Source organism: Sphingobium sp. (genome assembly GCA_023266575.1).
Taxonomy (GTDB): domain Bacteria; phylum Pseudomonadota; class Alphaproteobacteria; order Sphingomonadales; family Sphingomonadaceae; genus Sphingobium.
The window spans coordinates 54283-109544 of the sequence record JAHFPV010000013.1; the positions used below are offsets into that span (position 1 = coordinate 54283).

Below are 55262 nucleotides of genomic sequence, written 5' to 3' on the forward strand. Positions count from 1 at the left end.
AGCACCCGTCATTCCTGCGCAGGCGGGAACCCATGTCTCGTTACGCGGCTGGATTGGCGGCGGCACGTTGGGTCCCCGCTTTCGCGGGGATGACGGGTAATGTGGTTACGCCGTGACGCGTTGTTCGGCCAGTGCCGGATAGTTGGTATAGCCATCCTCGCCCGGACCATACCAGGTCTCCATACCCTTGATCGGGTTCAAAGGCGCATCGCTGCCCAGCCGTTCCACCAGGTCGGGATTGGCGATGAAGGGGCGGCCAAAGCTGATCGCGTCGGCAAGGCCGCTGTCCAGGTCTGCCTGCGCCCGTTGCTTGTCATAATCGCTGTTCAGGATCAGCGGCCCCTTGAAATGCTGGCGGATCAGCGGCGACTGGCGCGGCACCTCGGTCGCGCCGAACGTGCCGTCCGGTCCCGGCTCACGCAGTTCGAGCGAGGCGATGCCGATCGCGTTCAGTACTTCCGCCGCATGGGCGAACAGCGGCCCAGGATTGCTGTCATTCACGCCCTGCGCATCGCCATTGGGCGACAGGCGCACCGACACCTTGTCCGCGCCGATCGCATCGGCCACCGCCTGCGTGACTTCGGCCAACAACCGCACACGGTTTTCGATGCTGCCGCCATATTGGTCGGTGCGAAAATTGGCGTTGTCGCGCAGGAACTGGTCGATGAGATAGCCATTTGCGGCGTGGATCTGCACCCCGTCAAACCCGGCGCGGATCGCATTGTGCGCGGCGGTGACATAAGTGTCGATCAGGCCGGGAATCTCTTCTGTCGCCAACGGCCGGGCGGTCTCGAACGGCGCTTTGCCTTCATAGGTATGGGCGTCACCCGCCGTTGCGGTCGCGCTGGATGACACCGGCTGCTCGCCGGTCACGCTCGAATGGACCTGCCGCCCCATATGCCAGAGCTGGACGATGATCCGCCCGCCCGCCTCATGCACGGCTTGCGTCACTGGCTGCCAGGCGACGACCTGTTCGTCCGACCAGATGCCCGGCGCATAGGGCCAGCCCAGCCCCTGGCGCGAAATGCCGGTCGCTTCGGTGATGATCAGGCCCGCGCCGGCGCGCTGGCGGTAATAGTCGACCATGATCGGCGTCGGCACATGGTCACGAGTCGCACGGCCACGGGTCAGCGGCGCCATGATGGCGCGGTTGGGAGCGGTGATGGCGCCGATCTGGACAGGCTTGAACAGGCTAGACATGAAATCTCCCTTTATCAAAGTTGCAAATTGCAACGGGACTTGATGCTGAAAGCCAGCTAGGGAGCCGCCATGGCCAGTTCAACCCCTACCATGCGCGCGGATATTCCCAAATTCGCATTTCCTGCCCTGATATTGGCAAATCTCATCCTGCCGCTCGGCCCGGTCTTGGTACGGCTGGCCGATGTCGGGCCGGTGGCGGCGGCTTTCTGGCGGCTGACGCTGGCCCTGCCTTTCCTCATCCTGCTGGCGCTGCCGGGGCTGCGCCGCACCGCGCCGACGATCCGCGAATGGGGCGCGCTGGTCTGGTCCGGGTTGTTCTTCGCCGCCGATCTGGCCGCCTGGCATATCGGCATCCTCTACACCAAAGTCACCAACGCCACCATATTCGGCAATATGAGCGGGCTGATGCTGCCGATCTGGGGGCTGGTCATACTGCGCCAGCGGCCAAAGCGGATGCAGGCAATCGCGCTCACTCTGGCGGCAGCAGGCGCAGCGGTGATGATGGGGGGCAGCTATGAACTCTCGCCCCGCTACCTCCATGGCGACCTGCTCTGCCTGCTCGCAGGCGCGCTCTATACCGGCTATCTGCTGATCGTGCAGGGGGTGCGCGGGCGGCTGGACAGCTGGTCGGTGCTGGCGATCTCCAGCGTGGCTAGCGCGCCGCCGCTCTTGCTGTGCGCGCTGTGGCTGGGGGAGCGGATCATGCCCGGTGACTGGACCCCGCTGGTGGTGCTTGCGCTGACCAGCCAGCTGATCGGGCAGGGGCTGCTCACCTATGCGATCGGCTGGTTCACCCCGCTGGTGCTGGGCCTCAGCCTGCTGTTGCAACCCGCCGTCTCCGCCGTGCTGGGCTGGATGCTGTTTGGCGAATGGCTGAGCGTCACCGATATGATTGGGACGATGGCGGTTGCCATTGCGCTGGTGCTTGTGCGGCTGCCCTCGCGTGCCTAGATTGGGCTTATGAGCGACATTGCCGACATGACCCTTGATGAAATCCGCGCCCTGCTGGCGCCTGTGATGGCGCGCCATGCTGCCTTTGATGGCTGGCGCAAGGAAGCCGTCGCGATGGCGGCGGCGGAAAAGGGCGTCGATCCAGATATTGCCGCGCTCGCCTTTGCCGATGGGCCGGTCGACATGATCGACGCCTGGTTCGCCAGCATCGATACGCGGATGCTGGATGCGCTACCGCCCGAAACGCTCGACGCGCTGTCGATCCGGCGCAGGATCATCGCGCTGGTGGAGGCGCGGCTCAACCTGCTAGCGCCCGACCGCGAAGCGCTGCGCCGCGCCATCGCCATCCTTGCCATGCCGACCAATGCAGCGCGCGCGACCCGGCTGGGCTGGCGCGCGGCCGACGTCATGTGGCGCGCGGCGGGCGACAATGCCACCGACCTTGCCCATTATACCAAGCGGATGACGCTGGCCGGGGTCTATGCCGCCACGCTGCTGGTGTTCGTCGATGACGAGAGCGACGGCCATGCCGACAGCCGCGCCTTCCTCGCTCGGCGGATCGAGGGCGTCATGCGCTTCGAAAAGTTCAAGGCACAGGTCAAGGGTGTGGGCGGCGGCGAGCGGCTCAGCCTCGCGCGTTTCATCGGGCGGCTGCGCTACCCGGCGATATGATCTGCCGCGCCGGACGCCATTTCCTTCTGGTCTTTCCTAATCGGTATTGATAGTCACTTGCAGCAATTGCCCTGTGAGTATCCATTCCCGTGCGCCTGACCGAACTGCCCCTGCGCCAGCCTGCCTTTGTTGACCTGATCGACTGGTCCGTCCTGTCCCCGTCGGAAGGCCAGCGGCTGCGCGAATTTGGCCTGTGCGAAGGGGCGAGTGTCGAGGCGCTGCACCATGGCGGCCTGTGGGGCAAGGGACCGATCGCCTGCAAGGTGGGCCGCATGACCATCGCCATGCGCCGCAACCACGCCGCCGCCGTGACCGTCCGTACCGGACCGGACGCCGCGCCATGAGCGTGCTGCCGCTTGTCGCGCTGGTCGGCAATCCCAATGCTGGCAAGAGCGCGCTGTTCAACGCGCTGACCGGTGCGCGGCAGAAGCTGGGCAATTATCCCGGCGTCACGGTGGAGCGCAAGGCGGGACGGCTGGCGCTGGCCGATGGTCGGCCGGTCGAACTGGTCGATCTGCCCGGCACCTACAGCCTCAACGCCGCCAGCCCCGATGAACAGGTGACGCGCGACGTCGTGATGGGAAGGCAGGCGGGCGAAAGGCGGCCCGATGCGCTGGTGATCGTGGTCGATGCGTCCAATCTCGACAATCATCTGCGATTCGCGCTGGAACTGATCGCGCTGGGCCTGCCGACGATCGTGGCGCTCAACATGGTGGACCTTGCCACCCGCGACGGGCTGGAACTGGACGCCGCCGTGCTGGCGCGCGAACTGGGCGTGCCGGTGATCGCGACCGTGGCGGTGCGCAAGCGCGGGCTTGACCATCTGCGCGAAGAATTGGGCGGCCTGCTGGACAGCGCCGCGCCTGAAGCCAAAACCCTGCCGCCGGAACGCGATTTTGATGCGGTGCGCGGCGAAGCCCGCCGCATCGCCCGCGCCGCCGTCGTGCGCGAAACCCCTTCGCGCCGCCTGACTGCCGCCGTCGATCGGGTGGCGTTGCATCCCGTGTTCGGGCTGCTGCTGCTGCTTGGCTTGCTGTTCGTCATGTTTCAGGCGGTCTATGCCTGGTCCGAAGCGCCGATCGCCATGATCGAGGGGCTGGCCGAAGCCGCCGCTACCGCCGCGCGCGACGCACTGCCCGACGGGATGCTGCGATCCTTCCTGGTCGATGGCGTCATCAATGGGGTGGGGTCGGTGGTGGTGTTCCTGCCTCAGATTCTCATCCTCTTCTTCTTCATCCTGATGCTGGAGGCGACCGGCTATATGGTCCGCGCCGCCTTCCTGATGGATGGGATCATGGCGAAGGTCGGCCTGTCCGGCCGTGCCTTCATTCCTTTGCTCTCCTCCTTCGCCTGCGCGATTCCGGGCATCATGGCGACGCGCACGATCGCGGACCCCAAGGACCGGTTGACGACGATCCTGATTGCGCCGCTGATGACCTGTTCGGCGCGGCTGCCGGTCTATGCCGTCATCATTGGCGCCTTCATCCCCGCGCGCGACGTGCTGCCGGGTGTCGGCCTGCAGGGTTTCGTCCTCTTCTGCCTCTACGTTGCGGGTATCATCGGCGCGATGCTGGTGGCTTTGATCCTGCGCATGACCGTGACCAAGGGTGCCAGCGGCGGTTTCCTGATGGAAATGCCCAAATATCAGTGGCCCCGGCCGCAGGATATATTGCTCGGCCTGTGGCAGCGCGCGGTCATTTTCCTCAAGCGCGCCGGCACCATCATCTTCACCTCCACCGTGATCCTGTGGGTGCTGCTTTCCTATCCCAAGCCACCGGAAGGCAGCGCCGTCAGCCAGGTCGATTATTCGATCGCGGGGCGGATAGCAGGCGGCCTCAACGTCATATTGGAGCCGATCGGCTTCAACCGCGACATCTCGCTGGCGCTGATCCCGGCGATGGCGGCGCGCGAAGTCGCCGTCTCGGCGCTCGCCACCGTCTATTCGATCGACGCGGGCGATGACGAGGCGCTGCTGGAACGCAGCCTTGGCGACCGGCTGAAAGACCAGTGGCCACTACCCACCGCGCTGGCGTTTCTGGCATGGTTCATCTTCGCGCCCCAGTGCATCTCGACTATCGCGGTCACCCGGCGCGAAACCAATGGCTGGAAATGGCCGATGTTCATGCTCGGCTATCTGTTCGTGCTGGCTTATGTCGCGGCGGGCCTGACCTTCTGGACCGCGACGGCATTGGGCCTCAGCTGAATTTGCGCCGGATCAAGGCGGGCGCTGCCATGACGGACTAAGCCGACCGGATAGTCCTTCCTTGGAAACCGGATATGGCCACAGCGCCCTTTCTCATTGCGATCTGGGCCTTATTGCTGACGCCCGGCCCGACCAATACGCTGATGGCGCTGGCAGGGGCGCAAGGCGGGTGGCGGTCCACACTGCGGCTGGTCCCGGCGGAACTGGCGGCCTATCTGCTGATCGTGCTGCCGGCCGCGTTGATCGGTGCCGATGCTATGGCCCAGTGGCCCGACCTGGCGCGCGTCCTGAAACTCGGCGCGGCCTTGTGGATATTCTATCTTGCCATCATCCTGTGGCGGGTGCCGTCCGGCCATGTCGCGGCGCAGCCGGTCGGCATCGCTCGATTGTTCATCACGACCCTGCTCAATCCCAAGGGGCTTGTGGTCGGGCTGGTCCTGTTGCCATCGCCGCATGATCCGCTGTTCGGCCCGCATCTGCTGCTGTTCGGCGCTTCGGTGATCCTGGCCGCCAGCGTGTGGGCAGGGTTGGGCGCGCAGGCGGGGCAGGGCGAAAGTGGCGGTGATGCACGCTGGCTGCGCCGTATCGCCGGGTCATGGCTGGCGCTGCTGTCGGGTGGTCTGGTGCTGGGAGCCATGACGCATTAAGCCGTCCCCCATGTCGCCGCTGGATTTGCCGCCGCGCGTCGCTATAAAGGCCCGCTAATCTCTCGGAGGAATCATGGCAGGCTCGGTCAACAAGGTCATTCTGGTCGGCAATCTGGGCGCCGATCCGGAGGTCAAGAGCTTCCAGAACGGCGGCAAAATCTGCAATTTGCGCATCGCCACGTCCGAAAGCTGGAAGGATCGCAATACGGGCGAGAAGAAGGAGCGCACCGAATGGCACACGGTTGTCATCGGCGGCGAAGGGCTGGTCGGCGTCGCCGAGCGGTTCCTGCGCAAAGGCTCCAAAATCTATATTGAGGGTCAGTTGCGCACCCGCAAATGGCAGGACCAGAGCGGCAATGACCGCTATTCGACGGAAGTCATGGTGCAGGGTCCAGGCGCGGTCCTGACCATGCTGGACGGTGCGCCCGGTGGCGGCGGTCAGGGCGGCGGCGGTGGACGCTCGCAGCAGGGCGTCAGCGACTGGGGCGCATCGTCGGGCGGCTATGATGATTTTGGCGGCGGCAATAGCGGCGGCGGCTTTGGCGGCGGGCGTTCTTCGGGCGGCGGCGCATCGAGCGGGGGCCGCGGCAGCGCAGGCAGCCCCAATTTCGACAATGATCTGGACGATGAAGTACCGTTCTGATCGGCACGATGCGTTTTACAAAAAGGGGCGGTGGAAACCGCCCCTTTTTTATTAGCCGCGTGCCAGTTCTTCGGCCGCGAAGGCGCGAATATGGTCGCGCAGATCATCCCGCTCCAGCGCCAGCGCCAGATTGGCCTCGATATAGCCGGCCTTTGACCCGCAATCGAAGCGGCGGCCGTCGAAGGTCACGCCGTGGAACGGCTGCTTGCCGATCAGTGCTGCCATCGCGTCGGTCAGCTGGATTTCGCCGCCCGCGCCTTTTTCCTGCGTTTCCAATATCTTCATGACATCGGGTTGCAGGATATAGCGGCCCGGCAGGATCAGGTTGGACGGTGCGGTCCCGGCGGCGGGTTTTTCGACCAGCCCCTTCACCTCCGTCAGCACGCCATCGCGGACGCCCGGATCGATCACGCCATAGCTGGGCGTCTGTTCCATCGGGATTTCCAGCGCGCAGACCAGATTGCCGCCGACCTTGTCATAAGCGTCGACCATCTGCTTCATGCAGCCATTGCCCGGCACGCCCTTCATGAACTCGTCGGGCAGCAGGATCGCGAACGGCTCATCGCCGATAATGTCGCGCGCGCACCAGATGGCGTGGCCCAGACCCAGTGATTCCTGCTGGCGCAGGAACACCGCATTGCCCGGTGCCAGTCGCGTCCCTTCCAGTGCGGACAGATCTTTGCCGCGTTCGCGCTGCAACGTCTCGCACTCGAAGGCGATATCGAAATAATCCTCGATCGCGCCCTTGCCGCGCCCGGTGACGAAGATCATCTGCTCGATGCCCGCCTCGCGCGCTTCGTCGACCGCATATTGGATCAGCGGACGATCGACCACCGGCAGCAATTCCTTGGGAACTGATTTGGTCGCGGGCAAAAAGCGCGTGCCCAGCCCAGCGACAGGAAAAACGGCTTTGCGAATCGGCTTATTCAAGATGGACTCCCCTTAATCCCGGCCCCCACGGCCATATATGATTTGCCGCACATGCGAAAAAGGTCAAGCGCGCAGCCGGAATTTGCTGTGTGCGCTGCACCCTATACTGCAAGCAAGCGGTTCGCGACCGTTTCCAGATCGCCTATTTCCTGATCAAGTTGCTCGAATGTGACAAATTGATGGATATTGCGTTGATCACGACAAATAAATCCGCCCGGCTGGGGCTGATGAAAGCCCTGGATGATCAGCGCTCGAAAGCGGTCGATCCGCTGGATGTCGCGCTCGATCGCCGCGATTTCGGTCAGCGCGCTGGCATTGCGCCGGTCGCGCATCGCCACCATCGTGCGCAATTCGGTCATCAGCTTGGCCATGGACGGGCGGGTGCGCGCGCCGACGGTGCGAATATCGCCCATCTTCTCGCGCATCAGGCCGATCTTGGTTTCCAGACTCTGTTCCAGCATCGTCCAGGCGCACACCAGCCGCCCGACCGCGCACAGCAACGCCGCATCTTCCGGCGCATAATCCGACACCGTCTTTCCATTCATATCCGCAACCAGATGTACGCCCACGCCCCATTCTCCTTATTGCCCCCTGTCCTGCGCAGGCGGGAACGGATAGGCCAGAGGGACAGGCACCATCGCTCGCGGCGGTGGCACGGCACATCGGAAATTGTGCAATATAGGCGGCGAGCCGAAAGCGCTATGGCTTAGAAATCAATCGCTAAGCCCTTGCGCTCCCAATCGCCGTAGCGGATCGGGCTTAACTCTTCTTGGGGCTGCGGCAGGCTGTCGATCGGGTCCGGTTGCGGCACAGGCGGGCTTTTGGAGAGATGGGTGGGCGGCTGCACATGCGCGGGGCGCTTGCCATTATAATGTCCCATATAGCCGCCTTTCGATAGCGGAGCGCCGCAGCGACGCGCCTTGTCCTCAAGCCGCCATTTGGGCGGCGACAGGCTCAAGCGCAAGGGTATGAAGGGGAGGCACGCTTTCTTATCCCTGCAAAATGGCCTAGGCGCGGGCGCATGGCTCAATCTCCCCGCCCCGCTGACGTCCCCGGCCTGCCTGCGCGTCGTTCCGCCCTCAAATTGCTCGACGCCGTGCTGCGGCGCGGCGACCCGCTCGAAATCGCGCTGCATGGGGCCTGCCAGGGGCTGGCCGACCGGGCCGACCGGGCGCTGGTCCATGCCATCGCCGCCGAAGTGTTGCGCCATCTGCCCGATCTCGACGCGCTGATCGACGGCGCGACCCGCTTGCCCCTGCCTGACGATGCCAAGGCGCGCATGGTGCTGCGCATTGCGCTGGTGCAGGTGCTGGTGCTGGGCACCGCGCCCCATGCCGCGATCGCCACTGCATTGCCGCTGGTCGATGGCGGGCCGCGCAAGCTGGTCCATGGCGTGTTCGGCACGGTGACTCGCAGCGCGCCGGTGCTGCCCGTGCCGCCGACCCTGCCCGCCGCCGTCGCCGAACGCTGGACCGCGCAATGGGGCGCAGAGATGGTGGATGCCGCCGCGCGCGCCTATGCCATCCGCCCGCCCGTGGACATCAGCCTGGGCGATCCCGCCGCCACCGCCGACTGGGCGACGCAACTGGGCGGCGTCAGCCTGGCTCCCGGCCATGTCCGCCTGCCCGACGGGGCCAATATTCCCGATCTGCCCGGCTTTGCCGATGGCGCGTGGTGGGTGCAGGATGTCGCCGCTTCCTGCCCGGCGCGCTTGCTCGGCGCTGGGGAAGGCCGCCATGTGCTGGACCTGTGCGCCGCGCCTGGTGGCAAGACGATGCAACTGGCGGCGGCCGGATGGCGCGTCACTGCGATCGATTCTTCGAAAAAGCGACTGGAGCGTCTGACCGAAAATCTCGCCCGCACCGGCCTGCCCGCCGACGTGGTGCAGGCCGATCTGCGCCAATGGCAGCCGGACGAACCGGTCGATGCCATCCTGCTCGATGCGCCCTGCACCGCGACCGGTATCTATCGCCGTCATCCCGACGTGCTGCACCGCATCGGCCCGCGCCAGGTTGCCGAGCTGGCGGAATTGCAGGGCGAATTGCTCGCTCGTGCCGCCGACTGGCTGAAACCGGGCGGCGTGCTGCTCTACGCCACCTGCTCGCTGGAACAGGCCGAGGGCGAGGAGCAGATCGCCCGTTTCCTTAGCCAGCGCCCGGACTTCGCGCTTGTCCCGGCACAAGCCGATGAATTGCCCGACGGCATGGCCCCCACGCCGCAGGGCTGGCTGCGCACGCTGCCTGACACATTGGCGGATCAGGGCGGCGCGGACGGATTTTTTATCGCGCGTCTTGCCAAGGCGGACAACTAAGCCTTAACCATGAAGCACTTAGGATGACCATTCCTCGTCTGGAAGGTGCGCCGTGCGTCCGATCGAACCTTTGCCCCTGCACCATAGCTGGCCGCTCTACGACCTGCGCGAACATCTCGCCCCGGTGATGCTGGACCCGTCGCTGGCGCGCAACGATGCGGCGCTGGCGGAGCGTGGGCTGGGCCTGTGGCATTGCGACCTGACCGATGACAGCCTGACCTGGACTGCGGGCGTCTATGATATTTTCGGGCTGGAGCGGCATATATCGGTGCCGCGCGCTTTGTCCGTGTCGCTCTATGCCCCGGACTCGCGTGAAGCCATGCAGCGGCTGCGCACCTATGCCATCCGCCACAAGCGCGGCTTCACCCTGGACGTCGATATTCATCAGGCAGACGGCATGGGCCAGTGCGCCATGCGGCTGATCGCCGCGCCGGTACTGAACGATGCGCAAGAGGTGATCGGCCTGCACGGCGTCAAGCAGATGCTGCCGGACGGCGCGGCTCCTTCCAAACGGCTCGATCCAACGATTTTCGTTATGTTATAGCGACATGGGTGCGCTCTACGCGCCACCCCCAAATCACCCGTTGCCCTTGGACCGAGGCATAGCTAAGGCGAACGGTTAATGACACCCTCGATCCTCATCTCGCCCTCCATCCTCTCCGCCGACTTCGCCCGCCTGGGTGAGGAGGTGCGCGCCATTGACGAAGCGGGCTGCGACTGGATCCATATTGACGTGATGGATGGCCATTTCGTGCCGAACATCACCATCGGCCCGGCGGTGGTCAAGGCATTGCGCCCGCACACGAAAAAGACGTTCGACGTCCATCTGATGATCTCGCCGGTCGACCAATATCTCGACGCCTTTGCGCAGGCGGGCGCGGATATCTTGACCGTCCATCCCGAAGCGGGGCCGCATATCCACCGCTCGATCCAATATATCAAGTCGCTGGGCGTGCAGGCGGGCGTGGTGCTGAACCCCGGCACCCCGGCCAAGATGCTCGACTATCTGATTGACGATGTCGACCTGATCCTGGTCATGAGCGTCAACCCCGGTTTTGGCGGGCAGAGCTTCATCGAGAACCAGCTGCGCAAGATCGAAGCGATCCGCAAAATGATCGACAAGAGCGGGCGGGACATCCGCTTGCAGGTCGATGGCGGCATTGATTTCACCACCGCGCCCAAGGCGATTGCCGCCGGGGCCGACGTGCTGGTCGCAGGCACCGCCACCTTCCGTGGTGGACCATCGGCCTATGCCGACAATATCCGGAAGCTGCGGGGCGGGTGAACGAGGTCCGGCGCATGTCCGCCCGCAAGACGCCCGAACCCGCCGCTCCAGAAAGCAGCGACGACGGTATCGAACAGGGCAAGCGTCTCATCCGCGTCGCGGATGACAAGGGGCTGTCGCTGGCGCAGAAAATCGCCAATCATTTCTATCTGCTCAGCTGGAAAACGCCGATCCACGGTCGCAAGCTGCGCGGCAAATATCCGCTCAAGCTGCTGGCCGTCCCCGATGACGAATTGGCCGGCGACACGCGGGCGGGGCAGGCGATCCGCGCCGGCTATTTCCTGTTTCGCGGCAAGAAGCAGATTATCGACACGCTCGATTTCACTCGGTTGGACCTCGATCCCGCCTTTGCCGACTATCTGCACAGCTTCCGCTGGCTGCGCGATCTGGCGAGTGCCGCCAGCCGCGAACAGGCCGCGCCGATCGCCGAAAATGTCATGCGCAAATGGCTTGTCGCTCATGCCGAAACGCCCAGCGAACCAGCTTGGCGTGCCGACAATGCGGGCTGGCGGCTGTTCCTCTGGACTGCCCATGCCCCGCTGATCCTCTCGTCGAGCGACCTGGTCTATCGCTCGCTGGTCCTCAACTGCATCGCCCGCACCGCGCGGCATCTCGATCGCATCGCTGACAAGGCAGCGATGGGCCTGCCGCGCATCGTCGGCTGGAGCGCGATCGTCGCGGCCTCCATGCTGATGCCCGGCGGTGCAGCGCGCAAATTGTTCGGCGAAGCGGGTTTGAAGCGCGCGATCGACAGCGGCTTCTACCCCGATGGTGGCATCGTCTCCCGATCCCCGCTGGCGCAGGTGGAGGCGGTGATGGCGCTGTCCATGCTGCGCGCCGTCTATGATGTGCGGCGCGAAACCGCGCCTGCTTTCCTCAATGACGGGCTGACCCGGATCGTCCCGGCGCTGCTGGGCCTGACCCATGGCGATGGTGGGCTGGGCAATTGGCAGGGTGCAGGCGCGATCGACCCCCTGATCGTCAACGCGATAGTCGCCGCCAGCCGGGTGCGCGCCCGGCCGCTGCGGCAGGCGCGCGACTGGGGCTATCAGCGGATCGCGGCAGGCACGACCGTGGTGCAGATCGACGCCGCGCCGCCACCGGTCGCCCGCCTCGCCGACGCAGGCTGCGCCTCGACCGGCGCGATCGAGATTAGCGACGGGGCGCATCGCCTGATCGTCAATTGCGGCGGCGCTGGGCTGGAGGGGGCGTGGATACCGCGCGATCTGGCGCAGGGGCTGCGCACCACTGCCGCGCACAGCACGCTGGTGCTGGACGATTGCAACAGCACCGCGCTGATGCCCGACGGTACGCTGGGGCGCGGCGTTACCGAAGTGGAGCTGAACCGGCAGGAACTGGACAATGGCAGTCGGGTGGACCTGTCCCATGACGGCTATGTCCGCCGCATAGGCTATGTCCACCGCCGCCTGCTGCTGGTCAGCGGCGATGGCAAGGAAATTCGCGGCGAGGATATGCTGACCCCCGCGCAGCGCCGCCGCAAGCCCGCCAAACTCCCGGTCGTGCTGCGCTTCCACCTCGCGCCCGGCGTCGAACCGACGCTCACCGCCGACAATCAGGGCGCGCTGCTGCGCATCGACATGGGCGCGCTCTGGCAATTCCGCACCGGCACTGGCGTGCTGAGCGTCGAGGACAGCCTCTGGGTCGACGGCGACGGCAGGCCGCATCCGACCAAGCAGTTGGTCGTAACCGGCGAAGCGCTGCCCGGCGGATCGAGCATAGGATGGCTATTCAAGCGAGTGGGGTGATGCTGCGGCCTTAATCAGCTTTCGCAGCCATCACCTTCCAGGGCTGTATTTTTCCGCCGTCAGCCCTTAAGGGACCGGCGCAAAGTCGTCCTGCAACCAGAAAGCCTCTTTCATGACCGATTATCCCATCAAGCGCGCTTTATTGTCCGTGTCGGACAAGGCTGGCCTTATCGAACTGGGGCAGGCGCTGGGGAAGCATGGGGTGGAGCTGGTGTCGACCGGCGGCACGGCCAAGGCGCTGCGCGATGCGGGTCTGACTGTCATGGATATTTCCGATCTGACCGGCTTCCCCGAAATGATGGATGGCCGGGTCAAGACGCTGCATCCCAAGGTGCATGGCGGGCTGCTGGCCGTGCGGAACAACCCTGAGCACGTCGCGTCGATGGACGAGCATCAGATCGGCGCGATCGACCTGGTGGTGGTCAATCTCTACCCCTTTGCCGCGACCGTCGCCAAGGGCGCCGAGCGCGAGGAGATTATCGAGAATATCGACATTGGCGGCCCGTCTATGGTGCGCTCTGCGGCCAAGAATCATGAGAGCGTGGCGATCGTTACCGATCCGGCCGACTATGCCCGGCTGATCGCGGAAATGGACGAGAAGGGCGGGGCGACCAGCTACGACTTCCGCCGGATGCTGGCGGCCAAGGCTTATGCCGCGACTGCTGCCTATGATTCGATGATCGCCAGCTGGTTCGCGTTCGCCGATCAGGGCGTGATGTTCCCCGAAACGCTGGCCGTCGCCAGCACGCTGTCGACCACGCTGCGCTACGGCGAAAACCCGCACCAGTCCGCCGCCCTCTATCTGCCGACCGGCCCGTCCGCCAACGGCATTGCGCAGGCCAGGCAGATCCAGGGCAAGGAGCTGTCTTACAATAATTATAACGATGCCGATGCCGCGCTCGAACTGGTCAGCGAGTTTCGCGACGGCCCGCCCACCGTCGTCATCGTCAAGCACGCAAACCCGTGCGGCGTGGCGACCGGCGCGACCCTGATCGAGGCCTATGAAGCCGCGCTTGCCTGCGACAGCGTGTCGGCCTTTGGCGGCATCATCGCCGTCAACCGCCCGCTCGACGGCCCGACTGCCGAAGCGATCAGTGGCATCTTCACCGAAGTCGTCGCCGCACCCGACGCCGATGATGCGGCGCGCGCGATCTTTGCCAAGAAGAAGAATCTCCGCCTGCTGCTGACCGGCGACCTGCCCGATCCCGCGCGCCCCGGCCTCCAGCTCAAGACGATCGCGGGCGGTGTGCTGGTGCAGAGCCGCGACAATGGCCAGATCAGCCGCGACGCGCTCAAAGTCGTGACCAAAAGGGCGCCGACGAGCCAAGAACTGGCCGACTGCCTCTTCGCCTGGACCGTCGCCAAGCATGTGAAGTCCAACGCCATCGTCTATGCCAAAGGTGGCAGCACCGCGGGCGTGGGCGCGGGCCAGATGAACCGCCTCGAATCCGCGCGCATTGCGGCATGGAAGGCAAAGGATGCCGCCGAAAAGGCTGGCTGGAGCGAACCCCGCACCATCGGCTCAGCCGTCGCCTCCGATGCCTTCTTCCCCTTCGCGGACGGCCTGCTGGCAGCGGTCGAAGCAGGGGCCACCGCCGTCATTCAGCCAGGCGGTTCGATCCGCGACGACGAAGTCATTGCCGCCGCCGACGAAGCGGGCCTCGCCATGGTGTTCACCGGGATGCGCCACTTCCGGCATTAATCCTCCGCGGGTGCGAAGCAAAAGCCTTCGCACCCGCAAAATAACGGTTTTCTGCCACTTTTTATCAACTGGCCTCTTTTCAACAACGGCCTGTGCGCTTATTTAGAGCGCGACCCTACTTCCACGTCAGACGTGGGGCGGACAATCAGAAAAACATGTTCGACAGGAGAAACAGGATGACTGCAAAGACGCTGGTGGCGCTGGCCGCCACGATGGCGCTAGCGCTGCCCGGTGTGGCAAGTGCGGGCAATGACAATATGGACGTGATCGTTGATGGCCGTTCGGGTACGGAAACCCGTTCGATCGCCGTATCGGTCGCTGACCTCAACCTGGCCAGCACTGCCGGTCTGCGTCGCGCAGACTATCGCGTCGTTCGCGCCGCCAAGCAGGTCTGCGGTTTCGTCAACGGTTCGATCATCCCGGTGAGCGACGATTATCGCAATTGCTTTGGTGAGGCGCTCAACGGCGCGCGCACCGACCTCAACGCCATGGCACAGCGCCAGGGTTAAGCGTCTGCCCGGTTCCCCTCACGAAGGGGACTGCAGGGGGCCGTTCCGCGCTGCGGGACGGCCCTTTGTCATGCGGCTCGTTTCGCGTGCGATCCTTACCGCGCGTTAACCAGTCCTTAGAATATTTCCTTCACTCCCATGGCGACGAAAGACCATCCGGGGGAATTGCCTGTCATGCCGCGTATCGATCAAAGCGTGGACGTCGCCATCATCGGCGCAGGCCCGGCGGGCCTGACCGCAGCCTATCTGCTGACCAAGCAGGGCTACAGCGTCACGGTGATCGAAAAAGACCCGGTCTATGTCGGCGGCATCAGCCGGACGGTCGAACTGGACGGCTTCCGTTTCGACATTGGCGGACATCGCTTCTTTTCCAAATCGCAGCAGGTCGTGGACCTGTGGAATGAAATCCTGCCCGATGACTTCATCCAGCGTCCCCGGATGAGCCGCATCTATTATGAGGGCAAATTCTACAGCTATCCGCTCCGCGCGTTCGAGGCGCTGTGGAATCTGGGCATCTGGCGCTCGACGCTCTGCATGGCCAGCTTTGCCAAGGCGAAGTTGCTGCCCAACCGCAACGTCCGCTCCTTTCAGGACTGGACCGTTAATGCGTTCGGTCACAAGCTTTTCTCTATCTTCTTCAAAACCTATACCGAGAAGGTGTGGGGGATGCCGTGCGATGAAATGTCGGCGGACTGGGCGGCGCAGCGGATTAAGGGCCTTTCGCTCTGGGGCGCGGTCACCGACGGGCTGAAACGCTCGCTCGGCCTAAACAAGAAGCCCAATGACGGCATGGCGACCAAGACGCTGCTGGAAACCTTCCGCTATCCCCGGCTTGGCCCCGGCATGATGTGGGAGAAGGCGCGCGACCATGTGGTCGATGGCGGCAATCAGGTGCTGATGGCGCACAGCTTCAAGCGGCTGGAGCACGATCAGGGGACTGATCGCTGGCGGCTGGTGGCGCAGGGGCCGGAGGGTGAGGTCATCATCAACGCCGCTCATGTCATTTCCTCCGCGCCCATGCGCGAACTGGCGGGCCGCATCCATCCGCTGCCCGCGACGCTGCCGGAAGCCATGGACCTTAAATATCGCGACTTCCTGACCGTCGCGCTGATGGTGAAGGGGGAGGATATTTTCCCCGACAACTGGATCTATATCCACGACAGCAAGGTGCAGGTCGGCCGCATCCAGAATTTCCGCAGCTGGTCGCCCGAAATGGTCCCGGACCCGACGCTTGCCTGTGTAGGCCTGGAATATTTCTGCTTCGAAGGCGATGGCCTGTGGGCCTCGTCCGACGCTGATCTGATCGCGCTGGCGACGAAGGAAATGGCGTTGCTGGGCCTTTGCAACCCCGATGATGTCGTGGGGGGCGCGGTGGTGCGGCAGGAAAAGGCTTATCCGGTCTATGACGACGCCTATGCCGCCAATGTGCTGGCGATGCGCACCGAACTGGAGGCCCGCTATCCCACGCTGCACATGGTCGGGCGCAACGGGATGCACCGCTATAATAATCAGGATCATGCGATGATGACGGCGATGTTGACCGTCCGCAACATCGTCGCGGGCGCGCGCGTCCATGACGTCTGGTCGGTCAATGAAGATGCCGAATATCATGAGGCTGGCGAAGAGGGCCAAATTGATGGGGCGGATGCGGACGCGCAGGCGGCCCTCGCCAGCACCCGCGCTGTGCCGTCGCGCCTGAAGGCTGCCTGAGCCGGTGCGCGTGCTGATGGCGCTGGTCGCGCGGCTGATGTTCGCCCGCTATCTGCTGGCCAGCATCTGCGCGCTGTCGAGCGACATGGCGCTGTTCCTGATGCTCGACCATTTTGGTGCGGTCCCGATGCTGGCGGCGTTCGGCGGCTATGCCATCGGCTTGGCTGTCCACTGGACGATCAGTATCCGCTTCGTATTCGATACCGGCACCGGCCCGACCCATGCGCAGCGCGCCGGCTTCGTGGCCAGCGCCCTGCTGGGCATGGGCATTACCCTTGCCATGGTCGGCGGGCTGAGCCTGACCGGCGTTGCGCCGACGATCGCCAAATTGCTGTCCGTCCCGGTCAGCTTCCTCACCGTCTATGCGATCCGCAAATATGGCGTCTTTGCCCGCGTCTGATGACAAGCGGGTGGCGCTGCTGGCGCTGCTTGGCTGGCTGCTGTGCAGCGTGGCGATGCTGTGGCTGTTCCATGGTGATTTCGCCACGCTCGGCTTTCGCGATCCCGACGACGCGATGCGGCTGGCGCAGATACGCGACTGGATCGGCGGACAGGCTTTTTGGGACGTCAGCCAGTATAGGGTGAACCCGCCCATCGGCGGCCCGATGCACTGGTCGCGGATCGTCGACATGCCCATCGCAGCGCTGATCCTGCTGCTGCGCCCGTTGCTGGGTATGGCGACGGCGGAGCTGGTCGCTTGCGCCATTGTGCCGCTGCTGCTGCTGGGTGGGCTGACTACGGCCTTGTTCATCGCGGCGAAACGGATTGCCGGGGCGGGGATTGCGCTGCTCGCTGTCGCATTGCTGCTGACCGCACCGTCGATCCTGGTCCAGTTCACGCCGTTGCGGATCGATCATCATGGTTGGCAGATCATGGCGGCGGCTCTGGCGCTGTGCGGCGCGATGGACCTCCGCCCGGCGCGCGGCGGCATCGTTGTGGGGCTGGCGCTGGCACTCTGGCTCCAGATTTCGAGCGAAGGCTTGCCCTATGCCGCGCTGTTTGCCGCAGTCTTTGCCCTGCGCCACTGGATCGACCGGGCAGAAACGCCGCGCTATGTCGGTTTCACTGTCGCCATTGGCGGTGCCGCGCTGATACCGCTGATGCTGCTGCGTGGTCCCTCTGCGGTTTTGGCGCGCCACTGCGATGCGCTCTCCTTCGTTTATGTCTGGCCCCTGGTAGCGCTGGCCGTTGCAACGCTTGTGTCTGCGCGCCTGATCGGCCCGTACACCCCGTTGCGCCGCTTCCTTGTCGCCGCAATCGGCGGCGGTGCGGCGCTGGCGACCTTCGCGCTGACTGGCGGGCCTTGCCTGTCGGGCGATCCCTTCGCGGCGCTGGGACCGCTGGCCTCCAAGCTCTGGTATTTGCAGGTCATGGAAGGGCGACCGATCTGGGAACAGAGCCGGTCGATGGTGGGCGTCATCCTGCTTCCCTCGCTATTCGGCCTGATTGCTACGCTATTGGCGGCGCGCAGTGCCAGCGACCCGACGCGGATGCGCTGGCTGACGCTGGCGTTGCTGCTGACAGGCGCGATGCTGGTTGCGATCATGGTGATGCGCGCCGTATCGGTGGCGCATCTGCTGGCGCTGCCGGGCACCGCCTGGCTGCTGATCAGGCTTTTTCGCCGGGTGCAGGCGTCGGCCAGCGCCATCGTGCGGATATTGGGATCGGTCGCGCTGGTGCTGCTGACTCCGGCCGGGCTATGCGCGCTGTGGGTCGCGATCGCCGCCAAGCCGGAACCCGCGAAGAAAGCCAGCGCCAACTGCCGCGCGGCAAGCGTGCTGGCACCGCTGCGCACCCTGCCGACTGCGACCCTGTTCGCGCCGATTGATCTTGGCCCCGACATTCTCGTCCAGACCCGCCACAGCGTTATCGGCACCGCCCATCATCGCAATGCGGCCGGGATTACCGCGGTGATTGAGGGCTTTGTCGATGCGCCGGATAAGGCCCGCACTGTCATCGGCGCAACTAGCGCGCGTTATGTCGTGACCTGTGACGGTCTCAACGAATATCGCCTCTATGGACAAGCGAACCGTAAGGGTCTGGCCGCCCAACTGGCGCACGGCGCGACGCCCGACTGGCTGGAACAGCTGCCGACCAAAGGCCCGCTGAAAATCTACCGGGTCAGGTCGCCACGAAGCTGAGTGCCACACCGTTCATGCAATAGCGCAACCCGGTGGGCTTTGGTCCATCGTCGAACACATGCCCCAGATGCCCGCCGCAGCGCGCGCAATGGACTTCGGTGCGCGGATAGCCCAGGTCGAAGTCGCGGCTGGTGCCGACCGCCTTTGGCAGCGGCGCGTAGAAGCTTGGCCAGCCGGTGCCGCTGTCAAATTTGGTTTTGGAACTGAACAGCTTTTGCCCGCATCCGGCGCAGGCGAAAATCCCAGCCCGATGCTCCTTGTTGAGTGGACTGGTGAAGGGATGCTCGGTCGCCTGCTTGCGCAGCACATTATAGGCAAGCGGGGAGAGGCGCTTGCGCCACTCCGCATCGCTCAGCGTAAAGGGATAGGCGGCCTCTGCCCGATCAAGGCCCAGCCGCCACCAGCCCAGCGCCACCGCGCCGGTCGTCACGCCACTCAGGAAAAGTCGCCGGTTCATGACATCCTTGAACACCCTTCAGCCTGTCGTGTTCCTGAACAGATTTTTCCACCAGCGCCCGCCCGACTGCATGACATGGCGGCGGAACAGTAGCACCCCGACTCGGATGATCAGCGCCACGAACGCTGCCTGCCACAGCAGCGCGAGCAGATGGGGCCACAGCGCATCATCCTGCGCTGCGCGCGCGATCATGGCGAAGGGCGAACTGAAGGGGAATATCGTTGCGGCCACCTCTGCAGGCGATCCCATATGGTCGACGGCGTAGCTGGCAAAGAAGAAGATCAGCATCTGCCCCATGGTCACCGGCATGTTCAGCGTCTGCACCTCCCGCACCGTCGCCGCCTGCGCGCCGATCCCCAGGAACAGCGATCCCAGCAGCGTATAGGCCATGGCGAAATACAGCACGGCGAGGATCAGGAAGATCGGCCAGCCCACCGCTGGCGCAGGCAGGCCCGAAGCGGACCCATGGAGCGCCAGGAAGATCGCAAAGGCCGTTCCGCCCCAAAAGGCGATGCCGACAAAGCTCATCGCCAGCATCGCCATCAGTTTCCCTAGGAAAATCGCGTCGATCGGCACGGCGGCAGCCAATATCTCAATGATCTTGTTGGTCTTTTCCTCGACCAGATTGGAAAGGATCATGCCCGCTAGCAGGATCGTCAGGAAGAACATGACGACCTGCGCCACCCGCCCGATCAGCAGCCGCGCCTGCGCCTGTGCGCCAAGGCTGGTGGCGACCTCCTGCCGCTCCACCTGTACCAGCCGGAGCGTATGTTCGGCCTGCGCCGCGCTGGCGATCAGGCTGAGGTCACCCTGCATCTTGTCGAGATCGTCGGGCTTGCCGGTCAATATCGGGTGCGCCACCGAGCCCGAAAGGATCGCCACCACCGCCGAATCGGATCGCGCCAGCTGCTCGCGCGGGGCAGGGGTCAGCGGCACGCGCCGCAACCGGACCAGCGCCTGATCCCCCATCCGTTCGGTCAGACGCTGGTGCGCCCGTTCCAGCCGCGCGGCTTCGCTCGCGGGCATCGCGATGCCGACCATCGGTCGCAGGTCGGTGCTGGAGATTTTCTCGCCCAGGCCGCCAAAGGCCATGCCGATCAGGATCGGCAGCAATGGCCCCAGCAGAAACAGGATGAAGGTGCGCGACAGCACCACCGCGGTAAAATCCCGCCGGGCGATGACCAGAGCGGCGCGTATCATCTCTCTCATGCGTCCTGCTCCCGCGCCAGCGCCTCTTCCATCTGGCGCGCGGTTGCTTCGCCGGCGATGGCAACGAAGGCGTCATGCAAACCGGGCCGTTCGATCGACAGGCTCTCAATTCCCGCCTGCCCGTCCAGCAATGCGTGCAGCAGCGGCTCGATCCCGTCGTCGGGCAGGGCGAAATGCCATGCGCCATCCTCCACCACCGTATCGCCGGGCAAAGCGCGCCGCCACGCCCCGTCGCTCGCCTTGGTACGCAGCCGCACCTGCGGGCGCAGCCGGTCGCGCGCGTCGGCCACCGTCCCCTCGAATCGTATGCGCCCGCCCGCAACGATGGCGATCCGCTCGCACAGGCGTTCGGCATGGGCGATGACATGGGTGGAAAAGAGGATGGTGACGCCCCGTCGCGCCTGTTCACGGATCAGCGCCTCCAGCTTCTCCTGATTGATCGCGTCCAGCCCGGAAAAGGGCTCGTCCAGCACGATCAGCCGGGGTTCGTGGATGATCGTCCCGAATAGTTGCACTGTCTGGGCCATGCCCTTGGACAGCTGGCGGATCGGCTTGTCGATCGCGCCGCCCATGCCATGCCCCTCCAGCATCGCTCGCGCCCGTTCGCGTCCCTGCTTCAACGGCAGGCCGCGCAGCGCGCCCATGAAGGCAATCGCCTCAAAGGCTTTCATCGACGGATACAGCCCGCGCTCCTCCGGCAGATAGCCCACTTGTCGCGCCATCCGAAGCGGAGCGGCGTCGCCAAGCAGGGACCGTGTCCCTTCGTCAGGGTCGATGATGCCCAGCAGGGTGCGGAGCAGCGTCGTCTTGCCCGCGCCATTAGGCCCCAGCACGCCATAGATCGACCCGGCAGGCACGGCGATGTCGACGCCGTCGACCGCGCGGAAGCTGCCGAATGTCTTGACAAGGCCATGGCCTTCGAGCGCATAGCGGAGGGGCGGGGCCGGAGTGTCGCCGTTCATCCGCTCCTGATAGTGTCCCCCCATGCCAACGCAAATGGAAAGCTTGGAAACCCGCCTGAAGGTACAGGCCGCGTCGCTGGGCTTCGCCGCATGCGCCATCGCGCCCGCCGACGTGGCCCCCCAGGCCGCGCAGCGGCTGAGCGAATGGATCGACGCCGGGTATCATGGCGACATGCTGTGGATGGCTGAACGCGCGGGACAACGCGGATCGCCGCGCGGCCTGTGGCCCGACGTGCGCAGCGTGGTGATGTTGGGGATGAGCTATGCGCCGGCGCGCGATCCGCTGGCGCTGGCCGATGTCGGCGACCGGGCGCGCATCTCGGTCTATGCGCAGGGCAGGGACTATCATGATGTCGTCAAAAAGGGGTTGAAGGCGCTGGCCCGCTGGCTGGTGGAGCAGCAGCCCGGCGCGCTCAAAGTGTTTGTCGATACCGCCCCGGTCATGGAAAAGCCGCTGGCACAGGGGGCTGGGCTGGGCTGGCAGGGCAAGCATAGCAATCTGGTCAGCCGCCAGCATGGCAGCTGGCTGTTCCTGGGCGCGATCTACACCGAAATCGCGCTGCAACCCGACCCGCCGGAGATCGACCATTGCGGCAGTTGCACCGCCTGCCAGACCGCCTGCCCGACTGATGCCTTCCCGTCGCCCTATGTCGTGGACGCACGGCGCTGCATTTCCTATCTGACCATCGAACATAAAGGGCGGATCCCGCACGAATTGCGGGAGGGCATCGGCAATCGCATCTATGGCTGCGACGATTGTCTGGCGGTCTGCCCCTGGAATAAATTTGCGGACGCGGCCGCGGCCAACAAGGCGTTCATAGGCCGCGCCGAACTTGCCGCCCCCGCCATCGCCGACCTGCTGGCGCTGGACGACGCCGCGTTTCGCGAAATCTTCTCCGGCTCCCCCATCAAACGCATCGGCCGCAACCGCATGGTGCGGAATGCGGCCATTGCAGCGGGGAATAGCGGCGATGCGCGATTGCTAGGCCGCTTGCAGACGCTGATGGGCGATGATGATCCAGTGGTGGCCGAAGCGGCGGCATGGGCGATTGGGCGGCTGTAGGTTTGAGCGGAAGTCGCGACATCGGCCTTCGTTCTTTTCGTCATTGGTCGATCTGATGAAGGTGCCGGAAAAGAGATGAGAGGAATGAGTGATGCCGCAGCATTGGATTCAGACGGATGAGGTGGAGGATGTAGCAGGATCTATCCGCCACATTATACGTGTCTCTCAATTTTTGGGCCAGGATCCCCAGACATGGAAGTGGGTTGCGGTGGCCTTGCATTCAGCGTTGCAGGGCGCGTGCATATGCCATCTCACCACGACAGCGGTGCCGTTGGGAGCAGTCACCCCGCAGAACGCCGAGAAGTCGCTTGCCTATTTTGAGGATTCGCGCAGCAATCCAAACGCGAAACGGCCTAGAACCCATTTAATGGGGCTTCCGGACTTACTCAAAGCGGTGCGGAAGCCTTGTTCGGCAGGGGATCGCAGCAACTCTGTCGGCATCGCGATCAGTGACTGCGAGTTTAATTCGTTGCGTCGCTTTCACGAGAATATTCGGAACCAGTTTGTGCATTTCGAGCCAATGGGCTGGTCGATCGACGTATCCGGAATTCCTGCGATCGCGAGGCTGGTTGCACGCATCATCGGGGAGATGCTGCACATTGGCTATGCTTTCCGTCACCAGGAAGATGTGCGGCGTGCAGAAATGCAACAAAGCCTTCAGGCTTTGGTCCTAATCGAATGGCCCATTTAGCCGCCGGTCACCACCGTTTCACCGATGCGACTTCAATGGCAGGCTTGTCTGCCGACTATCCTCCAAGTCCATCCTATTCCCTTTCAAAATAAATTCGCCTCTGGTCTATCCGTGTAGATTGGCCCGCACATCCTTTGCTCCGCGCACTCTGTTAAGCTTCGCCAAACCGTCGCGGCCTGTTGTGCCCACTACTTCGCCCGCAGCGCGGTCGCGCAGGCCGCCGGATCGACGTCGCTGCCGACGGGCGAGCGGGCATCCACATGGGTCACCACCGGTTCCTTGCCGCGTGCCGGGGCGTAGAGATAGGTGTCGAGGACGCAGCGGCCATTGGCAAATTGCAGCTTGCGCGCCGTCGTCTCGCGAATGTCGAGCCGGGGCGTGCCGAACATCTGGGTCAGCGCGCGCGCGTCCGCGCCCATCAGCGGGCCGGGCTTGCCGAAGGCGCTGGCCGGGGGACCGGCGGGCGGCGGCGCGATCCCGGTTTGCGGCACCACGCCGCCCGCACCACAGGCGGCAAGCGGCAGCGCCAGCAGCGCGATCAGGGCAAGGCGAGGGGCGTTCATACAGGTTTCCTTCTGACGCCGTGCAGCATGTGGACCGCCATAGCCGCGCTCCAGATCGGCGCAAGCAGGTTGACCAGCGGGATGAGGAACAGAAGCGCCGAAGCGAGACCCAGAAGCCACCGGCTGCCACGCGGGATTGGCGGATGGCCCGGATGGCGCGGCTCGACCATGTCGGCCAGATCGCGGCCCAGCAGATAGGCGTTGAGCGCCAGGAATAGCCCGATCGTCCCCACGCCTGTCACCAGCAGCGCGATGTAGGCGGGCAGCGCCAGCAGGTTCCAGCCGATCGTCCGCGCAACCGACGCCAGCGCATAACGGATGCTGCGCGCCAGCCCGACCGGGCGTGCGTCCGCCGCGGCGTCCGGGTAGCGATCTGCTTCTACCGCTGCGATAATATCGTCGGCGAACAGGCCCATCATCGCCATCGCGGTTGCGCGGAACAGCAGCCAGCCTGCCGCGATAACGATCAGCGCAGTCGCCGCCGCTTCCGCCATGCCGCCACCGCCCCAGCCATAATGCAGCCGCAGCGCATGGACCCCCGCCCACAGGCCGACCGCCAAAAGGGCAAAGACCAAAAGTGTCAGCAGCAATGTCTTGACCAGCAACCGCCGGGCGGCGGCGTGGAAGATCAGCGGGAAGGCGCGCAGCGCGGCGGTCAGGACCATCGGGCCACTATCCGGCCTGCCGCGACGCCCGTCAATCGCGCGCTGTTGCATGGGCGCACGCACGCCGATAGAGACGGCAGCCTGACATTCCCCGCACCATAAGGATTTTGCGTGACCGCTTCCGCTCCAGTTTCGGCCCCGACGCTTGACGTCGTCGCCATCGGCAACGCCATTGTCGATGTCCTCGCGCGCAGCGATGACGCTTTCCTCGCCGAACATGCGCTGACCAAGGGCGGGATGCAGCTGATCGACGCCGAAATGGCCGAAACCCTCTATGCCGACATGCCCCAGGCCAAGGAAATCAGCGGCGGGTCGGCCGCCAACACGCTGGCGGGCCTCGCTGCGCTGGGCAAGACATGCGGCTTTATCGGCCAGGTGAATGACGATCAGTTGGGCGCAGTGTTCAGCCATGACGTGCGCGCGATCGGCATCCGTTTCGACACGCCCGCCATGACCGGCGATGTGCCGACCGCCCGCTGCCTGATCCTCGTCACGCCAGATGCGCAGCGGACGATGAACACATTTCTGGGTGCCTCGCAATTTCTGCCGGAGGCTGCGCTGGACCTGGATATGATCCGCTCGGCCGGCATCCTCTATCTCGAAGGCTATTTGTGGGACCCGGAGCAGCCACGCGCGGCCATGCGGGCGGCGATTGACGCGGCGCGGGGGGCCGGGCGCAAGGTCGCCTTCACTCTGTCCGACAATTTCGTGATCGACCGCCACCGCGCCGACTTCATCGACCTTATCGACCATGGCCAGATCGACATCCTCTTTTCCAATGAGGGCGAAATCCAGTCGCTGGCGCAGATTGACGATTTCGACAAAGCGGTGGCGGCAATTGCGGCCAAGGTGCCGGTGCTGGTGTCGACCCGCAGCGAAAGGGGTGCGGTCGCGATCGTCGATGGCGTGCGTTACGAAGCGCCTGCTGCGCCGGTCGCGCAAATCATCGACACGACCGGCGCTGGCGACCTGTTCGCAGCCGGTTTCCTCGCTGCCCATATTGACGGGCGCAGCGTGGCCGATTGCCTGGCATTGGGCGCAGCGGCGGCGGCCGAGGTGATCTCCCACTGGGGCGCACGACCGGAGGATGATCTGGGCGTGATCCGCGACAAGCTGTTCGCCTGATCAGTCCGCCTTCTGCTTGCGGAACAGGGTGCGGTCATCGGGGCCAAAGCCCCAGCGCCAGATGACCACGCCATAAGCGCCCAATATCGCCCAGACGCCGACGACCAGCTCGACCCATTCGAGCCGCGGCGGCAGGGCGACGAAGGCGGAACCGACGATACAGGCGACGCCCGCCGCGCTCAGCAACGGCCAGCGCCAGGCGTTGATCGGCGCATTGAGCAGCCGGGACAGCAAACGCGCCTTGACGAAGGCCCCGATGGCCAGCGCCAAGCATAGGGCGAGGGCGGGCGCTGCGGCCACTGCCATGACCGGCAGGTCGAGTTGGCGCGCGAGCAGGATCAGCGCGAAGCTGAAAGCGGCCTGGCAGCCGATCATGCCGAGCGAGATCATCAGGTTGCGGTGTCGGGCGATATAGACCAGCGCCGATTCGCTGACGACCGCGGTCGCTGCGATCACTTCGGCCATCAGCAGGAAGGCAAGCGCCCCGGTGCCGCTGACGAAATGCGGGCCGACCAGCCCCATCACCGCTTCGCCGGGGATGCCCAGCGCCAGCGCGATCCCGGCCTGCGCCGCGATGATCCAGAAGCCGACCTGGCTGACCTGTCGCGCGATCGCGGCCATATTCCCCTCCGCCAGATTGCGGGTGATGACCGGACCCAATATCGGGTCGAAGCTGGTCTTGAGCTTTTGCGGCAGCGAGGCGACCTGCTGCGCGATATAATAGATGCCGATCACCGCCGGGCTGACGAACAGGCCCAATATCGCCATGTCCAGCCGCCGCGATCCCCACTCCACCCCGTCGGCGGCCGCCAGCGGCAGGTTGCGCCGCGCCAGCCGCCACAGCCGCCCGGCATCGGGCCGCCAGCCGACCGGCAGGCCATAATGGCGCGCCATCGGGATGATCGAGGCGATGAAGGCGGCGATCATCGACACGGCATAGGACAGGATCAACCCGTCGCGGGTCGAATAAAAGGCAAAGGCGAACGCGCCGATGCTGATCGCCCAGGGTTCGATGATCGACCGCGCCCGCACGGTCGCGCCGACATCGAATTTATAGGCGCAGGCGGCCAGCGCCACGTCCGACCCGGCAACCGCAATGACGATCAGCGCCAGCAGCCGGTCGAGGCCGTTGATGCCGCTATTGGGGAACATCGCCTGTGGGAACGCGACCAGCAGGCCCGCGCCCAGCAGCGCGGCGATCATCGTCACCAGCATCGCGTCGGTCACGACATGGGCGTGGGGCCGTTCGGTCTGGCTGAGCGCACCCGCCAGCCCGCGCTTCAGGCCAAGCGTCGCCAATTGCGCGACAAATTCGACCACCAGCACGGCATAGGCGAAACGGCCCAGCGTTTCGGCCCCATAGACCCGGCCTGCGATGAACAGGAAGGGCAGCCGTGCCGCCAGGCGAAGGAGGAAACCGAACACGTTGGTCCGCCCGCCCTTGGCCAGGGCGGCGATGTCATCCTCGTCCTTCGACGCAGGAATCTGTGCGGTCAATCGACTCCCCTCTGTCGTCCCGTCTGATGACTGGAATGTAGCCATGATGGTGCGGACGCGCGACGGCTTATTCGGGGCGCAACGGACGCGCGAGCAGCGCGTCGATCACGGTGCCGAGCGGCGCGGCATCGGCCAGCAAGGCGCAGACCGCTTCGACCACCGGCATTTCCACCCCCGCCGCCCGCGCGGCATCGCGCAACACCGCCGCGGTAAACGCGCCCTCGGCCACGGTGCGGCGGTTGGACAGGAGTTCAGCCGCGCTGCGTCCTTCGCCCAGACCCTGGCCCAGCGAGAAGTTGCGCGAATTGGTGGACGAGCAGGTCAGCACCAGATCGCCCAGCCCCGACAGCCCGGCCAGCGTTTCCGCCCTTGCGCCGCGCGCCAGGCCAAAGCGCGTCATTTCGGCAAAGCCCCGGCTGATCAGCGCCGCGCGGGCGTTGAGGCCCAGCCCCGCGCCGTCCGCCACGCCGCACGCAATCGCCAGCACATTCTTGACCGCGCCGCCGATTTCCGCGCCGGTGACATCGTCGGACAGATAGGGGCGGAAAGCGGGGCGGGCGATCCGCGCCGCCAGTTGCGCGCCCAATATGGCATCGTCGCACGCCAGCGTGATCGCGGTCGGCAATCCCCTGGCCACTTCATGGGCGAAGGTCGGGCCGGACAGGACGGCAATCGGCGATGTCGGCTGCGCTGCACGCGCCACTTCCCCCATCAGCAGGCCGGTCCCCGCCTCTATCCCCTTGGAACAGAGGATCAGCGGCACGCCGGCGGGAGCCTGGGCCACGACGCCCCGCAAATGCTGGGCCGGGCTGACCACCAGCAGCATGTCGCAATCGCCAAGGTCGGCCATCGCGCCGGTCGCACGAATGGACGGGGCTAGTTTGATACCAGGCAGATAGAGCGGATTTTCCTGTCCGCCATTGATCGCGTCGACCACTTCGGTCTCGAGCGCCCACAGCGTCACGGCCTGCCCGTCGGCGGCCAGCAATTGCGCCAGCGCCGTGCCCCATGCACCCGCCCCGAGGACTCCAGCCTTCATGCTTTCACTCCGGCGCCGCGCGCCTTTTCTGCCGCCGGATCGAGCGGCCATCGCGGCCGGGCGGGAACGGTCAGGTCATCGATCAGTCCCACGGCAAAGCGCTCCGCTCCCGCCCAGGCGATCATGGCAGCATTATCGGTGCAGAGCCATAGTGGCGGCGCGACGAAGGGCAGGCCATGATCGGCCGCCAGCTTTTCGAGCGCCCCCCGGATCGCCTGATTGGCCGCGACCCCGCCTGCCACGACGAGCGCGGTGATGCCGTCCGCCTGCCCCAGTGCGCGGCGGGTGCGGTCGATCAGGCAGTCGATGACGGCCTGCTGGAAACTGGCGGCAATGTCGGGCGTTGTATGGTTGCCGGACTGGACCGCACGCATGACCGCGCTTTTAAGACCGGCGAAAGAAAAATGCGGTTCTGCCGTGCCGAGCAGCGGGCGGGGGAGGGGAACGGCTTTAGGATTGCCCTGCGCTGCGGCGTTCTCCACCTGTGGGCCGCCGGGATAGCCAAGGCCCAGCAGTTTGGCGGTCTTGTCGAAGGCTTCGCCCGCTGCGTCGTCGATCGTGGTCGCGAGGCGAGAATAGTCGCCAGGCCCGCGCACCAGCAAAATCTGGCAATGGCCGCCCGACACCAGCAGCAGCATATAGGGAAATTGCAGCGTCCGGTCGGACAGGCGCGGCGACAGGGCGTGGCCTTCCAGATGGTTGACCGCGATCAACGGCTTGCCCGCCGCATGGGCTAGTGCCTTGGCGGTCACCAGCCCGACCATCACTCCGCCGATCAGCCCCGGCCCTGCGGTCGCGGCGATCACATCGACCTGATCCAGCGTCATCTCCGCGTCTGCCAGCGCGGCTTCGATCAGGGGGCTGAGCGCCTCGACATGGGCGCGGGCGGCAATTTCGGGGACGACGCCACCATAGGGGCGGTGCGCCTCCTCCTGCGTGGCCAGCCGATGCGCCAGAATCCGTCCGTCGGCCGTCACCAGCGCCGCTGCGGTTTCATCGCAGCTCGATTCCAGGCCGAGGATGATTGTCATTGTCGCTTCCATCTAATGCCCGTGGTCATTAGAGCAAGCCGCATATGATTTTGTCCGACCGACCGTTGCGCCTCGGCACCAGGGGCTCGCCCCTTGCGCTGGCCCAGGCCCGCATGACCGCCCGCGCCTTGTGCGATACCCATGGATGGCCCGATAGCGCCGTGGCGATCGTCACCGTCCAGACCAGTGGTGACCGGATACAGGACCGCGCGCTGGCAGAGATTGGCGGCAAGGCACTGTGGACCAAGGAGCTGGACCGGGCGCTGGTCGAGGGCGAGATCGATTTTTCGGTCCACAGCATGAAGGATGTGGAGACGCTGCGCCCTGCCGTGTTCCGTATCGCCGCTATGCTGCCGCGCGCCGATGTGCGTGACCGGCTGGTAGGGGCGGACAGTTTCGATGCGCTGCCCGCCAATCCGGTCGTCGGCACCAGCTCACCGCGCCGCGCTGCGCAGGTGACGCGGCTGCGGCCCGATGCCACCATCACCCTGTTCCGGGGCAATGTCGCAACGCGGCTGGCTAAGCTGGCGGCGGGCGAGGTCCACGCGACCCTGCTGGCGGCGGCTGGGCTGGACCGGCTGGGGCAGGGCGATGTCGGCGTGACCATCCCGATCGACATGATGCTGCCCGCGCCCTCGCAAGGCGCGGTGGGGATAGAGGCGCTGGCGGACAATGAGGCGGTGCTGGCGGCGCTGGCGGCGATCAGTGATGCTGACACGTTTGATTGCGTCATGGCCGAGCGTAACGTGCTGATGGGGCTGGGCGGCACCTGCCATTCGCCGATCGCGGCGCTGGCGCTGGTGGATGGCGATCGGCTGCACCTGCGCGCGGAGATTATCAGCCCCAACGGGCAGGAAACGGTGAGCGAGGACGCCCATATCGACCGGCAGGATCATGACGCCGCGCACGCAATGGGTCGTGCGCTGTTGGACCGGGCCAGTCCGGCGCTGCGGTCGCTGTTCGAAGCGTGAGGCGGGTTCTCATCCTGCGGCCCGAACCGGGGGCGGGCAGGACGGCGCAGGCGGTGGCGCGGCTGGGTCTGGAGGCGGTGGTGCATCCGCTGTTCGCGCCGCAGGCATTGGAGTGGACAGCGCCGCTGGCCGCGGATTTCGACGCGTTGCTGATGACCAGCGCCCATGCGGCGCGGCTGGCGGGGCCAGCGCTTACGGCCTATCGCAAGTTGCCCGCTTATGCCGTGGGCAGCGCGACGGCGGCGGCTTTGCGGGCGCAGGGATTTGACCGCGTGGTCGCGGGCGATGGCGACGCCAGCGCCATAGCGGCGCGGATCGTGACTGATGGCCACCGCGCTGTGCTGCATCTGGCGGGCACGACGGTGGCGCCGATGGAGGCGGGACCGCTGCATGTCACGCGGATCGCGGTGTATAGCATGGCCAGCCTGCTGCCTGATCCCGCCCTGTTGCGTGATGCGGTGCCGGGAACGGTGCTGCTGGTCCATTCGCCCCGTGCGGGGGAGCGGCTGGCGGCGCAAGTCCCGATGGCGGCGAGGGCGGGGCTGCATATCGTCGCCATCAGTCCGGCGGCACTGGCGGCGTGCGGAACGGGCTGGGCCAGCGGGACTTCGCCGGACCAGCCACGCGATGACGACATGCTGGCCCTTGCGCGTGGTTTGTGCGAATGACGGGTGGAATGACAGGCAAAGGGGGCAGCATGAGCGACGAGGACGGCCTTGGCAGCATGACCCCGACCCCGCCTCCCGCGCGGCGGCGCAGCATGGTGCCGTTGCTGATCCTGATCCTCCTGGCCTTTGTCGTAGGGGTTGCCGTCACCGTCTGGGCCTGGCCGCAGATCCAGCGCCGCTGGGGTGATCCCCAGCCGCAAGTGGCCAGCGTGGCCCCGCTGCTCGGCAGCAATCCCGCACCCTCTCTGGCGCAGCGTCCGCTCACCGCTGACGCCGCGCAGATGCTCGATGCGCGGGTGGTGCAGTTGGAGGAGCGGCTGACGCGCATCACCGTGGAGGCGCAGGCCGCATCGGGCAATGCCGCGCGGGCCGAAGGGCTGCTGGTCGCCTTCGCCGCGCGCCGGGCGCTCGATAGCGGCGCGCCGCTCGGCTATGTCGAGGGACAATTGCGACTACGCTTTGGCCAGGCGCAGCCGCGCGCGGTCGCGACCATCATCAATGCCGCGCGCGAGCCGGTGACGCTGGCCGACCTGCGCGGCGGGCTGATGGACATTGGCGACCGGGCAACGACCCCGCCTGCCGATGCGAGTTGGTGGAGCGCGATCGAGCATGAAGCGCGCGAACTGGTGACGATCCGCCGGGCATCGACCCCTTCACCCCGTCCGCAGGCCGGGTTTGACCGGGCGATCCATTATCTCGACGGCGGACGGGTGAATGCCGCGCTGGCAGAGGTGGAACGATTGCCAGGTCGGGCTGTTGTGGACCGTTGGGTGCAGTTGGCCCGCCGCTATCTGGAGGCGCGTCGTGCGCTTGACCTGATCGAGACAGCGGCCATATTGGAGCCACGCGCGCTGCGCAGCGTTGAGGGCGCGCCGGTCGCGCAGACGTCGCCGCTGGCACCCTGATCCAATATTGCGATAAACAGTTTCTTTGCTGCGATGAAACCGATGGACGCGGACGGCGTTTGTCACGACACTGTCATCTTTGCCTTTGGGCCAAAGGGATTTTGTCGTCGTGCCACCTCATGCTGCCGTCACCACTTTCTGGAAGGATCGCCTCGCGTCCGGCCCGCGCGCCGTCGCCCGGCCATCGATCCAGCATTTGGTCGGCAATATGGCACTCCCCTTCGATCTGGCACGCACGCGGGCGCAGGCCGATGCGCTGGCGCAGACTATTCGGGGTGATGGTCGCGCGCTGCTGCTGATCCCCGGCTTGCTGGCGTCGGACGCGCGGATGGAGCCGATGCGCGCGATCCTGAACAGGGCCGGTTTTGACGCGCATCATTGGGGCCAAGGGCGCAATTTCGGTCCGAAGGCGGATAGTCTGGAGGCGATCGACCGTCGGGTGGACGACATACGGCGCATGACCGGTGGTCCGGTGACGCTGGTTGGTTGGAGCCTGGGCGGGCTGTATGCGCGCGAATATGCCAAGCTGGCGGCGGCCAAGGTCGGCGGCGTGGTGACGATGGGCACGCCCTTTTCCGGTGACCCACGCGCCAACCATGCCTGGCGGCTCTATCAGCTGGTGTCGGGCACGCCGGTCGACCGCCCGCCCTTTCCCTGTACGCGCGAAGCAAAGCCGCCGGTGCCGACGGTCGCGCTCTGGTCGCGACGCGACGGGGTGATCCTGCCCGAATGTGCCAAGGGCCGCAGCGGGGAGCGGGATAGCGCGATCGAGGTCGACTGCACCCATATGGGCTTTGCCGCCGCGCCCGAAGGCATTGCAGCGGTGGGCAAGGCGCTGGAGTTGATCAGCGTCTGAGACGCTCGCGCTTTCCTTAGGCCTGGAGGCGGGCCAGGGCCTCGTCCCGGCCGATCAGCGGCAGCAATTGTCCCATGTCCGGCCCATGATCCAGTCCCGTCAGTGCGCGACGCAGGGGGAGGAACAACGCCTTCCCCTTGCGGCCGGTTTCGTCCTTCAACGCTGCTGTCATCGTGCGCCAAATGTCGGCGTCGAAGGAGGCGTTGGTCAGGATGCGGTGGGCGCTGGCCAGGAAGTCGCGATCTTCTGTTTCCGGCACGGGCGCGTCCACGGGTCCGGTGACGATCCGCCACCAGTCGGCGGCACCGGCGACGGTCTCCAGATTGGGACGGATGGCATCCCATGCCGGGGCGTCCATACCTTCGGGCAGGTGGGTGGCGACCGCTTCATAAGGCAACAGATGGACGATCTTCTGGTTGAGGGTCGCGAGTTCCCCTTCGTCGAATCGCGCGGGGGCGCGGCCGAAATGGGCGAAGTCGAAACTGTCGATCAGGGGTTGCATGGTGGCGAATGGCTCGATCGGCTGACTGCTCCCCAGCCGTGCCAGCAGCGAGGCGATGGCGGTAGGCTCCAGCCCGATCTCACGGAAATGGGCGACGCCCAGCGATCCCAGCCGCTTGGACAGCTTGCCCTCGCTCCCCGTGAGCAGGGCTTCATGCGCAAAGGCCGGGAGCGGTGCGCCGAGCGCTGAGAACATCTGGATCTGGGTCGCGGTGTTGGACACATGATCCTCCCCACGCAGGACGTGGGTGACGCCCATATCGACATCATCGATAACCGACGGGAGCATGTAGAGCCAGCTGCCGTCGGCGCGGCGGATCACCGGATCGGACAGCAATTTGGGGTCGAAACGCTGGTCGCCGCGAATCAGGTCGGTCCAGACGATCGGCTGGTCATGATCCAGCTTGAATCGCCAATGGGGCGCGCGGCCTTCGGCCTCGTAAGCAGCGATCTGGTCCGGGGTCAGCGTCAGCGCGGCGCGATCATAGACCGGCGGCAAGCCACGCCCCAGCAAGACCTTGCGGCGGAGGTCCAGTTCCTGGCTCGTCTCATAGGCCGGATAAACATGACCCGATGCTTTGAGCGCTTCAAACCGCGCTTCGTAGAGGGCAAAGCGCTCCGACTGCTTCGCCTCTGCGTCCCAGTTCAGCCCCAGCCATTGCAGGTCGGCGCGGATCGCATCGGCATATTCGGGGCGTGAACGCTCCAGGTCGGTATCATCGAGCCGCAGCAGAAACTGCCCCCCGCTCTTTTGCGCCCACAGCCAGTTATGCAGCGCGGCGCGGATATTGCCGACATGGAGGTGGCCAGTGGGTGAGGGGGCGAAGCGGGTGATGACGGTCATGGGTTAATCCTAAATCCGTTCGGGCTGAGCGAAGTCGAAGCCATCCACTGAGCGGAGCGAAGTGGCTTCGCTACGCTCAGCTTGACCCTTCGACTTCGCTCAGGGCGAACGGGGAAATCATAATGTTCTAAAGGCATTGGTAATCGGATAACGGCGGTCGCGGCCGAAATTGCGGCTGCCCAGTTTCACGCCGGGGGGCGACTGGCGGCGCTTATATTCCGCGACATAGAGCAGCCGTTCGATCCGCGCGACCGTATCGCGCTCGAACCCGCGCGCAACCAGCTGATCGACCGACAATTCCTCCTCGACCAGACCATAGAGGATCGGGTCCAGTACCTCATAGGGGGGCAGGCTGTCATCGTCGCGCTGATCGGGGCGCAGTTCGGCGCTTGGCGGCTTGGTGATCACCCGCTGCGGCATGACCGGGCCGGTGGGGCCAAAGCCCTCACCCAGCGACGGGACATGCTCGTTACGCCAGCGCGACAGGTCGAACACGGTAGTCTTATAGGCGTCCTTCAGCACCGAATAGCCGCCCGCCATGTCGCCATAGATGGTGGCATAGCCGACCGACATCTCGCTCTTGTTGCCGGTGGTCAGCAGCATGTGGCCGAATTTGTTGGACAGCGCCATCAGCGTCACGCCGCGGATACGCGACTGGATATTCTCCTCGGTCAGGTCGCGCTGGCGCTCGGCGAACACATCGCTGAGCATCGTGTCGAACGCGCCGACCGCCGGTTCGATGGGAATGGTGTCGTAACGCACACCCAGCAGGCGCGCACATTCGACCGCATCGTCCAGGCTCTCCTGACTGGTGAAGCGCGATGGCATCATGACGCACCAGACCCTTGTCGGCCCCAGCGCATCGACCGCGACGGCGGCGGACAGCGCCGAATCGATCCCGCCGGACAGGCCCAGCACCACGCCGGGAAAGCGGTTGCGGTTCACATAGTCGCGCAGGCCCAATACCATCGCGTTGTAAATGTCGGCGGGCCGCTCGTCGGGGACATGGCAATCGCCGGGCAGGCAGACCCACTGGCCATCCCATTTTTCCCACTGGGTCAGCACCAGCGCCTCTTCCCAGACCGGCAACTGCTGCGCGATGCCGAAATCGGCGTTCATGACGAAGGATGCACCATCGAACACCAGCTCATCCTGCCCGCCGACGCGGTTGAGATAGACCAACGGCAGGCCGGTTTCGCGCACCCGCGTGCCGGCCACCATGGTCTGGCGCCGGTCATCCTTGTCGACCTCATAGGGGCTGCCATTGGGGCTGATCAATATCTCCGCGCCCTCGGCTTTCAGGTGCGCGGTGACGAAGGGGAACCAGATATCCTCACAGATCGGCACGCCGATCTTGACGCCACGAAAATCGATTGGTGCTGGCAGCGGGCCGGGGGCAAACAGGCGTTTTTCATCGAACGTGCCATAATTGGGCAATTCGCGCTTCTGCCGGATCTGTGTCACCGCGCCACCCTCCAGCAGGGCGACGACGTTGAACAGGACGCCATGCGCGGCGACCACGGTGCCGACCAGCATCGCCGGTCCGCCATCCGCCGTCGCCTGCGCCAGCCGGTCCAGTTCCTGATTCGCGCGCTCGACCAAAGCGGGTTTCAGCACCAGATCTTCGGGCGGATAGCCGATCAGCTGCAATTCGGGATAGACGATCAGGTCTGCGCCAGCGGCCTTGTCCCGCCATGCCAGCATCGCGTCCGCGTTGGCGGCAAGGTCGCCCACCGATTGGGTCATCTGGGCGAGGGCGATCACAAGTTTGTCGGTCATGAACCGGGCCGTTAGAGCATTTTGCCGCCACGCGCAAAAGCGCCTTTCCAGCAGGAACGGACGCGGCTAAAGGGGCGGCGTTTTCACGCAGCGTCATTAATTCGTCACGCCGCCAAATAGCAGGGGGACTTGGCCATGAAGCTCATGACCGGCAATTCCAACAAGCCGCTCGCGGCCGCCATCGCCGACTATATCGAAATCCCCCTGACCGACGCCAGCGTCCGCCGCTTCGCTGACGAGGAAGTGTTCGTGGAAATCCACGAAAATGTCCGGGGCGAGGATGTGTTCGTGATCCAGTCCACCAGCTATCCGACCAACGACAATCTGATGGAATTGCTGATCATGATCGATGCGCTCAAGCGCGCGTCGGCCAAGCGGATCACCGCCGTCGTCCCCTATTTCGGCTATGCCCGGCAGGACCGCAAGCCCGGCCCGCGCACGCCCATCAGCGCCAAGCTGGTCGCCAACCTGATCACCAAGGCGGGTGCCGACCGCGTCCTGTCGGTCGATCTGCACGCGGGGCAGATCCAGGGTTTCTTCGACATTCCGACCGATAACCTGTTCGGTGCGCCGGTCATGTCGGCGGATATTCAGGCGCGCTTTGGCGACCGCAATATCATGGTCGTGTCGCCCGACGTCGGCGGCGTGGTGCGTGCGCGGGCGCTGGCCAAGCGGCTCGACAATGCGCCGCTCGCCATTGTCGACAAGCGCCGCGAGCGTGCGGGCGAATCGGAAGTGATGAACATCATCGGTGACGTGAAGGGCCGCTTCTGCGTGTTGATCGACGATATCGTCGATTCGGCGGGCACACTGTGCAACGCGGCCAGTGCGCTGAAGGCGGCGGGGGCAGAGGAAGTGGTCGCGTATGTCAGCCATGGCGTGTTGTCGGGTGGCGCGGTCGCGCGGGTCGAGGCGTCGGACCTGCTGGAACTGGTGATCACCGATTCGATCCAGGGCACCGATGCGGTCAACAATGCCGCGCATATCCGCCATTTGCCGATCGCGCCTTTGCTGGGCGAGGCGATCAAGCGGATTGCCGACGAAAGCTCGGTGTCGAGCCTGTTTGATTGAAAGCTTCAGGCCGCTGGTAGCAATATCAGCGGCATGGACAGGATCATGATCAGCGCGGCCACGACACGCTGGCCGCGCGATATGCCGAGCGGCTTGCCCTGCCAGACCATCGGGCAGGCCAGCACCGCCAGCGCGATCAGCAGGTTGGACAGGATGGTAGCGCCGCCGACCGGCATGTCCTGCCGCAGCGCAAGGCCCGAAAACAGGGCGACAAAACTCAGGAACCAGCCGATCAGCGCCATGGGCAACCCCTTTGTTCGCGAGTCTTAGCGTGACGGGGTTGCCGAAGGCTTAAGCCCAAGGATCGTAGCTGCCAAAGCTCCAGACATTGCCTTCCGGGTCGAGCGCGCTGTAGCCGCGTCCCGGATAGCCGTCATTGTCGCGTGGCTCATCGACCACCACCGCGCCTTCATTGCGGGCGTGGAGACAATGGCCATCGACATCGGGTATCACGACATAGACGCATCCGGTGACCCCGCCCAGGTCGCGCGCGGTGGACCAGGTGTAGAGCGATTCGCTGGCCATATCCTGCACGCTGCCCAGCATGATCATGCCCGCACCCAACACAAGTTGGGCATGGTGGATAATGGTCGGGTCGGCATCATCGGCATAGACGGCGTGGCGCACGAAACCGAAGGCGTCGCACAGAAAGTCTATCGCGGCAGGGGCGTCGGCATAGCGCAGGCATGGGATTACAGGCGAACCGGGCATTTTACCCTCCTTCTCCATAGAGGCGCAGTCTAGCGCAAAGGGCGCGCAGCCGCTAGGCGAAGGGGATGACCACCCGCGATGACCTGGCCCTTGCCAACCGCCTTGCCGACGCCGCTGGCGCGGCGATCCGCCCCTTTTTCCGCGCCCGCTATGACATGGAATATAAGGCGGACAAATCGCCGGTAACGGAGGCCGATCGCGCGGCTGAGGCCGCGATCCGGGCGATATTGGAGAAAGAGCGTCCGGGCGACGGCATCATTGGCGAGGAATATGGATCGGTGCGGGAGGATGCCGAACGGGTGTGGATTCTCGATCCGATTGACGGCACCCGCAGTTTCATCGCCGGTCGGCCGATCTTCGGCACGCTGATCGCGCTGACGCAAGGGGGGTGGCCGACCATCGGGATCATCGACCAGCCGATCGCCAAAGAACGCTGGGCCGGTATGGCGGGGCAGCCGACGACCTTCAACGGCCAGCCGATCCGCACCCGCGCCTGCCGCGCGATCGAGGGCGCAGGCATTGCGACGACCAGCCCGCACCTCTTCGATGATGGCGACGTGCCGCCTTATATGGCGCTGGTCGCGGCGGTCTCCGGCGGATCGCCGCGGCAGGGACCGGTCTATGGCGGGGATTGCTATAATTACGGCCTGGTTGCGTCGGGCTTCCTCGACATCGTGATCGAATCGGGGCTACAATCCTATGATTTCGCCGCTTTGGTGCCGGTGGTAGAGGGTGCTGGCGGGCTGATGTGCGACTGGCACGGTGAACCGCTGACCGCGGACAGCGACGGCCATGTGCTGGCGCTGGGCGATCCGGCGCGGCTGGAGGATGTGCTGGAGGCGATGGCGAACGCCGCGCATGGCCACAGCCACTAAGTTACAGGGGTAGGGTGGTCAAAAAATTCCCAGAAACTTCTTGTCCTGGCGTTTCTGCTCGCTTTTGCTGCCCTTGCCCTTCTCATCCTTTGCCGTCGTGCCCTGGCCGACATCGTCGCGCGGATTGCCGCGCTTGGTGCGCTGGGCGATCGCATTGGCACCGGACAGGATCGGGCCGCACGCCGCACCCTTTGCGTCGCCGACATCGGCGAAGGCGATAACCGCTGCCAGTGGCGTCCCCACGACCGCCAGTCCTGCGGCCACACCGCTGCGCGCCAGCAGTTCGGGACTGATGACCGACATGCCGGGCCGGGCGAAATAGCCGTTGATGCCGATCGGCGACTGACCGGAGAAGAGGCTGATCTTCTTGCTGTCGGCGCGGAAAGCGATGTCGAGGCTTTCGTTGCGGAAGGAAAAGCCGCCCCGCCCAGTCATTACATTTTTCTTCGTGTCGATCAGGATCGGGTCGGCGGCTGCCACGCCATTGCGCACGGTGAAGGCGATCAGGCCGCAATTGATCTGCACCGGATCCTTGAGCTTGCCCGCAAACATCTTGGTCGCGAACGTGCCGATGTCGAGTTCGGACAGTTGGACGTTGCGCGCCCACATCGTGCCAGCGGGCAGGATCACGGCGATGCGGCCATTGGCGGTCGCGAGCGAATCGTGCAGCGTGTCGCCCATCCCCGTCATCTGCACGCGGCCCTTGATCGTGCCGGTCGTGCCGGACTGTTCGACACCCCAGCGTGCCAGCAACGTACCCATGGGCGTGGGGGCAAGGCGAATGTCGTAGCTGGTCCTGACCGGCGTGCCACGCGCATTGATCTCTATGTCCGACGCGACATGGCCGCCCGACATGTCGAAGGTCAGCGGTGAGAGGGTGAGCAGGCTGCGGTCGAGTTTCAGGGTCAGGGCGATGTCGGAAATGGGGACGCGCTCGGCCCGGACGCGCTTGACGCTGTAAGTTACTTCGGCGTCGGAATTACGGATCGCATCGACACGCAGCGGCGTGTCAGGCAGCAGGCGCGGTGTGCCCTGCACCGTCTCGATCGCGCCAGCCGCGCCCTGCTTCTCGATCTTTTCAGGATCATAGCCAAAGAAAGGCGCGGCATCGATGATGTCGAGCGTTTGGGTCGACAGATCGGCTTTGAGCAACAGGCGGCCATCGGGAAGCGACGCAGTGAAGCGGCCCGCCAGATCGCTGGCGCCAAAGCGTCCCTGCAATTTCGTAAAGCGCCATTCGTCGCCGACCTTGGTCAGGGCCGATGTGAAGCGATAGGCGCGGGTGTCGGGAATGGCTGCGCCCAGGAAATCGAACAATAGGGTGAGATTGGGACCGCGGGTGACCAGGCGCAGGTCGCTGCCTTCCAACTGCGTCGCGCCGGGCAGTGTGCCGGTGACGTCCACGACCGTCGCCCCCGCCTGCGCGCGCAGTTGCAGGCTGTTCTTGCCGCGTGAGACCGTGGCATTGGGAGAGAGCAAACTGCCTTTGAGCGTGAACGGCTTGCTTCGCATAGAGCCGGTGCCGGACAGGCGTATATCGCTGATAAAGCGCGTATCTTTCGCCCGGACCGTCTCGAACCCGATGTCGGCATTCAGTTGCAGGCGTGGATCGCGGTAGCGCAGCGTGGTCCCTGCCAACCTGGCCTGGGTTATCAGGGGGAATACCATCGGCTTGCCGTCCGCCTTGGGATCGCCCAGCGTCCAGGTATTATGCTTGTGGTCGCGAGACCATTCTAGATCGACCGCGCCATTGCGCAACTCCAGCCATGGCAGGCGGACCTTGTCGCCGAAAATCAGGCTGAGCGGCGCGATCCGCGCGTCGATCAGGTCGGCGCGGAACAGGTCGGGCTGGCTCGCCCAAGGCAGATTGGCGATGCGCGCCTTCTCCGCCCGGAACTTGATGCTGATCGGCGCGAAATAGAGCTGGAAATCGCCGCCGACCCGGACTTCGCGTTCGAGCCGGGTGCCCAATATCTGTTCGAACGGGCTTTTGAGGAAGCGCCCCTTGGTAATGAACAGGATCAGCCAGATCGCGAAGAGAAAGCCAATGATGCCCAGAAGGAGGCGCACGGGCCATGGCAATCTGCGCCACCGTTCGCGCAGGGCGGTCGCATGGGCGCGATAGCCTGCGCGGGGCGCGTGGGCCGGGCTTTCCGAAATCTGCGCATCACCATCGACCATGGCGGCCTCAACGCCCCGGCGGGCGAAATGGCTCCGAAGCGCGGCATGTGCGAATCGCTTGCCTTTCCTTGCCCACCCGCCTATGCGCGCCCTTCGCGATATTCAGTGGGACCGCCCGGCTAACTAGGGCTGCCGGGGCTGTCTGTAATCGTCGCGCTACGCAAAGGAGACGAAAATGCCCAAGCTCAAGACCAAGAGCGGTGTGAAGAAGCGCTTCAAATTCACCGCTTCCGGCAAGGTCAAGCACGGCGTCGCTGGCAAGCGTCACCGTCTGATCAGCCACAATGCCAAATATATTCGCCAGAACCGTGGTACTTCCGTGCTGTCCGATGCCGACGTGGCTCACGTCCGCCTCTGGGCGCCCTACGGCCTCAAGTAAGGAGTAAGGGACAATGGCACGCGTCAAACGGGGTGTAACCACCCGCGCCAAGCATAAGCGGCTTCTGGTACAGGCGAAGGGCTATTATGGCCGTCGCAAGAATACCATCCGCGTCGCCCGTCAGGCTGTCGAAAAGGCCGGCCAGTATGCGTATCGCGATCGCAAGGTTAAGAAGCGCAGCTTCCGTGGCCTGTGGATCCAGCGCATCAACGCGGGTGTCCGCGCTGAAGGCCTGACCTATTCGCAATTCATGCATGGCCTCAAGCTCGCCGGTGTGCAGCTGGACCGCAAGGTTCTGGCCGACATTGCGATGCACGAAGGCGAGGCGTTCAGCGCCATCATCGCCCAGGCCAAGGCTGCGCTGCCCGCAGCATAAGGCCGGTCGATCGCAAGATCGTCAAAAGGGCGCCGGGGCAGATGCTTCCGGCGCCCTTTTTGTTTTCTGGCCACACTAATCCCCGTTCGGGCTGAGCTTGTCGAAGCCCCGCACTTTCTTGAAGGAAAGAACGGCCCTACGACAGGCTCAGGGCGAACGGATTTTATGATGAGCCGCCATCATGAGGACCAACCCCATGTCGCTGCATCTCTGGTGGCTTTATGTGACCGCCGTGTTCCTGATCTCCGCCACGCCGGGGCCGAACATGCTGCATGTGATGACGCAGAGCATCGCCCATGGTCCGCGCCGCGCGCTGGCGACGATGGCGGGGCTGATGAGCGCGGTGCTACTGTGCCTGATCGCGTCGGCGCTGGGGCTGGGGGCGTTGCTCAAGGCCTCGCCGCGCCTGTTCGACGTGCTGCGTTACGCGGGCGTTGCCTATCTGGTCTGGCTGGGGATCAAGGCTTGGCGCGCGCCGGTTGGCGGGGTTGATGGCGCGGTGTCCAAGCGTTCGGATCGCGCGCTCTATCTGACCGGGCTGCTGACCGGCCTGTCCAACCCCAAGCTGATCATCTTCGCCGCCGCGCTGTTTCCCCAGTTCATTGACCCTGCCCGTCCGTTCGGGATGCAGCTGGCGATCCTGGTGATCAGCTTCGTCGTGATCGAATTGGGCTGGCAGGCTGCTTATGCGCTGGGCGGGATCAAACTGGCCCGTTGGCTGGCACCGGTGAACCGCCAGCGCCTGTTCAACCGGGCGACCGGCGTGATGTTCATCGGTTTTGGCGGCGCATTGCTGGGCGCGCGGGCGTAAGCCTTCCCTTGCACGGCGCGCCTCGCTAAGGCGCGCCTATGTTTCCGCTCCTCAGGAATGACAGTAGATGACAGACATTAGCGCATTGAAAGCCGGGCTGATTGCCGACATTGCCGTCGCGGACACGCTGGACGCAGTCGAGGCGTTGCGCGTTGGCGCGCTTGGCAAGAGCGGAGTCATTACCGGCCTGCTCAAGACGCTGGGCGGCATGTCGCCGGACGAGCGACTGGAAAAAGGCCCGCCCATCCAGGATCTGCGCGAATCCGTGACCGCCGCGATCGCCGCGAAAAAGGCGGCGCTGGAGCAGGCGGCGCTCGACGCGCGGCTGGCGTCTGAGAAGATCGACATGACGCTGCCCGCCGATCTTGATCCGCAGGGCAGCGTGCATCCTGTCAGCCAGGTGATGGACGAACTGGCGGAAATCTTCGCTGATCTGGGTTTCTCGGTCGCGACCGGACCGGAGATCGAGGATGACTGGCATAATTTCACCGCGCTCAATATTCCTGAGACGCACCCGGCGCGCGCCATGCACGATACTTTCTACTTCCCCGACGAGGAGGGGCAGAAGCGGATGCTGCTGCGGACCCATACCTCGCCGGTGCAGATTCGCACGATGATGACGACGCCGCCGCCGATCCGCATCATTGCGCCGGGCCGCGTCTATCGCAGCGACTCAGATGCGACCCACACGCCGATGTTCCATCAGATCGAGGGGCTGGTGATCGACAAGGGGATCACGCTGGGGCATCTCAAATGGACGCTGGAAACCTTCCTCAAAGCCTTTTTCGAGCGGGAGGATATCGTCCTGCGGCTGCGCCCCAGCTACTTCCCCTTCACCGAACCCTCTGTCGAGGTCGATGTCGGCTATACGCTGGTCAACGGCCAGCGTGTCATTGGCGGGGACGGCGATGCGGCGGACGGCGGCTGGCTGGAAGTGTTGGGCAGCGGCATGGTCAACCGGCGGGTGATCGAGGCGTGCGGGCTGGACCCGGATGAGTGGCAGGGCTTTGCCTTTGGCACCGGGGTCGACCGGCTGGCGATGCTCAAATATGGGATGAACGACTTGCGGGCCTTCTTCGACGGCGATCTGCGCTGGCTCAAACATTATGGCTTTTCGGCGCTGGACGTGCCGACGCTGAGCGGGGGAGTGGGCGCATGAAGTTCACCCTGAGCTGGCTCAAGACGCATCTCAAGACGGATGCCGACCTTGCGATGATCCTCAAGACGCTCAACGCCATCGGGCTGGAGGTCGAGGGCGTCGAAAATCCGGCGGAGAAGCTGGGTGGCTTCAAGATCGCGAAGGTCTTGACCGCCGAACGCCATCCGCAGGCCGACAAGTTACAAGTGCTGACCGTCGACCATGGCGACGGCAATCCGTTGCAGGTCGTGTGCGGCGCCCCCAATGCGCGCGCGGGGCTTGTCGGCGTGTTCGGGACTGAGGGCGCGGTGGTGCCCGCCAATGGCATGGTGCTGAAAAAGACGGCGATCCGCGGTGTCGAATCCAATGGCATGATGTGTTCCACGCGCGAGCTGGAACTGGGTGACGATCATGACGGCATCATCGAACTGGATGCGGACGCGCCGGTGGGGCAGGTCTATGCCGACTGGGCGGGGCTGAACGATCCGGTCATCGACGTGTCGATCACGCCCAACCGGCAGGACTGCATGGGCGTGCGCGGTATTGCGCGCGATCTGGCGGCGGCGGGGCTGGGGACGCTCAATGTCATCATCGTGCCGGAGATTGCGGGCGTTGGCGCGGGGCCGGATGTGCGGACCGAGGATGTGGAGGGCTGTCCGGCCTTCTTCGCGCGGACCGTGCGCGGCGTGACCAATGGCCAGTCGCCCGACTGGATGGCCAAGCGTCTGAAGGCGATCGGGCAGAAGCCGATCAGCACTTTGGTGGACATCACCAACTATATCATGATCGACCTGGGCCGTCCGCTGCACGTCTATGACATGGCGAGCCTGAAGGGCGGGCTGGTGGCGCGCAAGGGCAAGCCGGGCGAGCAGGTGCTGGCGCTCAATGGCAAGACCTATACGGTTGACGAGACGATGACCGTCATCGCCGACGACGAAGCGGTGCATGACATTGGCGGCATCATGGGGGGCGAACATTCGGGCGCGCAGGATGGCACCACCGACGTGCTGATCGAATGCGCTTACTTTACGCCCGAACGGATCGCGATGACCGGGCAGAAGCTGACCCTGACATCCGACGCGCGCGGGCGGTTCGAGCGTGGGGTCGATCCGGCCTTTCTGGACGATGGCCTGTCGATCGCGACCAGTCTGGTGACGCATTTGTGCGGTGGCACGCCCAGCGAGGCAACCCGCGCGGGTGCGCCGCCGGTGACGCCAAAAGTCGTGCACTATACGCCCGACCAGTGCCTGACGCTGGCGGGCGTCTATGTGGCGGCGGACGAGCAGAAACGCATCCTCGAAAGTCTGGGCTTTGTCGTGGGCGGGCAGGAAAACCGCACCGATTATGAGGATGGCGTGCCGGTGATCGTGCCGGGCACCTGGTCGATCACCGTGCCAAGCTGGCGGCGCGACGTCGATAGCTGGCCCGATATTGTCGAGGAAGTGGTGCGCATCGTCGGGCTGGAGCATGTACCCTCCACCCCGCTGCCGCGTATGCCGGGCGTTGCCCGTCCCACCGCCACGCCTGAGCAGCTGGTCGAGCGCCGGGTGCGCCGGACGGCGGCGGCGCGCGGCCTTGCCGAGGCGATCAACTGGTCCTTCCTGTCGGAAAAGGAGGCCGCTTCCGTGGGCGGGGGGCAGTGGGTGCTGGCCAACCCGATTTCGGAGGATTTGAAGGTCATGCGGCCGTCGCTGCTGCCCGGCCTGCTGTCGGCCAGCCGTCGCAATATGGATCGCGGCGCGGCGTCGGTGCGATTGTTCGAGCTGGGGCGGCGCTATTTCAAGCAGGGCGAGCGGGCGACCGTCGGCTTCGTGCTGGCGGGCGAGAAGCAGCCGCGCAGCTGGCAGGATGGCAAGGCCCAGCCCTTCACCGCCTATGATGCCAAGGCTGACATCTTGGCGCTGCTTGCGGCGGCGGGCGCGCCGGTTGCCAATCTCCAGAGTTTCGGAGAGGCATCGGGGGCCTATCATCCCGGTCAGTCGGGGACGTTGCGGCTGGGGTCAAAAGCGGTGTTGGCCGAATATGGCGTGCTGCATCCGGCCTTGGCCAAGCAGTTCGGACTGAGCGGCACGGTGGTGGCGGGCGAGATTTTCCTCGACGCGATACCGGGCAAGCGCAAGACCGGCTTCATGCGCGCGCCCTATGCGCCGCCCGCCCTGCAGGCGGTGAAGCGCGATTTCGCCTTTGTCGTGGCTGACGCCGTGGAGGCCGATGCGCTGGTCCGGGCGGTCAAGGGCGCGGACAAGAAAGCGATTGTCGATGCGCGTCTGTTCGATGTCTTTACTGGACCGGGCGTGGATGAAGGCAGCAAGAGCCTTGCGATCGAAGTCACCCTCCAGCCGGGCGAGAAGAGCTTTACCCAGGAAGAACTGGACGCGATCAGCGCGGCGATCGTCAAGGCCGCGCAGAAGCTGGGCGGCGTGTTGCGCGGCTGAACCGACGCGAGGGCGGGGGAATTTACCCCGCCTTCGCCCGCAGTGCGATCGCCATGCCTGCGATCGCCAGCAAGGCGCCACCAGCGGCTAGCCCGGTCCAGCGATATCCCTCCACCAGCGTGGAAATGAGCATCGCGATGATCGGGATGAGGACGCTGGTGTAAGCCGCGCGGCCCGCGCCCATGCGCTGGATCAGGCGGAAATAGAGCGGGAAGGTGACGACTGATCCGGCCAGCCCCAGCCAGGCGACGCCCAGCCAATAACCCGCGCGCCATTCGACCACCGGCGGGCCGACCGTGGCGAGTGCATAGGCCGCGTCCACCGCTGCGCCGATCAGCATCGCCCAGGTCAGCACGGCTATCATCGGCAGGCGGCGGGCAATCTCCATCCCCTGCATGACATTGGCGGCAGACGCGCTCAGCAGTCCGGCGACAGCGAAGCCGACACCCATCAGCACGTCACCCGGCGCGATGCCGGCGGCGCGATATTCATGGGTCAGCATCAACGCAATGCCGGTCATCGCGATCCCCGACCCGGCGATGAAGGCGCGGCCGACGGGCTGGCGGAAGATCAGGAAGGACAGGATGGAGTTGGGGATGAGCAGCATGGCGTAGATCACGGCGACGACACCCGATGTCAGGGTGAGTTCGGCGCGATAGACGAAGTTGAAATTGAGGACGAATTGCGCCGTCCCCAGCAACGCGGCAAAGACCAGTCCCGCGCCGCCGATACGGAGAGATACACCGCGCATCCGGCAAAAGACGGCCATGACCACCCCGGCCAGCGCGAAGCGATAGCAAACCGACCAGCTGGCTGGCACGCTGCCAATCTGGTCGCGGATGACGATCCAGGTCGAACTCCAGATCAGCGTGACGAGGATGAAGGGGAAGAGGATGCCACCCTTCGCGGTGGGCTCAGCCATGGTCGAGCGCCCGCAGTGCGGCGGCGAGTGGCGCGACGCTCGCGGCGTCTTGCGACCAGTTGGTGACCAGCCGTGCGGCCCCTTCGCTCCAGTCGTAGAAATCAAAGCCTTGGGCGCGCAGCATGGCGGCTTCGGCAGCGGTCAGGCGGATGAACAGCTCATTCGCTTCGACCCGGTGGAGCAGGCGATCCGGCACGGCTTGCGCCAATGCCTGCGCGGCGGCATTGGCGGCGCGTGCGTTGGTCAGCCACAGGTCATCCTCGACCATCGCCAATATCTGCGCGGCGAGATAACGGCCCTTGGAGAAAAGATGCCCCGACCGTTTGCGCCAGCGGGCAGCCTCAGCGGCGCGGGCGTCTGCTTGGTGTCCGAAGAACAGCAAGGCTTCGCCGATCATTCCGCCATTTTTGACGCAGCCAAAGCTGAGCGCATCGACTCCGGCGCGCCACGTCAGCTCCGCGGGCGCGCAGCCCAGATGCGCCACCGCATTGGCGAAGCGTGCGCCGTCCATGTGGAAGCCTAGGCCATGGGTGCGGGCGATGGCACCCAGCGCGGCGACCTCATCGGGGGCATAGACGCGGCCATATTCGGTGGCATTGGTGATGCTGATCGCGCGGGCGGGTATTTGATGCACATCCGGGCGGATCGTAGCCAGCCGCGCGCTGACCGCGTCGGGGGTCAGCTTCGCGCCATCCCCCGGCAGCGTCATCAGACTGGCGCCATGGGTGAAGAAGCCGGGCGCGCCGCATTCGTCGACGACGATATGCGCTGCTTCATGGCAGATCACCCCGCCATAGGGCGGGCAGAGCGTCGCCAGCGCGATGCTGTTGGCCGCCGTGCCGGTCGCGATCCACAGCGCCCGGACTTGCGTGTCGAACAGGGCGGAGAAAGCCCCGTCCAGCCTGGCGCTCCACCGGTCGCCATCATAGCCATGGTCGGCGCTGTCGGCGGCTGCCATCGCCGCCATCACCTGCGGGCAAACCGGGGTCGCATTGTCGGAAAAAAAGTGCATGGCCGAGCGATAGCGGGGTGGCGAGAAAGCGCCAAGAGGCCAGCATGGGCGCAATGGCCTGATGGGTCAGCATAGTTGACGTTGTTTCATGCGCCTATTTGTGACATAGGCACGCCGTCCAACCCAAGGAGACAGACTATGGACGTCGAGCAGACATCGCGCTTTACCGTCACCCCAAGCCCCAGGGCTGTGTCGGTGGACGAGCGTGCCGTATTGCTGGCGGACCCCGGTTTCGGGCGGATTTTTACCGATCATATGGTGACGATCCGCTACACCGAAGGGCAGGGCTGGCACAGCCATGCGGTCGGCCCGCGTGAGCCGTTCCAGATCGACCCGGCCTGCGCGGTGCTGCATTATGCGCAGGAAATCTTTGAAGGGATGAAGGCCTATCGGCTGGAAGATGGCAGCATCGCCATGTTCCGCCCGGAGGAAAATGCCCGTCGTTTTGCCGAATCGGCCGAGCGCATGGCGATGCCCGCACTGCCGCAGGACATATTTTTGGAGGCGGTCGAGGCGCTGGTGCAGATCGATGCCGAATGGATTCCGGGCGGGGAAGGCAGCCTCTATCTGCGCCCCTTCCTGTTCGCGAGCGAGAATTTCCTGGGTGTGCGCCCTTCCAACGAATATATTTTCTGCGTCATCGCCTCGCCTGCCGGTGCCTATTTCAAGGGTGGCAAGAAGGCCGTGACCCTGTGGGTGTCGGAACATTTCACCCGCGCGGCGCGGGGCGGCACCGGCGCTGCCAAATGCGGCGGCAATTATGCCGCGTCGCTGATCGCGCAGAAGGAAGCGATCGGCCATGGCTGCGATCAGGTCGTGTTTCTGGACGCGGCGGAAAATAAGTGGGTTGAGGAACTGGGCGGCATGAACGTCTTTTTCGTCATGGACGACGGGTCGATCGTCACCCCACCGCTGGGCGGCACCATCCTGCCCGGCATCACCCGCGATTCGATCATCACCCTGGCGCGCGCCAAGGGGCATGACGTGCGCGAAGAGCCTTACAGCTTCGCCCAGTGGCGCGCCGATGCGGCCAGCGGCAAGCTGCGCGAGGCGTTCGCCTGCGGCACCGCGGCGGTCGTCACCGCGATCGGCACGGTCAAGAGCGTGGATGGCGACTTCACCATCGGCAATGGCGATGGCGGCATCGTCACCGAAACGCTGCGGGCGGAACTGACCGGTATTCAGCGTGGGACGGTGGCGGATCCGGCGGGCTGGGTGCGGATGCTGTAACCGGCGGATGATTCCAAACCCCGTTCGGGCTGAGCTTGTCGAAGCCCTGTCGTTTTTTCTTGAAAGGAAGGACGGCCCTTCGACAGGCTCAGGGCGAACGGAGTTTTTGTATGGTGCTGCACCCTGTCCTTTCGGGCGTAGGGCGCGCGCACCCGCTTCCCAACCGGCTCCCAAGCGCCTAGATAACCCGAATGGAACGCTTCGACGTCGTGATATTGGGTGGTGGTCTTGTCGGCCTGACCCTTGGCATCGCCCTTTCCGGCCATGGCGTGCGCTGCGCCGTGATCGACCCCGCCGATCCGGTGGATACCACTGCCACCGGCTTTGACGGCCGCGTGTCGGCGATCAGTTCGACCAGCTTCGCGATGCTCTCGGCGATCGGGGTCGCGCCCTATCTGGAAGGGAAAGGCTGCCCGATCGATCGCATCTGGGTCAGCGACGGGCTGGAGCCGGGAGCGCTCGATTTCGTGCCGGACGCCGACGATGGCGTGATGGGGACGATGATCCCCAATCGCGACCTGCGTATCGCGCTGGCACAGGCGGCGGCGGGGGCGAGCCATCTCACCCGCTTCCAGCCCGACCGCGCGATCCATGTCGATCGCAATGCCGATGGCGTGACGCTGACGCTGGCGAGCGGGGCGACGATCCGGGGCGCGCTGCTGATCGCGGCGGAGGGGCGCAACAGCCCAACGCGCGAGGCGGCGGGCATCCGCACCACGCGCTGGCAATATAAGCATACCGCCATGGTCAGCGCGATCGACCATGAAGTGCCGCACGCCAATACGGCCTATGAGATTTTCTATGTTGGCGGCCCGTTCGCGCTGCTGCCGATGCTGCCCGGCACACGATCGGCGATAGTATGGACGGTGCCAACGGAACAGGCACCCGCAATGCTCAAATTGTCCGAGCGCGCCTGGCTGGCCGAAGCGCAGAAGCGGATCGGTGGTTTCCTTGGCGAGATTAGTCTGGCCGGGCCGCGATCCTCCTACCCCTTGGGCTTTCACCATGCCGCGCGGATCACCGACACGCGGCTGGCGCTGGTCGGCGACAGCGCTCATGCGATCCACCCGATTGCAGGGCAGGGCTTGAACCTGGGCTTCCGCGATGTCGCCGCTCTGGTCGAGGTGTTGGTCGAGGGCAAGCGGCTAGGCCTTGATCCGGGTGATGCGCAATTACTGGCGCGCTTCCAGCGCTGGCGCAGTCTGGATTCGCTGTCGGTCAGCGTGGCGATGGACGGGCTGGTGCGGCTGTTCGATGTGCCGGGGCGGTTGCCCGCGTTGGCGCGGCGCGCGGGGCTGGCTGCGGTGCAGCGGACCTCGCTGCTGAAAGGTCGTTTCATGGCCGAGGCGCGCGGGCAGTCAGGCGCGCTGCCACGGTTGCTGACGGGCGAGATGGTTTAGTTACGGTTAGGATATAGCCTCTCCCGCAAGTGGTAGGGAAACCAAAGCCGAACTGTCAGCTTATGATCAAAAGCCGTTACAACATCCGCCGCAGCACATTGTCCTTCAGCACGATATGATGGCGCAGCGCAGCAGCGATGTGGACGATGATCAGCGCGGCCCAGGCGAAGCCCATGATCTCATGCCCCTCGCCGGACAGGCCGACGAGGATATCGCCCTTGGTCACTGCGAATTTGGGCACGTCGAACAGGAAGAACCAGTTGAGCGGTCGCGTGCCGGCTGATGTCATGATCCAGCCGGTCAGTGGCACCAGGATCATGAAGGCATAAAAGATGAAATGGGTGGCGTGCGCCGCCGCTTTCTCCCAACCGGGCATGGAGGCGGGGAGCGGCGGGGGGCGGTAGCCGATGCGCCAGGCCAGCCGCACCAGCGTCAGCGCCAGCACGGTCAGGCCCAGCGACTTATGGACCGGCATCACCGCCCAGTCCTTGGGCAGCGCGTCATGGGCGATGCCAAGGGCCAGATTGACGATGATCAGGACCGCCATGATCCAGTGCAGGGCGCGGGCGACAGAGGTATAGCGGTCCATGACAGCTCCTTTGGATTGGCTGCGCCTAACCCTGCCGGTTCGCGACCAGATTGTCGACTACGGACGGATCGGCCAGCGTACTGGTATCCCCTAGCGCCTGCGCCGACACTTCGCCCTCCGCAATTTTACGGAGGATACGACGCATGATCTTGCCTGACCGGGTCTTGGGCAGGCCCGGCGCGAACTGGATCACGTCCGGCGTGGCGATCGGGCCGATTTCGGTGCGGACCCATTTGACCAGCGTCTTGCGCAACTCGTCACTTGGCTCTTCATGCGCGTTGAGCGTCACATAAGCGTAGATGCCCTGGCCCTTGATGTCGTGGGGGAAGCCGACGACGGCGGCTTCGGCGACGCTTTCATGCAATACCAGCGCGCTTTCCACCTCCGCCGTGCCCATGCGGTGGCCCGACACGTTGATGACGTCATCAACGCGCCCGGTGATCCAGTAATAGCCGTCCGCATCGCGCCGCGCGCCGTCGCCAGTGGTATATTTGCCGGGGAAGGTGGTGAAATAGGTCTGGAAGAAGCGATCATGATCGCCCCAGACGGTGCGCATCTGGCCCGGCCAGCTTTGCGCGATGACCAGGTTACCCTCGGTCGCGCCTTCCAGCACCTGGCCCTCCGCATCGACGATCTGCGGCACCACGCCGGGCATCGGCAGGGTGGCGGAGCCAGGCTTGAGGTCGGTCGCGCCCGGTGTCGGCGCGATCATCGCCGCGCCGGTTTCGGTCTGCCACCAGGTGTCGATGATCGGGCAGCGCCCTTCGCCCACGACGCTGTGATACCAGCGCCAGGCTTCCGGGTTGATCGGCTCACCGACGGTGCCGAGCAGGCGGAGCGATTTGCGGCTGGTCGAATGGACGAATTCGTCGCCCTCCTTCATCAGTGCGCGCAGCGCCGTGGGGGCGGTGAAGATGGTCTGGACCTGATGCCGGTCGACCACTTCCCAGATGCGGGCGGGCGTCGGGTAATTGGGGACACCTTCATACATCAACGTCGTCGCGCCGTTCGCCAGCGGGCCATAGACGATATAGCTGTGGCCGGTGACCCAGCCAATGTCGGCGGCGCACCAGTAGATGTCGCCGGGCCGATAGTCGAAACAGAGTTCGTGGGTCAGCGACGCCCAGAGCAGATAGCCGCCGGTCGTGTGCAGCACGCCCTTGGGCTTGCCGGTCGATCCCGACGTGTAGAGAATGAACAGCGGGTCCTCCGCATTCATCGGTTCGGGCGGGCAGTCGGGAGACGCTTTGGCCGCTTCCTCGTGCAGCCACAGGTCGCGACCCGGTGCCATGGTCACCGCGCCGCCGGTCGCCTGCACGACGATCACCGTCTTGACGCTGGGGCAATCCTTCAGCGCTGCATCGACATTGGCCTTGAGCGGCACCGCCTTGCCCGCGCGACGGCCTTCGTCGGCGGTCACCACAAGCGTGGAATCGCAATCGATGATACGCCCGGCCAACGCTTCGGGGGAAAAGCCGCCGAACACGACGCTGTGGACCGCGCCGATCCGGGCGCAGGCGAGCAGGGCGAAGGCAGACTCTGGGATCATCGGCAGATAGAGGGTGATGCGGTCGCCTTTGCGCGCGCCTGCAGCTTTCAGCACATTGGCAAAGCGACACACTTGCTCATGGACCTGCGCGTAGCTGTAGCGGCGCGGCTGCGCGTCGGGCGAATCGGGTTCCCAGATGATCGCGGTCTGGTCTGCGCGTGTCGTCAGATGGCGGTCGATACAGTTGGCGCTGACGTTCAGCACGCCGTCGGCGAACCATTTGACGCCGAAATCGGCTTCGGCAAAGCTGCTTTCATTCGCGCGGGTGGGGGGCGTGATCCAGTCGAGACGCTGCGCCCGTTCCAGCCAATAGGCGTCGGCATCGTCGATCGAGCGGGCATAGTCGGCGGCGCGGGCCGCCTTGTCCATCAGCGCATTTTTGGCCCAATCCTCCGGCACCGGGAAAAAATCGTCAGACATCGGGCATCCTTTCCGTAACGAAACCGTTGTTTGGCTGGCCTTCTATCGTCCAGACGCCGAGACCGGAAGCGCTGTTCATGCTGTTTATCATCATCCTTTTGGTCGATATGACCGAAGCTCTTGATTGACCGTTCCGCATTTTGTCGCTTTCCCCCGCGCGCAGGCACGCCTAACAGGAATCGCCTATGTGGCTTCTCTATCAATTTCCGCTTTGCCCCTTCTCCCGCAAGGTCCGCCTTCTGCTGGGGGAGAAGGGCGTCGGCTATGACCTGGTGCGCGAATCGCCCTGGTTGATGCGCGACGAATTTCTCGATCTGAACCCGGCTGGCACCACGCCGGTGATGGTGGAAGAGGGCAAGGGCATCACCCTGATCGACAGCCAGGCGATCTGCGAATATTTCGAGGAGACGGTGGAGAAATTCCCGCTCATCTCCGGCACGGCGGCCGGCCGGGCGGAAGTGCGGCGGCTGACCGCCTTTTTCGACCAGAATTTCTATGGCGATGTGGTCGGCCCGCTGCTGCACGAGCGGATGAAGAAACGCCTGACCGAGCGCGCCCCGCCCGACGCCCGCATCCTGCGCGAGGCGATGAAGCGGGCAAATGTGCATATGGATTATATGGACTATCTGCTCGACCATCGCAGCTGGATGGCGGGCGGCACGCTGAGCCTCGCCGATATTGCCGCGGCAGCGCATCTGTCAGTGGCGGATTATCTGGGTGGCATCGACTGGCAGGGGCATGAGCCGGTACGGCGCTGGTATGCGGGGTTCAAATCACGCCCGTCCTTCCGCCCGCTCCTGTCGGAACGGATGGAGGTGATCACCCCGCCGCCCCATTATGAGAAGCCGGATTTTTAAGGGACGCTAAAGCGCGTCTCCCTTTCAATCCGTCTCCGCCGCCAGATAGACCCGGTTGCGGCCATGTTCCTTGGCCAGGTAGAGGGCGCGGTCTGCGGCCTTGAGGGCGCTGCGAGGGTCGTCATAGGCCAGCACATTGGCGACGCCGGCGGAAAAGCTGACCCGTTCCATCCGTTCGCCATTGGAGCGGTTGACCAGGCTACGGGTGGCCAAGTCCTCACGCACCGCATCTACGGCTTCGCACGCTTCAGCGGCGGTCTTGCCCCGGAACAGCATGACAAATTCCTCGCCGCCATGGCGGGCGACGTGACAATGGTCGTCGGACGCCTTGGCGAGCAGCCCGGCGACGAATTTCAGCACCCGGTCGCCCGTGTCATGGCCATGGGTATCGTTGACATGCTTGAAATGGTCGATGTCGCAAAAGGCGACTGACAGCGTCTCGCCATTATCCTGCGCCAGCTTCACTTCCTCCCGCAGCACGCCTTCAAAAGCGCGACGGTTGGGCAGGCCGGTCAGATGGTCATGTTCGGCAGCGCGGCGGGCATTTTCCAGGCTGGATTTGAGCGCCTGCGTCTGCTTCTGATTGTCGCGCAACTGAGTTTCGACCAGCCGGGTCTTTTCGACCATCGAGCGGGTTAGGCCCACCAGACGCGCCAGCACGGGTTCGGCATCGCTGCCCTCGGCCAGGCCCTTGGCCTGTTCCTGCAAAGCGGCGCCATAATCCTTCGCCGAATTGCGCGATTCGTGCATCAGGCCGGTAAACTGGGTCAGGTTTTCCTCGACCTTGTCCAGCATCGTGGCCAGCGAATCGGGCGTGACTTCATCGGCCCGTTGATCGGCGGCGACTGATTCGATCCAGCCGTTGGTGATCTTGCCGCGCTCCATCAGCACGGCCTTGATCGCCTTTTCCACGCCGATATTCGCGCCGGTCAGATAGTCGAGCGCGACGCTGAAATTGATGGGCGTCAGGTCCAGATCATGGGCGAACAGAAAGTCGCCAATCTCGCCATAGAGTTGGCGGCGGCGGTTCACTTCGCGGCTGGATGCGGAGCCGGGACGGGGTCGCTGATCTTCCGCAGTCGCCTCCTCATCAGGCTTGCCCGACAGGCCTTTCGCCCATCGTGCCAGTCGGTCGGTCAGCCCATGTTGCGGGCTAGCGGAAGGTGAAATGGCCCCAGTCATGTTGGCTATAACGGCGGTCGCGAAACAAGGTTAAGAGCCAAGACAGAGAAAAATCTGTGAGGGCCGGTGCGGCACGAATGGGCAAAGCCCATTCTCAAATATCAGCTGTTACCAGCCAGTCGCGGAAGATGCGCACGGCGCGGGTCTGGAGCGCGCGGGGGCGGCAGACGAAATAATAGCGATAGGGGCTTTCGACCCGGATCGGGAACAGGCGGACCAGCCTGCTATCGGCTGCTTCCTTGAAATGGCTGGCGTGCATGAAGGCGACGCCCAACCCCTGGGCTGCGGCTTCCAGCATCAACTGGCCCGAATCATAATTATCGATCGCCAGCGGCTGCAGTTCGGGCAGGCTGACCGCTTCCTTCCACGCATCGAACGCCAGCGGCATGTCGCGGTGGAGCAGCACTGTATGCCGTGCCAGTTCCTCCGGCGACGTCAGCGCATTGGGCGTTTCGAGCAGGGATCGGGCGCCGATGACATAGATTTCGTCATGGTCCAGCTCATGCGCGTAGAGCGCTGCATCAATATCCTTGGCCAGCACGATCGCTGCGTCCAACCCTTCGCCCAGCCGCGCGACAGCATAGGGCGTCGTTTCGATGTCGATGTGCAATTGCGGGTGCAGCGTGCG

55 protein-coding genes (1 of these 55 running past the window's edge) are annotated in these 55262 nt (G+C 64.9%); 32 read left to right on the forward strand and 23 right to left on the reverse strand.

Features of this window, described 5'->3' with window-relative positions; all coding sequences use genetic code 11:
- Nucleotides 1-105: 105 nt before the first annotated feature.
- Nucleotides 106-1200: an alkene reductase gene (locus Q0D44_RS13440; protein WP_294137087.1), complete on the reverse strand. Its 1095-nt coding sequence runs from the start codon at nucleotides 1198-1200 to the stop codon at nucleotides 106-108.
- 69 nt (nucleotides 1201-1269) lie between these two features.
- On the opposite strand from Q0D44_RS13440, the gene Q0D44_RS13445 reads away from it, so the two are divergent.
- The 6 genes from Q0D44_RS13445 to ssb all read left to right on the forward strand — a co-directional run bounded on the left by Q0D44_RS13445 (nucleotide 1270) and on the right by ssb (nucleotide 6316).
- Nucleotides 1270-2151: a DMT family transporter gene (locus Q0D44_RS13445; RefSeq protein ID WP_294137088.1), complete on the forward strand. Its 882-nt coding sequence runs from the start codon at nucleotides 1270-1272 to the stop codon at nucleotides 2149-2151.
- Between the two features lie 9 nt (nucleotides 2152-2160).
- Nucleotides 2161-2823: a COQ9 family protein gene (locus Q0D44_RS13450; protein ID WP_294137089.1), complete on the forward strand. Its 663-nt coding sequence runs from the start codon at nucleotides 2161-2163 to the stop codon at nucleotides 2821-2823.
- A gap of 89 nt (nucleotides 2824-2912) precedes the next feature.
- A complete protein-coding gene (locus Q0D44_RS13455) occupies nucleotides 2913-3167 on the forward strand; it encodes a FeoA family protein (RefSeq protein WP_119746900.1) in 255 nt (84 codons plus the stop codon).
- Complete coding sequence (locus Q0D44_RS13460; protein ID WP_294137090.1) at nucleotides 3164-5026, forward strand: ferrous iron transporter B; 1863 nt, start codon at nucleotides 3164-3166, stop codon at nucleotides 5024-5026. The genes Q0D44_RS13455 and Q0D44_RS13460 overlap by 4 nt, the downstream gene beginning before the upstream one ends.
- A 74-nt stretch (nucleotides 5027-5100) precedes the next feature.
- Complete coding sequence (locus Q0D44_RS13465) at nucleotides 5101-5673, forward strand: hypothetical protein (RefSeq protein WP_294137091.1); 573 nt, start codon at nucleotides 5101-5103, stop codon at nucleotides 5671-5673.
- A gap of 73 nt (nucleotides 5674-5746) precedes the next feature.
- Nucleotides 5747-6316 carry a single-stranded DNA-binding protein gene (gene ssb / locus Q0D44_RS13470; protein WP_294137092.1) on the forward strand — a complete coding sequence of 190 codons (570 nt, stop codon included), beginning with the start codon at nucleotides 5747-5749 and terminating at the stop codon, nucleotides 6314-6316.
- A gap of 51 nt (nucleotides 6317-6367) precedes the next feature.
- On the opposite strand, the gene Q0D44_RS13475 is transcribed toward ssb, so the two are convergent.
- The 3 genes from Q0D44_RS13475 to Q0D44_RS13485 form a co-directional block, all read right to left on the reverse strand.
- Nucleotides 6368-7249 (reverse strand): UTP--glucose-1-phosphate uridylyltransferase, encoded by an 882-nt coding sequence (locus Q0D44_RS13475; protein ID WP_217674414.1) that lies wholly within the window; start codon nucleotides 7247-7249, stop codon nucleotides 6368-6370.
- Between the two features lie 98 nt (nucleotides 7250-7347).
- Complete coding sequence (locus Q0D44_RS13480) at nucleotides 7348-7791, reverse strand: hypothetical protein (protein ID WP_217674415.1); 444 nt, start codon at nucleotides 7789-7791, stop codon at nucleotides 7348-7350.
- 161 nt (nucleotides 7792-7952) lie between these two features.
- Nucleotides 7953-8126, reverse strand: coding sequence for a DUF1674 domain-containing protein (locus Q0D44_RS13485; protein WP_294137093.1), 174 nt, complete (start codon nucleotides 8124-8126; stop codon nucleotides 7953-7955).
- Nucleotides 8127-8267: 141 nt separating this feature from the next.
- Here Q0D44_RS13485 and Q0D44_RS13490 point away from each other — a divergent pair, with 141 nt between their 5' ends.
- The 9 genes from Q0D44_RS13490 (at nucleotide 8268) to Q0D44_RS13530 (ending at nucleotide 18670) form a co-directional block, all read left to right on the forward strand.
- Nucleotides 8268-9557, forward strand: coding sequence for an RsmB/NOP family class I SAM-dependent RNA methyltransferase (locus Q0D44_RS13490; protein WP_294137094.1), 1290 nt, complete (start codon nucleotides 8268-8270; stop codon nucleotides 9555-9557).
- A 52-nt stretch (nucleotides 9558-9609) separates the two neighbouring features.
- Nucleotides 9610-10101 (forward strand): diguanylate cyclase, encoded by a 492-nt coding sequence (locus tag Q0D44_RS13495; RefSeq protein WP_294137095.1) that lies wholly within the window; start codon nucleotides 9610-9612, stop codon nucleotides 10099-10101.
- A gap of 78 nt (nucleotides 10102-10179) precedes the next feature.
- The gene (gene rpe, locus Q0D44_RS13500) at nucleotides 10180-10842 is read left to right on the forward strand and encodes a ribulose-phosphate 3-epimerase (protein ID WP_294137096.1); all 663 of its coding nucleotides are present in this window, start codon (nucleotides 10180-10182) and stop codon (nucleotides 10840-10842) included.
- Between the two features lie 14 nt (nucleotides 10843-10856).
- A complete protein-coding gene (locus tag Q0D44_RS13505; RefSeq protein WP_294137097.1) occupies nucleotides 10857-12608 on the forward strand; it encodes a heparinase II/III family protein in 1752 nt (583 codons plus the stop codon).
- Nucleotides 12609-12720: 112 nt separating this feature from the next.
- Complete coding sequence (purH, locus tag Q0D44_RS13510) at nucleotides 12721-14310, forward strand: bifunctional phosphoribosylaminoimidazolecarboxamide formyltransferase/IMP cyclohydrolase (protein WP_294137098.1); 1590 nt, start codon at nucleotides 12721-12723, stop codon at nucleotides 14308-14310.
- A gap of 176 nt (nucleotides 14311-14486) precedes the next feature.
- Nucleotides 14487-14819, forward strand: a complete 333-nt coding sequence (locus Q0D44_RS13515; protein WP_217674293.1) for a UrcA family protein — start codon at nucleotides 14487-14489, stop codon at nucleotides 14817-14819.
- A 174-nt stretch (nucleotides 14820-14993) separates the two neighbouring features.
- Nucleotides 14994-16529, forward strand: a complete 1536-nt coding sequence (locus tag Q0D44_RS13520; RefSeq protein WP_294137099.1) for an NAD(P)/FAD-dependent oxidoreductase — start codon at nucleotides 14994-14996, stop codon at nucleotides 16527-16529.
- 10 nt (nucleotides 16530-16539) lie between these two features.
- Nucleotides 16540-16929 (forward strand): GtrA family protein, encoded by a 390-nt coding sequence (locus Q0D44_RS13525; RefSeq protein ID WP_294137149.1) that lies wholly within the window; start codon nucleotides 16540-16542, stop codon nucleotides 16927-16929.
- Complete coding sequence (locus tag Q0D44_RS13530; protein WP_294137100.1) at nucleotides 16907-18670, forward strand: hypothetical protein; 1764 nt, start codon at nucleotides 16907-16909, stop codon at nucleotides 18668-18670. The genes Q0D44_RS13525 and Q0D44_RS13530 overlap by 23 nt, the downstream gene beginning before the upstream one ends.
- On the opposite strand, the gene msrB is transcribed toward Q0D44_RS13530, so the two are convergent.
- From msrB to Q0D44_RS13545, 3 genes are read right to left on the reverse strand one after another with little or no spacing between them, the layout of a single operon-like run.
- Nucleotides 18651-19127 carry a peptide-methionine (R)-S-oxide reductase MsrB gene (msrB, locus tag Q0D44_RS13535; RefSeq protein ID WP_294137101.1) on the reverse strand — a complete coding sequence of 159 codons (477 nt, stop codon included), beginning with the start codon at nucleotides 19125-19127 and terminating at the stop codon, nucleotides 18651-18653. The two genes, Q0D44_RS13530 and msrB, sit on opposite strands and share 20 nt — an antisense overlap.
- Before the next feature lie 18 nt (nucleotides 19128-19145).
- Nucleotides 19146-20336: an ABC transporter permease gene (locus Q0D44_RS13540; RefSeq protein WP_294137102.1), complete on the reverse strand. Its 1191-nt coding sequence runs from the start codon at nucleotides 20334-20336 to the stop codon at nucleotides 19146-19148.
- Nucleotides 20333-21298: an ATP-binding cassette domain-containing protein gene (locus Q0D44_RS13545; RefSeq protein WP_294137103.1), complete on the reverse strand. Its 966-nt coding sequence runs from the start codon at nucleotides 21296-21298 to the stop codon at nucleotides 20333-20335. The genes Q0D44_RS13540 and Q0D44_RS13545 overlap by 4 nt, the downstream gene beginning before the upstream one ends.
- A gap of 34 nt (nucleotides 21299-21332) precedes the next feature.
- Between Q0D44_RS13545 and queG the strand changes: the two genes are divergently transcribed.
- Both queG and Q0D44_RS13555 read left to right on the forward strand, forming a co-directional pair.
- Complete coding sequence (queG, locus tag Q0D44_RS13550; RefSeq protein ID WP_294137104.1) at nucleotides 21333-22361, forward strand: tRNA epoxyqueuosine(34) reductase QueG; 1029 nt, start codon at nucleotides 21333-21335, stop codon at nucleotides 22359-22361.
- Nucleotides 22362-22452: 91 nt separating this feature from the next.
- Complete coding sequence (locus tag Q0D44_RS13555; RefSeq protein WP_294137105.1) at nucleotides 22453-23052, forward strand: hypothetical protein; 600 nt, start codon at nucleotides 22453-22455, stop codon at nucleotides 23050-23052.
- Nucleotides 23053-23240: 188 nt separating this feature from the next.
- Here the strand turns inward: Q0D44_RS13555 and Q0D44_RS13560 are convergent, their stop codons facing one another.
- Together Q0D44_RS13560 and Q0D44_RS13565 are read right to left on the reverse strand one after the other, a co-directional pair.
- Nucleotides 23241-23615, reverse strand: coding sequence for a hypothetical protein (locus tag Q0D44_RS13560; RefSeq protein ID WP_294137106.1), 375 nt, complete (start codon nucleotides 23613-23615; stop codon nucleotides 23241-23243).
- Entirely contained in the window at nucleotides 23612-24280 is a 669-nt protein-coding gene (locus Q0D44_RS13565; protein ID WP_294137150.1) for an EI24 domain-containing protein, read from the reverse strand. Before Q0D44_RS13565 ends, Q0D44_RS13560 begins: the two co-directional genes overlap by 4 nt.
- 111 nt (nucleotides 24281-24391) lie before the next feature.
- On the opposite strand from Q0D44_RS13565, the gene Q0D44_RS13570 reads away from it, so the two are divergent.
- The gene (locus tag Q0D44_RS13570; protein WP_294137107.1) at nucleotides 24392-25405 is read left to right on the forward strand and encodes an adenosine kinase; all 1014 of its coding nucleotides are present in this window, start codon (nucleotides 24392-24394) and stop codon (nucleotides 25403-25405) included.
- Here the strand turns inward: Q0D44_RS13570 and Q0D44_RS13575 are convergent, their stop codons facing one another.
- From Q0D44_RS13575 to tsaD, 3 genes are read right to left on the reverse strand one after another with little or no spacing between them, the layout of a single operon-like run.
- Nucleotides 25406-26947, reverse strand: a complete 1542-nt coding sequence (locus Q0D44_RS13575; RefSeq protein ID WP_294137108.1) for a lipopolysaccharide biosynthesis protein — start codon at nucleotides 26945-26947, stop codon at nucleotides 25406-25408.
- Between the two features lie 22 nt (nucleotides 26948-26969).
- Complete coding sequence (locus tag Q0D44_RS13580; RefSeq protein WP_294137109.1) at nucleotides 26970-27941, reverse strand: NAD(P)H-dependent glycerol-3-phosphate dehydrogenase; 972 nt, start codon at nucleotides 27939-27941, stop codon at nucleotides 26970-26972.
- A complete protein-coding gene (tsaD, locus tag Q0D44_RS13585; protein ID WP_294137110.1) occupies nucleotides 27938-28972 on the reverse strand; it encodes a tRNA (adenosine(37)-N6)-threonylcarbamoyltransferase complex transferase subunit TsaD in 1035 nt (344 codons plus the stop codon). Before tsaD ends, Q0D44_RS13580 begins: the two co-directional genes overlap by 4 nt.
- A 44-nt stretch (nucleotides 28973-29016) precedes the next feature.
- On the opposite strand from tsaD, the gene hemC reads away from it, so the two are divergent.
- The 4 genes from hemC to Q0D44_RS13605 all read left to right on the forward strand — a co-directional run bounded on the left by hemC (nucleotide 29017) and on the right by Q0D44_RS13605 (nucleotide 32372).
- Nucleotides 29017-29943, forward strand: coding sequence for a hydroxymethylbilane synthase (gene hemC, locus Q0D44_RS13590; protein ID WP_294137111.1), 927 nt, complete (start codon nucleotides 29017-29019; stop codon nucleotides 29941-29943).
- Nucleotides 29940-30611, forward strand: a complete 672-nt coding sequence (locus Q0D44_RS13595) for a uroporphyrinogen-III synthase (RefSeq protein ID WP_294137112.1) — start codon at nucleotides 29940-29942, stop codon at nucleotides 30609-30611. The genes hemC and Q0D44_RS13595 overlap by 4 nt, the downstream gene beginning before the upstream one ends.
- 29 nt (nucleotides 30612-30640) lie before the next feature.
- Complete coding sequence (locus Q0D44_RS13600; protein WP_294137113.1) at nucleotides 30641-31516, forward strand: hypothetical protein; 876 nt, start codon at nucleotides 30641-30643, stop codon at nucleotides 31514-31516.
- 109 nt (nucleotides 31517-31625) lie between these two features.
- On the forward strand, nucleotides 31626-32372 hold the full coding sequence (locus Q0D44_RS13605) for an alpha/beta fold hydrolase (protein ID WP_294137114.1): 747 nt from the start codon (nucleotides 31626-31628) through the stop codon (nucleotides 32370-32372).
- Nucleotides 32373-32388: 16 nt separating this feature from the next.
- Here the strand turns inward: Q0D44_RS13605 and gltX are convergent, their stop codons facing one another.
- Entirely contained in the window at nucleotides 32389-33717 is a 1329-nt protein-coding gene (gltX, locus tag Q0D44_RS13610) for a glutamate--tRNA ligase (protein ID WP_294137115.1), read from the reverse strand.
- Between the two features lie 117 nt (nucleotides 33718-33834).
- Nucleotides 33835-35496: an NAD+ synthase gene (locus Q0D44_RS13615; protein ID WP_294137116.1), complete on the reverse strand. Its 1662-nt coding sequence runs from the start codon at nucleotides 35494-35496 to the stop codon at nucleotides 33835-33837.
- A 135-nt stretch (nucleotides 35497-35631) separates the two neighbouring features.
- Between Q0D44_RS13615 and Q0D44_RS13620 the strand changes: the two genes are divergently transcribed.
- The gene (locus Q0D44_RS13620; RefSeq protein ID WP_119746953.1) at nucleotides 35632-36567 is read left to right on the forward strand and encodes a ribose-phosphate pyrophosphokinase; all 936 of its coding nucleotides are present in this window, start codon (nucleotides 35632-35634) and stop codon (nucleotides 36565-36567) included.
- Between the two features lie 5 nt (nucleotides 36568-36572).
- Here the strand turns inward: Q0D44_RS13620 and Q0D44_RS13625 are convergent, their stop codons facing one another.
- Nucleotides 36573-36809: a hypothetical protein gene (locus Q0D44_RS13625; RefSeq protein ID WP_294137117.1), complete on the reverse strand. Its 237-nt coding sequence runs from the start codon at nucleotides 36807-36809 to the stop codon at nucleotides 36573-36575.
- Between the two features lie 49 nt (nucleotides 36810-36858).
- Nucleotides 36859-37278: a VOC family protein gene (locus Q0D44_RS13630; RefSeq protein WP_294137118.1), complete on the reverse strand. Its 420-nt coding sequence runs from the start codon at nucleotides 37276-37278 to the stop codon at nucleotides 36859-36861.
- 65 nt (nucleotides 37279-37343) lie between these two features.
- Between Q0D44_RS13630 and hisN the strand changes: the two genes are divergently transcribed.
- On the forward strand, nucleotides 37344-38153 hold the full coding sequence (hisN, locus tag Q0D44_RS13635; RefSeq protein ID WP_294137119.1) for a histidinol-phosphatase: 810 nt from the start codon (nucleotides 37344-37346) through the stop codon (nucleotides 38151-38153).
- An 18-nt stretch (nucleotides 38154-38171) separates the two neighbouring features.
- Here the strand turns inward: hisN and Q0D44_RS13640 are convergent, their stop codons facing one another.
- The gene (locus Q0D44_RS13640) at nucleotides 38172-40334 is read right to left on the reverse strand and encodes an AsmA family protein (RefSeq protein WP_294137120.1); all 2163 of its coding nucleotides are present in this window, start codon (nucleotides 40332-40334) and stop codon (nucleotides 38172-38174) included.
- A 175-nt stretch (nucleotides 40335-40509) separates the two neighbouring features.
- Here Q0D44_RS13640 and rpmI point away from each other — a divergent pair, with 175 nt between their 5' ends.
- The 5 genes from rpmI to pheT all read left to right on the forward strand — a co-directional run bounded on the left by rpmI (nucleotide 40510) and on the right by pheT (nucleotide 45473).
- Nucleotides 40510-40713 carry a 50S ribosomal protein L35 gene (rpmI, locus tag Q0D44_RS13645; RefSeq protein WP_004208916.1) on the forward strand — a complete coding sequence of 68 codons (204 nt, stop codon included), beginning with the start codon at nucleotides 40510-40512 and terminating at the stop codon, nucleotides 40711-40713.
- A gap of 13 nt (nucleotides 40714-40726) precedes the next feature.
- Nucleotides 40727-41089 (forward strand): 50S ribosomal protein L20, encoded by a 363-nt coding sequence (gene rplT / locus Q0D44_RS13650; protein ID WP_006952270.1) that lies wholly within the window; start codon nucleotides 40727-40729, stop codon nucleotides 41087-41089.
- A gap of 196 nt (nucleotides 41090-41285) precedes the next feature.
- Nucleotides 41286-41900: a LysE family translocator gene (locus Q0D44_RS13655; RefSeq protein WP_294137151.1), complete on the forward strand. Its 615-nt coding sequence runs from the start codon at nucleotides 41286-41288 to the stop codon at nucleotides 41898-41900.
- A 67-nt stretch (nucleotides 41901-41967) separates the two neighbouring features.
- On the forward strand, nucleotides 41968-43059 hold the full coding sequence (gene pheS, locus Q0D44_RS13660; protein WP_294137121.1) for a phenylalanine--tRNA ligase subunit alpha: 1092 nt from the start codon (nucleotides 41968-41970) through the stop codon (nucleotides 43057-43059).
- Nucleotides 43056-45473, forward strand: a complete 2418-nt coding sequence (gene pheT / locus Q0D44_RS13665) for a phenylalanine--tRNA ligase subunit beta (RefSeq protein WP_294137122.1) — start codon at nucleotides 43056-43058, stop codon at nucleotides 45471-45473. Before pheS ends, pheT begins: the two co-directional genes overlap by 4 nt.
- A 22-nt stretch (nucleotides 45474-45495) precedes the next feature.
- Here pheT and Q0D44_RS13670 read toward each other — a convergent pair whose 3' ends face one another.
- Nucleotides 45496-46395 (reverse strand): DMT family transporter, encoded by a 900-nt coding sequence (locus Q0D44_RS13670; protein WP_294137123.1) that lies wholly within the window; start codon nucleotides 46393-46395, stop codon nucleotides 45496-45498.
- Entirely contained in the window at nucleotides 46388-47407 is a 1020-nt protein-coding gene (locus Q0D44_RS13675) for a beta-eliminating lyase-related protein (RefSeq protein WP_294137124.1), read from the reverse strand. The genes Q0D44_RS13670 and Q0D44_RS13675 overlap by 8 nt, the downstream gene beginning before the upstream one ends.
- A gap of 138 nt (nucleotides 47408-47545) precedes the next feature.
- On the opposite strand from Q0D44_RS13675, the gene Q0D44_RS13680 reads away from it, so the two are divergent.
- Both Q0D44_RS13680 and Q0D44_RS13685 read left to right on the forward strand, forming a co-directional pair.
- Nucleotides 47546-48637 carry a branched-chain amino acid aminotransferase gene (locus Q0D44_RS13680; RefSeq protein ID WP_294137125.1) on the forward strand — a complete coding sequence of 364 codons (1092 nt, stop codon included), beginning with the start codon at nucleotides 47546-47548 and terminating at the stop codon, nucleotides 48635-48637.
- 191 nt (nucleotides 48638-48828) lie between these two features.
- Complete coding sequence (locus Q0D44_RS13685; protein ID WP_294137126.1) at nucleotides 48829-50037, forward strand: FAD-dependent monooxygenase; 1209 nt, start codon at nucleotides 48829-48831, stop codon at nucleotides 50035-50037.
- A 76-nt stretch (nucleotides 50038-50113) separates the two neighbouring features.
- Here the strand turns inward: Q0D44_RS13685 and Q0D44_RS13690 are convergent, their stop codons facing one another.
- Nucleotides 50114-50626, reverse strand: coding sequence for a cytochrome b (locus Q0D44_RS13690; protein WP_294137127.1), 513 nt, complete (start codon nucleotides 50624-50626; stop codon nucleotides 50114-50116).
- A 25-nt stretch (nucleotides 50627-50651) separates the two neighbouring features.
- A complete protein-coding gene (gene acs / locus Q0D44_RS13695; protein ID WP_294137128.1) occupies nucleotides 50652-52595 on the reverse strand; it encodes an acetate--CoA ligase in 1944 nt (647 codons plus the stop codon).
- A 185-nt stretch (nucleotides 52596-52780) separates the two neighbouring features.
- Between acs and Q0D44_RS13700 the strand changes: the two genes are divergently transcribed.
- Nucleotides 52781-53452: a glutathione S-transferase family protein gene (locus Q0D44_RS13700; protein ID WP_294137129.1), complete on the forward strand. Its 672-nt coding sequence runs from the start codon at nucleotides 52781-52783 to the stop codon at nucleotides 53450-53452.
- A gap of 24 nt (nucleotides 53453-53476) precedes the next feature.
- Here the strand turns inward: Q0D44_RS13700 and Q0D44_RS13705 are convergent, their stop codons facing one another.
- Both Q0D44_RS13705 and Q0D44_RS13710 read right to left on the reverse strand, forming a co-directional pair.
- Nucleotides 53477-54634, reverse strand: a complete 1158-nt coding sequence (locus tag Q0D44_RS13705) for a GGDEF domain-containing protein (protein WP_294137130.1) — start codon at nucleotides 54632-54634, stop codon at nucleotides 53477-53479.
- A gap of 94 nt (nucleotides 54635-54728) precedes the next feature.
- Nucleotides 54729-55262: the 3' portion of a LysR substrate-binding domain-containing protein gene (locus Q0D44_RS13710; protein WP_294137131.1), read on the reverse strand. It continues 345 nt past the right edge of the window; only the last 534 of its 879 coding nucleotides appear in the window; its start codon lies beyond the right edge, outside the window; it ends in the stop codon at nucleotides 54729-54731.

What these genes read in the sequence shown, in the direction of transcription:
- Q0D44_RS13440 (WP_294137087.1), bottom strand. Translation starts at nt 1,200, where the DNA reads ATGTCTAGCCTGTTCAAGCCTGTCCAGATCGGCGCCATCACCGCTCCC.
- Q0D44_RS13445 (WP_294137088.1), top strand. Translation starts at nt 1,270, where the DNA reads ATGGCCAGTTCAACCCCTACCATGCGCGCGGATATTCCCAAATTCGCA.
- Q0D44_RS13450 (WP_294137089.1), top strand. Translation starts at nt 2,161, where the DNA reads ATGAGCGACATTGCCGACATGACCCTTGATGAAATCCGCGCCCTGCTG.
- Q0D44_RS13460 (WP_294137090.1), top strand. Translation starts at nt 3,164, where the DNA reads ATGAGCGTGCTGCCGCTTGTCGCGCTGGTCGGCAATCCCAATGCTGGC.
- Q0D44_RS13465 (WP_294137091.1), top strand. Translation starts at nt 5,101, where the DNA reads ATGGCCACAGCGCCCTTTCTCATTGCGATCTGGGCCTTATTGCTGACG.
- ssb (WP_294137092.1), top strand. Translation starts at nt 5,747, where the DNA reads ATGGCAGGCTCGGTCAACAAGGTCATTCTGGTCGGCAATCTGGGCGCC.
- Q0D44_RS13480 (WP_217674415.1), bottom strand. Translation starts at nt 7,791, where the DNA reads ATGAATGGAAAGACGGTGTCGGATTATGCGCCGGAAGATGCGGCGTTG.
- Q0D44_RS13485 (WP_294137093.1), bottom strand. Translation starts at nt 8,126, where the DNA reads ATGGGACATTATAATGGCAAGCGCCCCGCGCATGTGCAGCCGCCCACC.
- Q0D44_RS13490 (WP_294137094.1), top strand. Translation starts at nt 8,268, where the DNA reads ATGGCTCAATCTCCCCGCCCCGCTGACGTCCCCGGCCTGCCTGCGCGT.
- rpe (WP_294137096.1), top strand. Translation starts at nt 10,180, where the DNA reads ATGACACCCTCGATCCTCATCTCGCCCTCCATCCTCTCCGCCGACTTC.
- Q0D44_RS13505 (WP_294137097.1), top strand. Translation starts at nt 10,857, where the DNA reads ATGTCCGCCCGCAAGACGCCCGAACCCGCCGCTCCAGAAAGCAGCGAC.
- purH (WP_294137098.1), top strand. Translation starts at nt 12,721, where the DNA reads ATGACCGATTATCCCATCAAGCGCGCTTTATTGTCCGTGTCGGACAAG.
- Q0D44_RS13515 (WP_217674293.1), top strand. Translation starts at nt 14,487, where the DNA reads ATGACTGCAAAGACGCTGGTGGCGCTGGCCGCCACGATGGCGCTAGCG.
- Q0D44_RS13520 (WP_294137099.1), top strand. Translation starts at nt 14,994, where the DNA reads ATGCCGCGTATCGATCAAAGCGTGGACGTCGCCATCATCGGCGCAGGC.
- Q0D44_RS13530 (WP_294137100.1), top strand. Translation starts at nt 16,907, where the DNA reads ATGGCGTCTTTGCCCGCGTCTGATGACAAGCGGGTGGCGCTGCTGGCG.
- msrB (WP_294137101.1), bottom strand. Translation starts at nt 19,127, where the DNA reads ATGAACCGGCGACTTTTCCTGAGTGGCGTGACGACCGGCGCGGTGGCG.
- Q0D44_RS13540 (WP_294137102.1), bottom strand. Translation starts at nt 20,336, where the DNA reads ATGAGAGAGATGATACGCGCCGCTCTGGTCATCGCCCGGCGGGATTTT.
- Q0D44_RS13545 (WP_294137103.1), bottom strand. Translation starts at nt 21,298, where the DNA reads ATGAACGGCGACACTCCGGCCCCGCCCCTCCGCTATGCGCTCGAAGGC.
- queG (WP_294137104.1), top strand. Translation starts at nt 21,333, where the DNA reads ATGGAAAGCTTGGAAACCCGCCTGAAGGTACAGGCCGCGTCGCTGGGC.
- Q0D44_RS13555 (WP_294137105.1), top strand. Translation starts at nt 22,453, where the DNA reads ATGCCGCAGCATTGGATTCAGACGGATGAGGTGGAGGATGTAGCAGGA.
- Q0D44_RS13560 (WP_294137106.1), bottom strand. Translation starts at nt 23,615, where the DNA reads ATGAACGCCCCTCGCCTTGCCCTGATCGCGCTGCTGGCGCTGCCGCTT.
- Q0D44_RS13565 (WP_294137150.1), bottom strand. Translation starts at nt 24,280, where the DNA reads ATGGTCCTGACCGCCGCGCTGCGCGCCTTCCCGCTGATCTTCCACGCC.
- Q0D44_RS13575 (WP_294137108.1), bottom strand. Translation starts at nt 26,947, where the DNA reads ATGGCTACATTCCAGTCATCAGACGGGACGACAGAGGGGAGTCGATTG.
- Q0D44_RS13580 (WP_294137109.1), bottom strand. Translation starts at nt 27,941, where the DNA reads ATGAAGGCTGGAGTCCTCGGGGCGGGTGCATGGGGCACGGCGCTGGCG.
- tsaD (WP_294137110.1), bottom strand. Translation starts at nt 28,972, where the DNA reads ATGACAATCATCCTCGGCCTGGAATCGAGCTGCGATGAAACCGCAGCG.
- hemC (WP_294137111.1), top strand. Translation starts at nt 29,017, where the DNA reads ATGATTTTGTCCGACCGACCGTTGCGCCTCGGCACCAGGGGCTCGCCC.
- Q0D44_RS13600 (WP_294137113.1), top strand. Translation starts at nt 30,641, where the DNA reads ATGAGCGACGAGGACGGCCTTGGCAGCATGACCCCGACCCCGCCTCCC.
- gltX (WP_294137115.1), bottom strand. Translation starts at nt 33,717, where the DNA reads ATGACCGTCATCACCCGCTTCGCCCCCTCACCCACTGGCCACCTCCAT.
- Q0D44_RS13615 (WP_294137116.1), bottom strand. Translation starts at nt 35,496, where the DNA reads ATGACCGACAAACTTGTGATCGCCCTCGCCCAGATGACCCAATCGGTG.
- Q0D44_RS13620 (WP_119746953.1), top strand. Translation starts at nt 35,632, where the DNA reads ATGAAGCTCATGACCGGCAATTCCAACAAGCCGCTCGCGGCCGCCATC.
- Q0D44_RS13625 (WP_294137117.1), bottom strand. Translation starts at nt 36,809, where the DNA reads ATGGCGCTGATCGGCTGGTTCCTGAGTTTTGTCGCCCTGTTTTCGGGC.
- Q0D44_RS13630 (WP_294137118.1), bottom strand. Translation starts at nt 37,278, where the DNA reads ATGCCCGGTTCGCCTGTAATCCCATGCCTGCGCTATGCCGACGCCCCT.
- hisN (WP_294137119.1), top strand. Translation starts at nt 37,344, where the DNA reads ATGACCACCCGCGATGACCTGGCCCTTGCCAACCGCCTTGCCGACGCC.
- Q0D44_RS13640 (WP_294137120.1), bottom strand. Translation starts at nt 40,334, where the DNA reads ATGGTCGATGGTGATGCGCAGATTTCGGAAAGCCCGGCCCACGCGCCC.
- rpmI (WP_004208916.1), top strand. Translation starts at nt 40,510, where the DNA reads ATGCCCAAGCTCAAGACCAAGAGCGGTGTGAAGAAGCGCTTCAAATTC.
- rplT (WP_006952270.1), top strand. Translation starts at nt 40,727, where the DNA reads ATGGCACGCGTCAAACGGGGTGTAACCACCCGCGCCAAGCATAAGCGG.
- Q0D44_RS13655 (WP_294137151.1), top strand. Translation starts at nt 41,286, where the DNA reads ATGTCGCTGCATCTCTGGTGGCTTTATGTGACCGCCGTGTTCCTGATC.
- pheS (WP_294137121.1), top strand. Translation starts at nt 41,968, where the DNA reads ATGACAGACATTAGCGCATTGAAAGCCGGGCTGATTGCCGACATTGCC.
- pheT (WP_294137122.1), top strand. Translation starts at nt 43,056, where the DNA reads ATGAAGTTCACCCTGAGCTGGCTCAAGACGCATCTCAAGACGGATGCC.
- Q0D44_RS13670 (WP_294137123.1), bottom strand. Translation starts at nt 46,395, where the DNA reads ATGGCTGAGCCCACCGCGAAGGGTGGCATCCTCTTCCCCTTCATCCTC.
- Q0D44_RS13675 (WP_294137124.1), bottom strand. Translation starts at nt 47,407, where the DNA reads ATGCACTTTTTTTCCGACAATGCGACCCCGGTTTGCCCGCAGGTGATG.
- Q0D44_RS13680 (WP_294137125.1), top strand. Translation starts at nt 47,546, where the DNA reads ATGGACGTCGAGCAGACATCGCGCTTTACCGTCACCCCAAGCCCCAGG.
- Q0D44_RS13685 (WP_294137126.1), top strand. Translation starts at nt 48,829, where the DNA reads ATGGAACGCTTCGACGTCGTGATATTGGGTGGTGGTCTTGTCGGCCTG.
- Q0D44_RS13690 (WP_294137127.1), bottom strand. Translation starts at nt 50,626, where the DNA reads ATGGACCGCTATACCTCTGTCGCCCGCGCCCTGCACTGGATCATGGCG.
- acs (WP_294137128.1), bottom strand. Translation starts at nt 52,595, where the DNA reads ATGTCTGACGATTTTTTCCCGGTGCCGGAGGATTGGGCCAAAAATGCG.
- Q0D44_RS13700 (WP_294137129.1), top strand. Translation starts at nt 52,781, where the DNA reads ATGTGGCTTCTCTATCAATTTCCGCTTTGCCCCTTCTCCCGCAAGGTC.
- Q0D44_RS13705 (WP_294137130.1), bottom strand. Translation starts at nt 54,634, where the DNA reads ATGACTGGGGCCATTTCACCTTCCGCTAGCCCGCAACATGGGCTGACC.